This is a genomic window from Streptomyces sp. NPDC052042 (assembly GCF_044548345.1).
GTDB lineage: Bacteria > Actinomycetota > Actinomycetes > Streptomycetales > Streptomycetaceae > Streptomyces.
The window spans coordinates 229,215-283,293 of record NZ_JBIUBU010000010.1; the positions used below are offsets into that span (position 1 = coordinate 229,215).

General features: G+C 71.8%; 38 protein-coding genes, 8 tRNA genes and 1 riboswitch (1 of these 47 running past the window's edge). Of the genes, 27 read left to right on the forward strand and 19 right to left on the reverse strand.

All coding sequences use genetic code 11. The annotated features are described in order from the left end of the window. The 4 genes from ACIHCL_RS19030 to ACIHCL_RS19045 form a co-directional block, all read right to left on the reverse strand. Positions 1–416: the 5' end (the start) of an ABC transporter ATP-binding protein gene (locus tag ACIHCL_RS19030; RefSeq protein WP_399863215.1), read on the reverse strand. Its footprint begins 565 nt before the window's first position; only the first 416 of its 981 coding nucleotides appear in the window; the start codon lies at positions 414–416; its stop codon lies beyond the left edge, outside the window. Positions 417–770: 354 nt separating this feature from the next. Further along, positions 771–843, reverse strand: a tRNA-Gly gene (locus ACIHCL_RS19035). A gap of 97 nt (positions 844–940) precedes the next feature. After that, a tRNA-Gly gene (locus ACIHCL_RS19040) sits at positions 941–1,012 on the reverse strand. Between the two features lie 451 nt (positions 1,013–1,463). Then, on the reverse strand, positions 1,464–1,799 hold the full coding sequence (locus tag ACIHCL_RS19045) for an Lsr2 family protein (protein ID WP_399863121.1): 336 nt from the start codon (positions 1,797–1,799) through the stop codon (positions 1,464–1,466). A gap of 420 nt (positions 1,800–2,219) precedes the next feature. On the opposite strand from ACIHCL_RS19045, the gene purS reads away from it, so the two are divergent. The 7 genes from purS (at position 2,220) to purM (ending at position 10,445) form a co-directional block, all read left to right on the forward strand. Then, a complete protein-coding gene (gene purS / locus ACIHCL_RS19050; protein WP_399863123.1) occupies positions 2,220–2,480 on the forward strand; it encodes a phosphoribosylformylglycinamidine synthase subunit PurS in 261 nt (86 codons plus the stop codon). Next, positions 2,477–3,157, forward strand: a complete 681-nt coding sequence (gene purQ, locus ACIHCL_RS19055) for a phosphoribosylformylglycinamidine synthase subunit PurQ (protein WP_399863126.1) — start codon at positions 2,477–2,479, stop codon at positions 3,155–3,157. Before purS ends, purQ begins: the two co-directional genes overlap by 4 nt. Further along, a complete protein-coding gene (gene purL / locus ACIHCL_RS19060; RefSeq protein ID WP_399863129.1) occupies positions 3,154–5,403 on the forward strand; it encodes a phosphoribosylformylglycinamidine synthase subunit PurL in 2,250 nt (749 codons plus the stop codon). Before purQ ends, purL begins: the two co-directional genes overlap by 4 nt. A gap of 225 nt (positions 5,404–5,628) precedes the next feature. After that, positions 5,629–6,267, forward strand: a complete 639-nt coding sequence (locus ACIHCL_RS19065) for a TetR/AcrR family transcriptional regulator (RefSeq protein WP_399863131.1) — start codon at positions 5,629–5,631, stop codon at positions 6,265–6,267. 100 nt (positions 6,268–6,367) lie between these two features. Continuing rightward, positions 6,368–7,213 (forward strand): sterol carrier family protein, encoded by an 846-nt coding sequence (locus tag ACIHCL_RS19070; protein ID WP_399863133.1) that lies wholly within the window; start codon positions 6,368–6,370, stop codon positions 7,211–7,213. A 572-nt stretch (positions 7,214–7,785) separates the two neighbouring features. Beyond that, positions 7,786–9,312 carry an amidophosphoribosyltransferase gene (gene purF / locus ACIHCL_RS19075; protein ID WP_399863135.1) on the forward strand — a complete coding sequence of 509 codons (1,527 nt, stop codon included), beginning with the start codon at positions 7,786–7,788 and terminating at the stop codon, positions 9,310–9,312. A gap of 59 nt (positions 9,313–9,371) precedes the next feature. Next, positions 9,372–10,445 carry a phosphoribosylformylglycinamidine cyclo-ligase gene (purM, locus tag ACIHCL_RS19080; protein ID WP_399863137.1) on the forward strand — a complete coding sequence of 358 codons (1,074 nt, stop codon included), beginning with the start codon at positions 9,372–9,374 and terminating at the stop codon, positions 10,443–10,445. A 164-nt stretch (positions 10,446–10,609) separates the two neighbouring features. Here purM and ACIHCL_RS19085 read toward each other — a convergent pair whose 3' ends face one another. Together ACIHCL_RS19085 and ACIHCL_RS19090 are read right to left on the reverse strand one after the other, a co-directional pair. Then, entirely contained in the window at positions 10,610–10,864 is a 255-nt protein-coding gene (locus ACIHCL_RS19085; protein WP_399863139.1) for a DUF3073 domain-containing protein, read from the reverse strand. Between the two features lie 297 nt (positions 10,865–11,161). Next, positions 11,162–12,250 carry a Leu/Phe/Val dehydrogenase gene (locus tag ACIHCL_RS19090; protein WP_399863141.1) on the reverse strand — a complete coding sequence of 363 codons (1,089 nt, stop codon included), beginning with the start codon at positions 12,248–12,250 and terminating at the stop codon, positions 11,162–11,164. A 174-nt stretch (positions 12,251–12,424) separates the two neighbouring features. Here ACIHCL_RS19090 and ACIHCL_RS19095 point away from each other — a divergent pair, with 174 nt between their 5' ends. Both ACIHCL_RS19095 and bldC read left to right on the forward strand, forming a co-directional pair. Continuing rightward, the gene (locus ACIHCL_RS19095) at positions 12,425–13,270 is read left to right on the forward strand and encodes a hypothetical protein (RefSeq protein WP_399863143.1); all 846 of its coding nucleotides are present in this window, start codon (positions 12,425–12,427) and stop codon (positions 13,268–13,270) included. 525 nt (positions 13,271–13,795) lie between these two features. After that, the gene (gene bldC / locus ACIHCL_RS19100) at positions 13,796–14,002 is read left to right on the forward strand and encodes a developmental transcriptional regulator BldC (RefSeq protein ID WP_003949541.1); all 207 of its coding nucleotides are present in this window, start codon (positions 13,796–13,798) and stop codon (positions 14,000–14,002) included. A 1,074-nt stretch (positions 14,003–15,076) separates the two neighbouring features. Here the strand turns inward: bldC and ACIHCL_RS19105 are convergent. Together ACIHCL_RS19105 and hrpA are read right to left on the reverse strand one after the other, a co-directional pair. Then, positions 15,077–15,151 (reverse strand) — tRNA-Asp (locus ACIHCL_RS19105). Between the two features lie 114 nt (positions 15,152–15,265). Then, positions 15,266–19,258 (reverse strand): ATP-dependent RNA helicase HrpA, encoded by a 3,993-nt coding sequence (gene hrpA, locus ACIHCL_RS19110; protein WP_399863145.1) that lies wholly within the window; start codon positions 19,256–19,258, stop codon positions 15,266–15,268. Between the two features lie 296 nt (positions 19,259–19,554). Here hrpA and ACIHCL_RS19115 point away from each other — a divergent pair, with 296 nt between their 5' ends. From ACIHCL_RS19115 to ACIHCL_RS19125, 3 genes are read left to right on the forward strand one after another with little or no spacing between them, the layout of a single operon-like run. Next, positions 19,555–20,067 (forward strand): hypothetical protein, encoded by a 513-nt coding sequence (locus ACIHCL_RS19115; protein ID WP_399863147.1) that lies wholly within the window; start codon positions 19,555–19,557, stop codon positions 20,065–20,067. Between the two features lie 57 nt (positions 20,068–20,124). After that, positions 20,125–21,087: a thioredoxin domain-containing protein gene (locus ACIHCL_RS19120; RefSeq protein ID WP_399863149.1), complete on the forward strand. Its 963-nt coding sequence runs from the start codon at positions 20,125–20,127 to the stop codon at positions 21,085–21,087. Further along, complete coding sequence (locus ACIHCL_RS19125) at positions 21,084–21,977, forward strand: cytochrome c biogenesis CcdA family protein (RefSeq protein WP_399863150.1); 894 nt, start codon at positions 21,084–21,086, stop codon at positions 21,975–21,977. The genes ACIHCL_RS19120 and ACIHCL_RS19125 overlap by 4 nt, the downstream gene beginning before the upstream one ends. 38 nt (positions 21,978–22,015) lie before the next feature. On the opposite strand, the gene ACIHCL_RS19130 is transcribed toward ACIHCL_RS19125, so the two are convergent. The 3 genes from ACIHCL_RS19130 to ACIHCL_RS19140 form a co-directional block, all read right to left on the reverse strand. Then, positions 22,016–22,092 (reverse strand) — tRNA-Phe (locus tag ACIHCL_RS19130). A 22-nt stretch (positions 22,093–22,114) separates the two neighbouring features. Continuing rightward, a tRNA-Asp gene (locus tag ACIHCL_RS19135) sits at positions 22,115–22,189 on the reverse strand. Positions 22,190–22,227: 38 nt separating this feature from the next. After that, positions 22,228–22,300 (reverse strand) — tRNA-Glu (locus tag ACIHCL_RS19140). Positions 22,301–22,677: 377 nt separating this feature from the next. Here ACIHCL_RS19140 and ACIHCL_RS19145 point away from each other — a divergent pair. The 4 genes from ACIHCL_RS19145 (at position 22,678) to ACIHCL_RS19160 (ending at position 27,060) form a co-directional block, all read left to right on the forward strand. Then, positions 22,678–23,028 carry a metallopeptidase family protein gene (locus tag ACIHCL_RS19145; protein ID WP_399863152.1) on the forward strand — a complete coding sequence of 117 codons (351 nt, stop codon included), beginning with the start codon at positions 22,678–22,680 and terminating at the stop codon, positions 23,026–23,028. Positions 23,029–23,504: 476 nt separating this feature from the next. Further along, the gene (locus ACIHCL_RS19150) at positions 23,505–24,101 is read left to right on the forward strand and encodes a hypothetical protein (RefSeq protein WP_399863154.1); all 597 of its coding nucleotides are present in this window, start codon (positions 23,505–23,507) and stop codon (positions 24,099–24,101) included. 221 nt (positions 24,102–24,322) lie between these two features. After that, entirely contained in the window at positions 24,323–26,530 is a 2,208-nt protein-coding gene (locus tag ACIHCL_RS19155; RefSeq protein ID WP_399863156.1) for a DEAD/DEAH box helicase, read from the forward strand. Positions 26,531–26,987: 457 nt separating this feature from the next. Continuing rightward, a tRNA-Lys gene (locus tag ACIHCL_RS19160) sits at positions 26,988–27,060 on the forward strand. Between the two features lie 15 nt (positions 27,061–27,075). Here ACIHCL_RS19160 and ACIHCL_RS19165 read toward each other — a convergent pair. After that, on the reverse strand, positions 27,076–27,282 hold the full coding sequence (locus tag ACIHCL_RS19165) for a hypothetical protein (RefSeq protein WP_399863158.1): 207 nt from the start codon (positions 27,280–27,282) through the stop codon (positions 27,076–27,078). 143 nt (positions 27,283–27,425) lie between these two features. Here ACIHCL_RS19165 and ACIHCL_RS19170 point away from each other — a divergent pair, with 143 nt between their 5' ends. From ACIHCL_RS19170 to ACIHCL_RS19195, 6 genes are all read left to right on the forward strand, one after another. Next, complete coding sequence (locus tag ACIHCL_RS19170) at positions 27,426–27,776, forward strand: hypothetical protein (protein ID WP_399863160.1); 351 nt, start codon at positions 27,426–27,428, stop codon at positions 27,774–27,776. A 37-nt stretch (positions 27,777–27,813) separates the two neighbouring features. Further along, complete coding sequence (locus ACIHCL_RS19175; RefSeq protein WP_399863162.1) at positions 27,814–28,017, forward strand: hypothetical protein; 204 nt, start codon at positions 27,814–27,816, stop codon at positions 28,015–28,017. Positions 28,018–28,032: 15 nt separating this feature from the next. Continuing rightward, positions 28,033–28,106, forward strand: a tRNA-Met gene (locus ACIHCL_RS19180). A 287-nt stretch (positions 28,107–28,393) separates the two neighbouring features. Further along, complete coding sequence (locus ACIHCL_RS19185) at positions 28,394–29,488, forward strand: PP2C family protein-serine/threonine phosphatase (protein WP_399863217.1); 1,095 nt, start codon at positions 28,394–28,396, stop codon at positions 29,486–29,488. Positions 29,489–29,851: 363 nt separating this feature from the next. Continuing rightward, positions 29,852–30,003: riboswitch (cyclic di-AMP (ydaO/yuaA leader) on the forward strand. An 11-nt stretch (positions 30,004–30,014) separates the two neighbouring features. Beyond that, positions 30,015–31,265 carry a M23 family metallopeptidase gene (locus ACIHCL_RS19190; protein ID WP_399863164.1) on the forward strand — a complete coding sequence of 417 codons (1,251 nt, stop codon included), beginning with the start codon at positions 30,015–30,017 and terminating at the stop codon, positions 31,263–31,265. Positions 31,266–31,448: 183 nt separating this feature from the next. Next, positions 31,449–32,393, forward strand: a complete 945-nt coding sequence (locus tag ACIHCL_RS19195; protein ID WP_399863167.1) for an aldo/keto reductase — start codon at positions 31,449–31,451, stop codon at positions 32,391–32,393. A 162-nt stretch (positions 32,394–32,555) separates the two neighbouring features. On the opposite strand, the gene ACIHCL_RS19200 is transcribed toward ACIHCL_RS19195, so the two are convergent. From ACIHCL_RS19200 to ACIHCL_RS19215, 4 genes are all read right to left on the reverse strand, one after another. Beyond that, positions 32,556–34,082: a PrsW family intramembrane metalloprotease gene (locus ACIHCL_RS19200; RefSeq protein WP_399863220.1), complete on the reverse strand. Its 1,527-nt coding sequence runs from the start codon at positions 34,080–34,082 to the stop codon at positions 32,556–32,558. 410 nt (positions 34,083–34,492) lie between these two features. Further along, positions 34,493–35,356, reverse strand: a complete 864-nt coding sequence (gene trmB / locus ACIHCL_RS19205; protein ID WP_399863169.1) for a tRNA (guanosine(46)-N7)-methyltransferase TrmB — start codon at positions 35,354–35,356, stop codon at positions 34,493–34,495. After that, complete coding sequence (gene lhgO / locus ACIHCL_RS19210; RefSeq protein ID WP_399863172.1) at positions 35,349–36,605, reverse strand: L-2-hydroxyglutarate oxidase; 1,257 nt, start codon at positions 36,603–36,605, stop codon at positions 35,349–35,351. The genes trmB and lhgO overlap by 8 nt, the downstream gene beginning before the upstream one ends. Positions 36,606–36,885: 280 nt before the next feature. Beyond that, complete coding sequence (locus ACIHCL_RS19215; RefSeq protein WP_399863173.1) at positions 36,886–38,805, reverse strand: sporulation protein; 1,920 nt, start codon at positions 38,803–38,805, stop codon at positions 36,886–36,888. Positions 38,806–40,496: 1,691 nt separating this feature from the next. On the opposite strand from ACIHCL_RS19215, the gene ACIHCL_RS19220 reads away from it, so the two are divergent. Then, the gene (locus ACIHCL_RS19220; protein ID WP_399863175.1) at positions 40,497–42,608 is read left to right on the forward strand and encodes an asparagine synthase-related protein; all 2,112 of its coding nucleotides are present in this window, start codon (positions 40,497–40,499) and stop codon (positions 42,606–42,608) included. Positions 42,609–42,732: 124 nt separating this feature from the next. Continuing rightward, complete coding sequence (locus ACIHCL_RS19225) at positions 42,733–42,972, forward strand: hypothetical protein (protein ID WP_399863177.1); 240 nt, start codon at positions 42,733–42,735, stop codon at positions 42,970–42,972. Positions 42,973–43,083: 111 nt separating this feature from the next. Here the strand turns inward: ACIHCL_RS19225 and ACIHCL_RS19230 are convergent, their stop codons facing one another. Continuing rightward, positions 43,084–45,183: a sigma-70 family RNA polymerase sigma factor gene (locus ACIHCL_RS19230; protein WP_399863180.1), complete on the reverse strand. Its 2,100-nt coding sequence runs from the start codon at positions 45,181–45,183 to the stop codon at positions 43,084–43,086. A gap of 937 nt (positions 45,184–46,120) precedes the next feature. After that, on the reverse strand, positions 46,121–47,134 hold the full coding sequence (locus tag ACIHCL_RS19235) for a TetR/AcrR family transcriptional regulator (protein WP_399863181.1): 1,014 nt from the start codon (positions 47,132–47,134) through the stop codon (positions 46,121–46,123). Between the two features lie 337 nt (positions 47,135–47,471). Here ACIHCL_RS19235 and ACIHCL_RS19240 point away from each other — a divergent pair, with 337 nt between their 5' ends. Then, positions 47,472–48,932, forward strand: coding sequence for an NAD(P)/FAD-dependent oxidoreductase (locus ACIHCL_RS19240; protein ID WP_399863184.1), 1,461 nt, complete (start codon positions 47,472–47,474; stop codon positions 48,930–48,932). Between the two features lie 591 nt (positions 48,933–49,523). Further along, complete coding sequence (locus ACIHCL_RS19245; protein WP_399863186.1) at positions 49,524–51,437, forward strand: SpoIIE family protein phosphatase; 1,914 nt, start codon at positions 49,524–49,526, stop codon at positions 51,435–51,437. A 173-nt stretch (positions 51,438–51,610) separates the two neighbouring features. Here ACIHCL_RS19245 and ACIHCL_RS19250 read toward each other — a convergent pair whose 3' ends face one another. Then, positions 51,611–52,900, reverse strand: a complete 1,290-nt coding sequence (locus tag ACIHCL_RS19250) for an MFS transporter (protein ID WP_399863223.1) — start codon at positions 52,898–52,900, stop codon at positions 51,611–51,613. A 163-nt stretch (positions 52,901–53,063) separates the two neighbouring features. Between ACIHCL_RS19250 and ACIHCL_RS19255 the strand changes: the two genes are divergently transcribed. Further along, entirely contained in the window at positions 53,064–53,621 is a 558-nt protein-coding gene (locus ACIHCL_RS19255; protein WP_399863189.1) for a MarR family winged helix-turn-helix transcriptional regulator, read from the forward strand. Positions 53,622–54,079: the final 458 nt, after the last annotated feature.

A 54,079-nucleotide genomic window follows, 5' to 3' on the forward strand; every position in this document is an offset into this window, starting at 1 on the left:
GCGAGCCCGACGAGGTCCAGCGCCTCCCCGGTCGGCCGGGCGCCGCTGGTGCAGCCCGCCCACATCCGCAGGGTCTCGACCACGGTCAGCTCGGACGGGAAGCCGCCCTCCTGGAGCATCACCCCGATCCGCGGCCGGACGGCGGCGCGCTCGCGGTACGGGTCGTGGCCGAGCACGCGCACGGTGCCGCCGTCGGGAGCGGCCAGGCCCTCCAGGAGCTCGACGGTGGAGGTCTTTCCGGCGCCGTTCGTGCCGAGCAGAGCGAAGAGCTCGCCGCGCCCGACGGAGAAGGAGATACCGCCCACGGCCTCGAAGCCGCCGGTGTAGCGCCGTCGCACCTCGCGGGCCTCGATCACGGAGTCGGCCCCGGGACCGGTCCCGGGATCGATCGCGGGGGCAGCCGCAGGACCGGTCATGGGCCCGGGAGCGGAGTCGGCGGCGGGTTCGCCCAGGGGCCCGGCGTCCGGGCGGGCTGTGATGTCTGCCATGCCGCTGCCTGGGCGGGCGGCGGCCTCGTTGCGGTCTCTCCTCATGCCTACAGACTTCCGCCGGGTCCTCACCGCGAGCAGTGCGCGCTGTCATCACTGCTCATGACAAACGTCATGGCGTTGCGCCGGGGCGGGCCGGCGCCGGGCGGCCCGTTGACCGGTGTGCTCTCAGGACCGGTAAACCCGGATCAGCCGATTCCTGACCGGAGCCGACGGCTTCTTGAGAAGAGAGCACGAAGAGGGCCCCGGTCGATTTTGACCGGGGCCCTCATTTTCATCAAGAGCGGACGACGAGATTCGAACTCGCGACCCTCACCTTGGCAAGGTGATGCTCTACCAACTGAGCCACGTCCGCATTGCTTCGCTCATCATACTCCTCACAGGGAGTACTTCCGTGCGATGTGACCACCACTCTACCTGATCCATCGCAATGGTCGGTAGGAGTGAGGCAGAGCGGGTGACAGGAATTGCACACTGCGCCTTCCCCCTGGAAGGGGGATGTTCTACTACTGAACTACACCCGCACGCTGCTTGGGGTTTGGCTTTTTGGCCTTGCCCCTCGGCGTGCTCCAGACTTTAGCCGACCTGTGGGGGTGGAGCGCAAGTCGGTGATCATGCGGCGGTGCCCGAGCGGGCCGGAACGGCCGCCCCGGGCGCGGGCCTCGCCCGGGGCAGGCAGCTGAACGGGTGGGTGAGCGGGTCCGGGGCGGCGGCCTGGCAAGCCCCTGCCCGCGTGTCCGCAGGGCAGGGCGGACGCCCAGCCGCGGATGCCTGCACCGGTCGGCGCTCACCTCGGTCCGAGCGCTCACCCAGGTCCGAGCGATCACCCTGGCCCGTACGGGCCAGGGTGATCGCTCGGACCGGAGTCTGTTCGAACGGGCCCTGTGCCGAGAAGCCGGGGCCCACCGCCGGACCGGGGCACACGGGCGGCCACCCGGACGCACGGCCGGGCGCGGCGGTGCGGACGCCCGCCGCTCAGCCGGCCGCGCGGAACGCCTCGTAGACCTTCTTGGGGATGCGGCCGCGGGCCGGCACCTCCATCTGGTGCGAGCGGGCCCAGGCGCGCACGGCCGCCGGGTCGGGCTCGAGCGAGGTGTGCCGGTACGACGTGGGCTTCCTGCCGCGCTTGCCGGTGCTCGTCTGCTTTCGGCCCGCCGACACGTACGGTGCCAGCGCCTTGCGCAGTTTCTTTGCATTGGACGCATTGAGGTCGATCTCGTACGACTTCCCGTCCAGGCCGAAGATGACCGTTTCCGTCGCGGATCCCCCGTCGATGTCGTCGGAGAGCGTGACCACTACGCGCTGAGCCACGGATATCGGTCCTTTCCTGCGGCGTCGGCGCGTTTGACACGCGCCGATGTCGGCCTTCCGCTCGTCGGGCGGATGTGAGCCCGCCGAGCGGATGCGAGTCGACCGGTATCGACTGTTCGGCCGACCGGTGTCGATTGTTTAGGGGCAATACTGCATTCCCCGGTAATCATTTGTACAGCGGTCGGCGCCGCATTGTGAAGTCGAGCCAATTGTCTCCGCGTGTCAGCCTTCTATGTGTGTCTTCGGTGAGGAATCTTTTCGCAGATTTTTCCCCGGGGTTGTCGAGGCCAATATCACACCGTGATCGGCGTCCGGGATGTCTACCCGCGTAGAATCTCAGGCCGGGTACGCTGAGGGAAGCTGCGGGGGTCAGGGGAGCCCCCCGGAGAACCAGTCGCACCACACCACACGGGAGTGCCAGTGGCACGCGTCGTAGTCGACGTCATGCTCAAGCCCGAGATCCTCGACCCGCAGGGACAGGCGGTGCAACGCGCACTGCCCCGTCTCGGCTTCGAGGGAATCGCGGACGTACGTCAGGGAAAGCGTTTTGAGCTGGAGGTCGAGGGGCCGGTCGACGACGCCGCCCTCGCCCGCATTCACGAGATGGCTGAGACTTTCCTCGCCAACACCGTCATCGAGGACTTCTCCGTGAAGGTGGAGAAGGCCGAGGAGTCCAAGTGACTGCTCGTATCGGAGTCGTCACCTTTCCCGGCACGCTCGACGACAGGGACAGCCTGAGGGCCGTACGCGTCGCGGGTGCCGAACCCGTATCGCTGTGGCACCGCGACAAGGACCTGCACCAGGTCGACGCGGTCATCCTGGCCGGTGGTTTCTCGTACGGCGACTATCTGCGGGCCGGTGCGATCTCCCGCTTCTCGCCCGTCATGGAGACGATCATCGAGCAGGCCCGTGCGGGGATGCCGGTGCTCGGCATCTGCAACGGTTTCCAGATCCTGACCGAGGCGCACCTGCTGCCCGGCGCGATGCTGCGGAACGACCACCTGCACTTCATCTGCCGCGACCAGAAGCTCCGCGTCGAGAACGCGGAGACCGCCTGGACCTCGGACTACTCCGCGGGCCAGGAGATCTCCGTACCGCTCAAGAACATGGACGGACGGTACGTCGCCGACGAGCGCGTGCTCGACGAGCTGGAGGCGGAGGGCCGGGTCGCCTTCCGCTACCTGGACAAGAACCCGAACGGCTCGCTGCGCGACATCGCGGGCATCACCAACGCCGCGGGCAACGTCGTCGGCCTGATGCCGCACCCGGAGCACGCCGTCGAGCCGCTGATCGGAACCGGCCGCACCGACGGACTCGGTTTCTTCACCTCGATCATCAAGAAGCTGGTCAACGCATGAGCCTGGATACGGTCAAGCACGCGGCCGGGACCCCGGACGTCGAGCAGCCCTGGAAGGACCTCGGCCTCAAGGAGGACGAGTACGCCCGGATCCGCGAGATCCTGGGCCGCCGCCCCACCGGCGCCGAGCTCGCCATGTACTCCGTGATGTGGTCCGAGCACTGCTCGTACAAGAGCAGCAAGGTCCACCTCAAGCAGTTCGGCGAGAAGGCCCCCGCCAACGACGCGATGCTCGTCGGCATCGGCGAGAACGCCGGTGTGGTCGACGTCGGCCAGGGCTACGCGGTCACCTTCAAGGTCGAGTCGCACAACCACCCCTCGTACATCGAGCCCTACCAGGGCGCGGCGACCGGCATCGGTGGCATCGTCCGCGACATCCTCGCCATGGGTGCCCGCCCGGTCGCGGTCGTCGACCCGCTGCGCTTCGGCGCCGCCGACCACCCCGACACCAAGCGCGTCCTGCCGGGCGTCGTCGCGGGCATCGGCGGCTACGGCAACTGCCTGGGGCTGCCGAACATCGGCGGCGAGGTCGTCTTCGACGCCTGCTACCAGGGCAACCCGCTGGTCAACGCCGGCTGCATCGGCGTGATGAAGCACGAGGACATCCACCTGGCCAAGGCGTCCGGCCCCGGCAACAAGGTGATCCTCTACGGCGCCCGCACCGGCGGCGACGGCATCGGTGGCGTCTCGGTCCTGGCCTCCGAGACCTTCGACGACACCAAACCCGCCAAGCGCCCGGCCGTCCAGGTCGGCGACCCGTTCCAGGAGAAGCTCCTCATCGAGTGCACCCTGGAGGTCTTCAAGGAGAAGCTCGTCGCGGGCATCCAGGACCTCGGCGGCGCCGGGCTCTCCTGCGCCACGTCCGAGCTGGCCTCCGCGGGATCCGGCGGCATGCGGGTCGAGCTGGACACCGTGCCGCTGCGCGACTCCTCGCTCTCGCCCGAGGAGATCCTCATGAGCGAGTCGCAGGAGCGCATGTGCGCGATCGTCGAGCCGCAGCACGTCGACCGCTTCCTGGAGATCTGCGAGAAGTGGGACGTCATCGCCACTGTCATCGGTGAGGTGACCGAGGGCGAGCGTCTGGAGATCTTCTGGCACGGCGAGCAGATCGTGGACGTCCCGCCGCGCTCGGTCGCCCACGAGGGCCCGACGTACCACCGTCCGTACGCCCGCCCGTCCTGGCAGGACGCGCTCCAGGCGGACGACGCGGGCAGGCTGGCCCGCCCGGCGGGCGGCGCCGAGCTGCGCGAGCAGGTCCTCAGGCTGGTCGCCTCCCCGAACCAGGCGTCGAAGTCCTGGATCACCGACCAGTACGACCGGTTCGTGCAGGGCAACACCGTGCTCGCGATGCCCGAGGACGCCGGCATCGTCCGGATCGACGAGGAGTCGAACCTGGGCGTGGCCATGGCGACCGACGGCAACGGCCGGTACGCCAAGCTCGACCCGTACACCGGCGCGCAGCTCGCGCTGGCGGAGGCGTACCGCAACGTCGCCGCCACGGGCGCCAAGCCGCTCGCCGTCTCGGACTGCCTGAACTTCGGCTCGCCGGAGGACCCGGACGTCATGTGGCAGTTCGCCGAGGCCACCCGCGGTCTCGCGGACGCCTGTCTGGAGCTGGGCACACCGGTCACGGGCGGCAATGTGTCGCTGTACAACCAGACCGGTGAGACGGCGATCCACCCGACGCCGGTCGTGGCCGTGCTCGGTGTGATCGACGACGTCAGCCGGCGCACGCCGGTCGCCTTCGCGCAGGAGGGCCAGCTTCTCTACCTGCTGGGCGAGACCCGTGAGGAGTTCGGCGGCTCGGCGTGGTCCGAGGTCGTCCACGGCCACCTGGGCGGCCTGCCGCCCCAGGTCGACCTGGGGCGCGAGAAGCTGCTCGCCGAGATCCTGATCTCGGCCTCCCGCGACGGCATGATCGACGCGGCGCACGACCTCTCCGACGGCGGTCTGATCCAGGCGGTCACCGAGTCCTGCCTGCGCGGCGGGAACGGCGCCCGGCTGGTCGTACCGGACGGTCTGGACGCGTTCACGTTCCTCTTCTCCGAGTCGGCGGGGCGCGCGATCGTCTCCGTGCCGCGCAGCGAGGAGCTCCGCTTCAACGACATGTGCGGAGCCCGCGGTCTGCCCGCCACCCGGATCGGTGTCGTGGACGGTGACGGGATCGAGGTCCAGGGCGAGTTCGGCATCCCGCTGAGCGAGCTGCGCACCGCGCACGAGGAGACCATTCCGGCCCTGCTCGCCTGACGGAGGTCCGTCCGTGAAGGCCGCGGCCCCGCCCCGTTCCGTTTCGGTCCGGGGCGGGGCCGCGGCCCATGGGCCCGTACGTGTGCCCCGTGGTCCGCGCCGGGCCGTACGCGCCCGCGGCGTGCGGGGAGAACGTCCGCACATGGCCCGCGGAGGCGCGCGAAATGGTATTTACTGAGGCAATAATTACTCTCGGTGTAAATTTCATCCTGGTAAAGTGACGGCATGACCGAGGGGATGAGCCTGCGGGAGCGCAAGAAGCTCCGGACGCGTCACCGTCTGCTGGCCGCGGCCACCGAACTCTTCGCCGAGCGGGGCTTCGACAAGGTGTCGGTCGCCGAGATCGCCGAGGCGGCCGAGGTGTCGAAGATGACGGTCTTCAATTACTTCGGAGGCAAGGAGGACCTGGTCCTCGCGCCCATGGCGGAGCACACCGGCGATGTCGCGCGGGTAGTACGAGAGCGGGCTCCCGGCGAGTCCGCCCTGTCCGCCGTGCGCGGGCAGTTCCTGGAGGCCATCGAGCACCGCGATCCCTCGGTCGGCATGAGCGACCTGCCCATGGTGCTCACCGTGCGCCGGCTGATCCAGGAGACGCCGGCCCTGATCATCCGCGCGCACGCGCTCTCCATGCGCTCCCACGAGCTGCTCGCCGAGGTCCTGGTGGAGGAGGCGCAGGAGCCGTCCATCGCCCGGGTCGCGGCGGCCCAGCTGATCAGCACCCGCAACTCCCTCATCCACGCGAACCAGTTGCGGCTGCTGGCCGGCGAGGCGGCGGACGCGATCGCCGGGGACGCGGCCACCCTCGCCGAGCGCGGTTTCGACCTGCTCGCACACGGCCTGGGCGACTTCGCGATCCGGCACTGAGGCGCCCGTCGCCCCGGCCCTCGCCCCCGCCCCCCGTGTCCGGTCCGCCGGCGGGCCGGAGGATCCCGTGCGCCGGGCCGCAGGCCGTAGGCTCCCGGGCATGCCGCCGTCCCAGAAACGCGCCCGCCGCTATGACCCGGTCCGGACCCGCAATGCGGTCCTGGCTCAGTTCACGCATGTCCGGGAGGCCGTTCGCACGCTGACGCCCGAGCAGCTCTCCCTGCCGACCCGGCTCGGCGAGCGGGCGAGCGTGCGTGAACTCGCCGCCCATGTGGTCCTGACGCTCTCGCAGGTCGCGCGGAAACTGGAACAGCCCGAGCCCGCCCCGCCGAAGTCCGGCGCCGGTGCGGCGCTTCTCGCCTGGCCGCTCTCGCCCGCGGACCGGGCCGGGCACCTCGTCGCCGAGGCCCGAGCACTCGCCGCTCAGCACTCCGATCTGGACGGACTGTTCGGGGAGGCCGCCGCACGGTTCGAGGCGCTGGTGTCCCGCGCGGGCGGCGAACGGCCGGTGCCGACGGGGGTCGGGACGATGCGGCTGACGGACTATCTCGTGACCCGCGCCGTCGAGCTCGTCGTGCACACCGACGATCTGAACGAGGCGGCCGGCCTCGACATCCCGTACGACCGGCAGGCGCTCGCCGCCTGCACGCGGCTGCTCGCCGACGCCCTCGCGGAGAAGGCACCGGGCGGTTCGGTCGAGGTGCGGGTGCCGCCGTTCGCCGTGGTCCAGTGCGTGCAGGGCCCCAAGCACACCCGAGGCACCCCGCCCAACGTCGTCGAGACCGACCCGCTCACCTGGATCAGGCTCGCCACCGGCCGTACCGAATGGGCGCGGGCCCTCGACGCCGCGCGGGTGGCCGCGAGCGGCGAGCGTGCCGACCTCTCCCCCCTTCTGCCTCTGAGAGGGACTGAGCGGCCCGGAACCTCCGTGTTCCCGAGGGGCTGAGCGACCCGGAACGCTTCTACCTCTGAGAGGTTGAGGGGCTGAACGGGCCGGCCGACCGGTGTTCGGGGCCGGCCGATGCGACCGGGGTGGACCGAGCCGACCCGGGACCGGCCGGCTCCGAACGGAGAAACCGGTCGGCTTCGAACGGAGAAAGAGGGCGAAGAGGCGCAGCGGTGAGCGGCCCGGCCGGACGCGCCGAGCGGTGAGACACGGCCCCGCACCCCCGCCGACCGGGCGACACGACCCGTTCCGGTGTGAGCCTCGCCACGAAACGCGCGTTCGGCCGGGTTCCCCGGTGGGCCATCGGCCGGTTCACCGAGCGCCACCATCCGGCCCGACGGAGCACCAGCCCCGGGTGGCCGGAAATCGCTGGTATCGCCGCGTTGATCCGCGCAACCGCCGTCCCGTGGCCGATCCCTACCCTGTCCCGTGCCCCCCTCGCGCCGCCCCTTCGGACACGCTCCGTGACCGAGTGGGAGGGTGCCGGGACCGCCTCCGGAAGCGCTTCCACGATGGCCCACGGCCATATCCCGAATTCGGACCAGTGGTCGATCTCGCCTACACTCGGTGGCGTGCCTCGTGGTGATGGACGACTCAGCCACGACCTGCTCCCCGGAGAGAAGGGCCCCCAGGACGCATGTGGCGTCTTCGGTGTCTGGGCTCCCGGCGAAGAGGTCGCCAAGCTCACCTATTTCGGACTGTATGCCCTGCAGCACCGTGGACAGGAGTCCGCGGGCATCGCAGTGAGCAACGGGTCGCAGATCCTGGTCTTCAAGGACATGGGACTGGTCTCGCAGGTCTTCGACGAAACCTCCCTGGGATCTCTTCAGGGTCACATCGCCGTCGGCCATGCCCGTTACTCCACCACCGGTGCCTCCGTGTGGGAGAACGCGCAGCCGACCTTCCGCGCCACCGCCAACGGCTCGATCGCCCTGGGACACAACGGCAATCTGGTCAATACGGCCCAGCTCGCCGAAATGGTCGCGGACCTGCCCCGCACGGACGGCCGCGCCACCCAGGTGGCCGCGACGAACGACACCGACCTGGTGACCGCGCTGCTCGCCGGCCAGACCGACGAGGACGGCAAGCCGCTCGGGGTCGAGCAGGCCGCCGCGAAGGTGCTCCCGGACGTGAAGGGCGCCTTCTCCCTCGTCTTCATGGACGAGCAGACCCTCTACGCCGCCCGTGACCCGCAGGGCGTCCGCCCGCTGGTCCTCGGCCGTCTGGAGCGCGGCTGGGTGGTGGCCTCGGAGAGCGCCGCGCTCGACATCTGCGGCGCGAGCTTCGTCCGCGAGATCGAGCCGGGCGAGCTGATCGCCATCGACGAGAACGGATTGCGCACCTCGCGCTTCGCGGAAGCGAAGCCCAAGGGCTGCGTCTTCGAGTACGTCTACCTGGCCCGCCCCGACACCGACATCGCCGGGCGCAACGTCTACCTCTCCCGGGTGGAGATGGGCCGCAGACTGGCCGCCGAGGCCCCGGTCGAGGCCGACCTGGTCATAGCGACCCCGGAGTCCGGCACCCCCGCCGCCATCGGCTACGCGGAGGCCAGCGGAATCCCGTTCGGCGCCGGACTGGTCAAGAACGCCTACGTCGGCCGGACCTTCATCCAGCCGTCGCAGACCATCCGCCAGCTGGGCATCCGCCTCAAGCTGAACCCGCTCAAGGAAGTCATCAAGGGCAAGCGCCTCGTCGTCGTCGACGACTCGATCGTCCGCGGCAACACCCAGCGCGCCCTGGTCCGGATGCTCCGCGAGGCGGGCGCCGCCGAGATCCACATCCGGATCTCCTCCCCGCCGGTCAAGTGGCCCTGCTTCTTCGGCATCGACTTCGCGACCCGCGCCGAACTGATCGCCAACGGCATGTCGGTCAAGGAGATCGGCGCGTCGATCGGCGCGGACTCGCTCGCGTACATCTCGCTCGACGCCATGGTCGAGGCGACGACGATCGCCAAGCCGGACCTCTGCCGTGCCTGCTTCGACGGCGAGTACCCGATGGAGCTGCCGGATCCGGAGCTGCTCGGCAAGCAACTGCTGGAGACCGAGCTGGCGGCAGGCCCTGCGGCGACCGCCGCGTCCGACGCCCTGCGTCGTCCGTGACGGCCGGTCGTACCCCCTGGCCCACCAGCCCCGTATCTCCACACGAAAGATCCCAGGCCATGTCTGAGACAACAGGTGCTTCCTACGCGGCAGCGGGCGTCGATATCGAGGCCGGCGACCGCGCCGTCGAGCTGATGAAGGAGTGGGTGAAGAAGACCCGCCGTCCCGAGGTCGAGGGCCTCGGTGGCCTCGGCGGCTTCGCCGGGCTCTTCGACGCCTCCGCCCTCAAGCGGTACGAGCGTCCGCTGCTCGCCTCCGCCACCGACGGCGTCGGCACCAAGGTCGACCTCGCCCGCAAGATGGGCGTGTACGACACCATCGGCCGCGACCTCGTCGGCATGGTCGTCGACGACCTGGTCGTCTGCGGCGCCGAACCGCTCTTCATGACCGACTACATCTGCGTGGGCAAGGTCTACCCCGAGCGGGTCGCGGCGATCGTCAAGGGCATCGCCGAGGGCTGCGTCCTCGCGGGCTGCGCCCTGGTCGGTGGCGAGACCGCCGAGCACCCGGGGCTGCTGGGGCCGGACGACTTCGATGTCGCGGGCGCCGGTACGGGCGTGGTCGAGGCCGACCGGCTGCTCGGCCCGGACCGCATCCGCCAGGGTGACGTGGTCATCGCCATGGCGTCGTCCGGTCTTCACTCCAACGGGTACTCACTCGTTCGCCATGTGTTCTTCGACCGGGCCGGCTGGGCGCTGGACCGCGAGGTCGAGGAGTTCGGCCGGACCCTCGGCGAGGAACTGCTGGAGCCCACCCGGATCTACTCGCTGGACTGTCTGGCCCTCATCCGCACGACGGAGGTGCACGGCTTCAGCCATGTCACCGGCGGTGGACTGGCCAACAACCTCGCCCGGGTCATCCCCGACGGTCTGCACGCCACGGTGGACCGCTCGACCTGGAAGCCCGGCGCGGTCTTCGACCTGGTCGGCACGGTCGGACAGGTCGAACGGCTGGAACTGGAGAAGACGCTGAACATGGGCGTCGGCATGATCGCCGTCGTCCCTGCAGAGTCCGTGGATGTGGCCCTCACCACACTGGCCGACCGCGGAGTCGAGGCCTGGGTCGCGGGCGAGATCACGGAACGCGGCGAGCACGCCTCGGGTGCGGAGCTGGTGGGTGACTACGCACGGTAGTGCGGTGGGCCCATGCGGAGCGGTGACCGGGTCGCCCCGGTCACCCCGCCGCCTGCCGTGCCCACACCGTCGAAGCTCCGCGACCACCGAACCGGTGGACCGGATCGGGGTAGCACAGAACCCGGTCCGGGAAGCCCGGACCGGGTCGGTGTGTCAGCGCGAGGTCAAGCGCCGCGGCGCTTTGACGAAGGACCTGACTTGTCGTCCTCGTCCTCGTCCTCGTCGTCGGTGTTGTACAAATCCGCGTACTGTGCGTACGGGTCGTCTTCCTCGTCCTCGAACGGCTCTGCGTTCGGTGGCTTGCTTGAAGACGATGCGCCCAGCTCATGGGCCAGACGCGACAAATCAGTCCCGCCGGTGCTGTACTTCAGCTGACGGGCGACCTTTGTCTGCTTGGCCTTTGCCCGGCCGCGCCCCATGGCTCGACCCCCTCGGTGACGGGGCTCGACGGCCCCAGAGTCTTGACACGCGTTCATGTTTCAGGACGGACTCTCATCCGAGAGACCGTGCCCGTAGGGCTTTAACGGTACCTGCTTCCGCAGCCATACGGTACGCCGCCCGCATCGAGCGCCCCGGAAGCGGACCGGCGAGAAGCCCCGTCCTCGCTGGTCAACTGCGATTTTAACCTCTTCCGGGCGTGCGACCCGCCGACCGGCGAGAGAAGTCTCACGTCGGCCGACGGATCGCAGGCTGCGCGACGCTGTGTCGCGCTTTCATCACCGTTGGTTCTGGCGGGCCTCGGCCATCCGCTGCTCGGCGATCCGGTCGGCCGCGGCGGCCGGCGGAATTCCGTCTGCCTTCGCACGTGCGAATATGGCGAGCGTGGTGTCGAAGATCTTCGACGCCTTGGCCTTGCACCGGGCGAAGTCGAAACCGTGCAGTTCGTCCGCGACCTGGATGACGCCGCCCGCGTTCACCACGTAGTCGGGTGCGTACAGGATCGACCGGTCGGCGAGGTCCTTCTCCACGCCGGGGTGCGCGAGCTGGTTGTTGGCCGCGCCGCACACCACCTTGGCGGTGAGCGCGGCCACGGAGTCGTCGTTCAGCGCGCCGCCGAGCGCACACGGGGCGTAGACGTCGAGACCCTCGGTACGGATCAGCGCCTCGGTGTCCGCGGCGACGGCCACCTCGGGGTGCTTCTCGGTGACGCGGCGCACCGACTCCTCGCGCACGTCCGTGATCACGACCTCGGCGCCGTCCGACAGCAGGTGCTCGACCAGGTGGTGGCCGACCTTGCCGACCCCGGCGACCGCTACTTTTCGGCCACGGAGCGTCGGGTCGCCCCAGAGGTGCTGGGCGGAGGCCCGCATGCCCTGGAAGACACCGAACGCGGTGAGCACCGAGGAGTCGCCGGCGCCGCCGTTCTCGGGGGAGCGGCCGGTGGTCCAGCGGCACTCGCGGGAGATGACGTCCATGTCGGAGACATAGGTGCCGACGTCGCAGGCGGTGACGTACCGGCCGCCGAGCGAGGCCACGAACCGGCCGTAGGCCAGGAGCAGTTCCTCGGACTTGATCCGCTCGGGATCGCCGATGATCACGGCCTTGCCGCCGCCGTGGTCCAGACCGGCCATGGCGTTCTTGTAGGACATACCGCGCGACAGGTTCAGCGCGTCCGCGACGGCCTCCTCCTCGGAGGCGTACGGGTAGAAGCGGGTACCGCCGAGGGCCGGGCCCAGGGCGGTGGAGTGGATGGCGATCACGGCCTTGAGGCCACTGGCGCGGTCCTGGCAGAGCACGACTTGTTCGTGGCCCCCCTGATCCGAGTGGAACAGGGTGTGCAGGACGCCGTCGGTCACATCGGTCACTGTGGTGACTCCCAAGTACGAAGCGGCGGAGGACCCTCCTGATGGTGGGGAGGGCCGTGGACCGGCCGGCAGGCGGGTCCGACTGGGCAAGAGCGTAAGTCCTACGCGGAGGTAGATCAGGCCCGGTGCCGAGGATCACCCCGGGAGGAGTACGGGCATGACACGATCTACGGCATGTCGGTGGTGTCCTCGGTGCCCGTCCCGTACACGTCCTACCTCCGGGTGTACGAACCGCTCGCCGCCTTCCCGGAGCCCGAGCGGAGCCACTGGGCCCGGTACGCGAGGCGCGCGCACATGCCTACGTTCCAGGACGAACTACGCCGATCTCTCGCGGATTTGGCGGCCACGCCGCCGGTCGGGGTGCCGGCGCACGAGAGCGCGGACGCCTTCGTCGCCGAGGTGGACGGCGTGGTGTGTGTCTGCCCGTGGCGGACCCGGCTGCGCGGCTGGCTGGCCCTGGCGGAGCTGGCGGACCTGTTTCCCGGGCCGGTGCTCGACGCGGTGCTGCCGCCGGTGGTGCGGGGGCAGGCGATCGCGGACCACGAGCGGTGGGCGGAGCGCAATCCGGATGCCAGGCCATGGATCCAGACCGCGCTGTGGCAGGTGCCGGTGCGCTGGTTCGTGCTCTTCTCCGACGAGGAGCGGGAGTACGCCGCGGCGGGTGAGGGCGGCGAGCCGCCGGTGCTGCGCTACCGGACACCGATGGTCCAGGCCCGGCGCCGGCTGGCGCGGGCGCTGCGGACGCTGCGGGAGACCGTGGACGAAGGGCCGCTGACCGAGGGGCTCGTGGAGGTGGGGCGCTGGCTGGAGGAGTTCCATCCGCGGGCGTCGGTGGAGCTGGACTACGCGGGCCTGGTGCACACCCTGTCGGCGGAGCGGCTGGCGGCGGACCGCTCGGCCGCCGATATGGCCGAGGGGGTGGAGGCGCTGCGGGTCGGCGACACCGAGCGGGCGAGCGAGGCGTACGGGCGGCTGGCGGAACGCTGGCGAGCGGTAAAAGATCGTCAATTCGCGAACTGAATCCGCCGTTGTGCGCGTCTGAACCTCTGTGCCGTGCGACACGTGGGCATGGAGAGGCGGAACAATACCTCAAAGGCTGGAAGGACCTACGTCCTGAACCGGGCCTTTGCCTCAAGCGTGATGGATAGCACTAACTGGGCTCTTGCGTCCTTCCCTACTCCTCGTGCCAAAATAGGACAAGGAGTCCGGGGAGGGCTCCTTCCGTCCAAGTGAGGGCGGATTGCTCTGCATTGCACGCTATAGGGGGTCTGGTGACTCCTGGTCGCTCTGTGACTGATCGTCACGGTGGTGTGACTGTCCGCTATGACATGGTCCATCGGCTTCCGTCGCTGATGAACACCTGGGAGGGCAATTCCATCGGTTTGGCCGACGTGGCTGGACGGATGGTGTAGTTGTAGTGCCGAGGACAAGCCGTTCGTCCTATAACCGACTCGGCCCGCGTCCGCCATTTCGGGCAACGCGGGTCAAGGTGCAGAATTTAGAGGAAAGAACCGAGATGGTTCGGTTCTCCCGAGGAGGCCGCTCATGACCGCTCGCACCCCTGATGCCGAGCCGCTGCTGACCCCGGCTGAGGTCGCCACGATGTTCCGCGTGGACCCGAAGACGGTTACCCGCTGGGCAAAGGCGGGCAAGCTCACGTCCATCCGCACGCTTGGTGGACATCGCCGCTACCGCGAGGCAGAGGTCCGCGCACTGCTCGCGGGTATTCCGCAGCAGCGCAGTGAGGCCTGACACACCCCTGCCGCCGTGCCGCAACCGGGTTCCCGGGTCCCCCAACCCGTGTAGACCCGCCCATAGCTCCATGTGACGGGCGCTCGCCCCAACGGGCGCCATACCCGTGCGAAACGGGTACACCGTTCGATCGCGCTGGACTCCGCCGGGTTCGCCGCGATCTCTTTTCGCGCTCCGCCGCTCCGGGGCCCCTTCGGGGGTACTCCCCCCGGGGCGGCGTCTTGCGTTCCGCCCGCGCGGCCTTTCGGGCTCCGGCTCTTGGATGTGCCGGCCACTCGGTGGGTGCTCCGGGCGCCGGTCCGCCCGAGAGGTCCGGGGCTCTTCTCCGGCCTCTGGAAACCGGACGGGCGGTTGGCTCCGGGGGGTTTTCACCGCGCCGGCCCGTGTGTGTCCGTACGGGATCGCGGGGGTGTCCTCCGGTCCTTTTCGAGGGGCCGGACCGGGGTGGCCGGAGCATTCCGCGGGGCTCCTTGGGGGGCTTTCGTGCCGTGTCCGATGCTCTTCCTCCGCCACCCCTATTCGGAAGGTGCAATTGCACATATTAAATTCGGCGGTTGTAGGAAGGGGGTAAGGCCATCCCTCCGCAAAACTCCTTTAGTGACTCCCGTCACACCGTGGGGTGCCGCCGTGTTCGAGCCTGCCACTTTCGGGAGCCGGGTCACTCTGTCGTTGGTCACTCGGTCGGGGGACTTTTACGGATTCCCTGGGTGCCGCTCTGATGCCCTGTGGGCGGGAGTCCGGGGAATTCGTGCCGACCTGCCCTCACGGGCCGTCACAGGCCCCGTGGCGGTGCCCGGGTGGGGCTGGGGTGCGTTGGCCGGGGGTGTGGTGGGTGGGGGAGTCGGGAAACGTGGTCGCGGCGGGCGCTCGGGCGACCGCTCGAAGGGAGCCGTACGGCCGGCGGGGTGGGCCGGCTGCCGGGCCCCGCCGGTCCGGCCGAGTGCGGGGAAAGGGGCCGGGCGGATCCGCCGCCCGGTGGGGAGGAATCGATCCCGTGTCCGGTCATCCGTCGTCGCCCACCGGAGTCCGGACACGCGAAAGCCCGGATCCAAGGGATCCGGGCTTCCATCACTGCGGTCCTGACGGGATTTGAACCCGCGGCCTCCACCTTGACAGGGTGGCGAGCACTCCAAACTGCTCCACAGGACCAGGTTTCCGCTGCCGCCTTGCGGCTGGCTGCGAAGACAGACTGTACAGCAGGTCGGAGGGTCCGGTCGACCTCACTCATCGTGCACCCTCCCTCACCGATCGGACCGCCCCCGGTCAGGGGACCGCGGCGTCGATCGCCTTCACGATCCGCTTGTCGGACACGGGGTAGGCCGTCCCCAGGGCGTGCGCGAAGTAGCTGACCCGGAGTTCCTCGATCATCCACCGGATGTCCAGGACCTCCTGCGGGACGGGCCTGCCCTGCGGGAACTGCTCCAGCAGCCAGGCGTACTCGTCCTGCATCTCCTGGACCTTCTCCATGCGCGTGGTGTCGCGCTGGGCGGCCGTCGGCATCTGCTGGAGCCGGCGGTCCGCGGCGATGAGGTAGCGCATCAGGTCGGGCAGCCTGCGCAGCCCGGTCGCGGTCACGAAGCCCGGCGGCACGAGAGCCGCGAGCTGCTTGCGCACATCGGCGGTGTTGGCGGCCAGGACCGGGCTGGTGGCGGCCTTCAGCCGCCGCTCGCACGCCTGCCAGGCGGCCAGCACCTGCTGCACCTGCTTGACCGAGTGCTCGGTCAGCGCGACGAGGTCGGCGCGCACCTTGTCGTAGAGCTTGCGGTACGACTCCTCGTCCCAGGCCGGGCCGCCGTGCGCGCCGATCAGCCGGTCGGCGGCGGCCGTCGCGCAGTCCTCGAAGAGCGCCTGCACGGAGCCGTGCGGATTGGCGGACAGGGCCAGCTTCTGCTGGTTCGAGAGCTTGTCCGAGGCGAACTTCGCCGGGTTCACGGGCACGTTCAGCATGATCAGCCTGCGGGTGCCGAGCCACATCGCCCGCTGCTGCTCGGCCTCGGTGTCGAAGAGCCGGACGGCCACCGTCGCGCCCTCGTCCACCAGGGCCGGATACGCCTTGACCGGCTGGCCGGCCCTCCGGGTTTCGAAGACCCTCTGCAGCGTGCCGATCGTCCAGTCCGTGAGGCCCGAACGCTCGATGGATTCGCCCGAGGGGCCCGCGGTGGCCGCCGCGGCCTTGGAGAGGGCCTGGCGGGCCTTGGGGCGCAGCCGGAGTCTCAGCGCCTCCAGGTCCTTGTCCTCGGCCACCTTGCGGCGCCGTTCGTCGACGATCCGGAACGTGATCTTCAGGTGGTCCGGGACGCGGCTCAGGTCGAAGTCGTCGGCCGCGACCGGGACGCCGACCATCCGCTGGAGCTCGCGCGCGAGCGTGACCGTCAGCGGCTCCTGCTGTGACATCGGACCGCCGGAGGCGGACGGAACGACCCGGTCCAGGAACTTCTCCGCGTAGTCCGGCGCGGGGACGTAGTGCCGTCGTATCGGCTTGGGCAGCGAGCGGATCAGCTCCGTGACCACGTCCTCGCGCAGGCCCGGGATCTGCCAGTCGAAGCCCTCGGCCGTGACCTGGTTGAGCACCTGGAGCGGGATGTGAACCGTCACACCGTCGGCGTCCGCGCCGGGCTCGAACTGGTACGTCACCCGGAACTTGAGCTTCCCCTGCCGCCAGGAGTCCGGGTAGTCGTCCTTGGTGACGGCACCGGCCTTCTCGTTGATGAGCATCGAGCGCTCGAAGTCCAGCGCGTCCGGCTCGTCGCGGCGCTTGTGCTTCCACCAGGAGTCGAAGTGCGCCCCGGAGACCACGTGCTCGGGGATGCGCTGGTCGTAGAAGTCGAAGAGCGTCTCGTCGTCCACGAGGATGTCGCGACGCCGGGCGCGGTGCTCCAGCTCCTCGACCTCGCCCAGCAGCTTGCGGTTGTCGTGGAAGAACTGGTGGTGCGTCCGCCAGTCGCCCTCGACCAGGGCGTGGCGGATGAACAGGTCGCGGGAGGTCTCGGGGTCGATCCGGCCGAAATTGATCTTGCGCTGGGCGACGATCGGCACCCCGTACAGCGTGACGCGCTCGTAGGCCATCACCGCCGCCTGGTCCTTCTCCCAGTGCGGCTCGCTGTGGGTGCGCTTCAGCAGGTGCTGGGCCAGCGGTTCGATCCACTCCGGTTCGACCTTGGCGTTGACCCGCGCCCACAGCCGGGACGTCTCGACCAGCTCGGCCGACATCACGAACCGCGGCTGCTTCTTGAAGAGCGCCGATCCGGGGAAGACCGCGAACTTGGCGTTGCGCGCGCCCAGGTACTCGTTCTTGTCCGTGTCCTTGAGCCCGATGTGCGAGAGCAGCCCGGACAGCAGCGAGACGTGCACCGACTGCTCGGGCGCGTCCTGTGCGTTGGGCTGGATGCCCATCTGCTTCACGACCGTGCGCAGCTGCGCGTAGATGTCCTGCCATTCGCGAATGCGCAGGAAGTTCAGGTACTCCTGCTTGCACATCCGGCGGAAGCTGGACGAGCCGCGCTCCTTCTGCTGCTCGCGGATGTACCGCCACAGGTTCAGGAACGCCAGGAAGTCGGAGGTCTCGTCCTTGAAGCGGGCGTGGTGCTGATCGGCCTGCGTCTGCTTCTCCGCGGGCCGCTCGCGCGGGTCCTGGATGGAGAGCGCGGCGGCGATCACCATGACCTCGCGGACACAGCCGTTGCGCTCGGCCTCGATGACCATGCGCGCCAGGCGCGGGTCGACGGGCAGCTGCGAGAGCTTCCGGCCCAGCGGGGTGAGCCGCTGCCCCTTCCCGCCCTCGGGCCTCCCCTCCCGCTGCCCTCCGTCGGCGCCCCGGGCCGGCTTGTCGCCGGTCTCCAGCGCGCCGAGCTCCTGGAGGAGCTGGATGCCGTCGCGGATGTTGCGGTGGTCCGGCGGGTCGATGAAGGGGAACCGCTCGATGTCGCCGAGGCCGGCCGCGGTCATCTGGAGGATGACGGAAGCGAGGTTCGTGCGCAGGATCTCGGGGTCGGTGAACTCCGGACGGGTCAGGAAGTCGTCCTCGGAGTACAGCCGGATGCAGATGCCGTCCGACGTACGGCCGCAGCGGCCCTTGCGCTGGTTGGCGCTGGCCTGCGAGATCTGTTCGATCGGGAGGCGCTGGACCTTGGTGCGGTGGCTGTAGCGCGAGATCCGGGCGGTGCCCGGGTCGATCACGTACTTGATGCCGGGAACGGTCAGCGAGGTCTCGGCGACGTTCGTCGCCAGCACGATCCGCCGACCGGTGTGGCGCTGGAAGACGCGGTGCTGCTCGGCGTGCGAGAGGCGGGCGTAGAGCGGCAGCACCTCGGTGTGGCGGGGGTTCCTCTTGTTCAGGGCGTCCGCGGTGTCGCGGATCTCGCGCTCGCCGGAGAGGAAGACCAGGATGTCGCCGGGGCCCTCGGCCTGGAGCTCGTCGACGGCTTCGCAGATCGCGGTGATCTGGTCGCGGTCGGCGTCGGCCGAGTCCTCCTCCAGCAGCGGACGGTAACGCACCTCGACGGGATACGTGCGCCCGCTGACCTCGATGATCGGGGCGTCGCCGAAGTGGCGCGCGAACCGCTCGGGGTCGATCGTCGCCGAGGTGATGACGACCTTCAGGTCCGGGCGTTTGGGCAGCAGCCTGGCCAGATAACCGAGCAGGAAGTCGATGTTCAGCGACCGCTCGTGGGCCTCGTCGATGATGATCGTGTCGTAGGCGCGCAGCTCGCGGTCCGTCTGGATCTCGGCGAGCAGGATGCCGTCCGTCATCAGCTTGACGAACGTCGCTTCGGGGTCCACCTGGTCGGTGAAACGGACCTTCCAGCCGACCGTCTCGCCCAGCGGGGTCCGCAGCTCCTCGGCCACGCGCTCGGCGACCGTACGGGCCGCGATCCGGCGCGGCTGCGTGTGCCCGATCATGCCCCGGACGCCGCGCCCCAGCTCCATGCAGATCTTCGGGAGCTGCGTGGTCTTGCCCGAGCCCGTCTCCCCGGCGACGATCACGACCTGGTGGTCGCGTATCGCCTCCAGGATCTCGTCCCTCTTCTGGCTGACCGGAAGCTGCTCCGGGTACGACACGGCGGGGACCCGTCCGGCGCGCAGCGCGAGCCGTTCGGCCGCCTTTCCGGTCTCGGTGGCGATCTCGTCCAGCACGGCCTGCCGGGCCTCGGGCTTGCGGATGCGGCGCACCCCTTCGAGGCGGCGGCCGAGCCGATGGGCGTCGTGGAGCGAGAGCTCTTTGAGCCGGGATTGGAGATCGGCGAAAGAAGTAGACATACGGACCCCAGGGTCTCACCCGGGCCGACGGAACGGCGAACGTATTTGACGCGGTCCGGGTCACCACGTCGGCGCCGCGCCGGCACCGCTCAGAACCGTACGGCACCGCGTCGAAGCCGCACGCGACCGCTCTGCCGCGCCACGACCGCTCCGGCGCCGGGCCGGGGGTGCTCCGGACCGCGGGTGCGTGGACCGCGGGACGTACCATTTCGGCAGCCGATCACCTGGCGCCGGATCGCCCGGTCGCCCGGTTCGCCCCGTCCTTCAGCCGTCCCCGTCCGGAAAGGCCGGTCGCCGTGTCCGTGTGCCGTGCGCAGTGGTGCTGCCTGGTGGCGGTGCTCGCGGCCGTACTGGCGCTGTTCTGCGGGCCCGGGAGGGCCGCCGCGGGCGACGACCGCGTGACCGCGTGGGTGGCCGCGGGCGCGGAGACCGCCGCGGACGCCGGGGGTCTCGTGGGCCTCGTCGCCCCGGTGGGCCCCGCGGGCAGTGGGGGAGCGGCAGGCGGGACCGCCACCACCGCCACGGCTGCCACTCCCACGGTCACGGTGACTGTCACTGACACGTTCATCGCCCCCGACGCGGATTCGCGCCCCGTCCCCGGTTGCGGCAAGAACGGGGCGTACGCGGACGATGTGCCCGGCCTGCCGGGGCGGGCCCGCGCCGGGGCCGACCAGCCGCCCGGCCTCGCCGAATGGGGCCTGCCGGTCACCACCGGACCGGGGACGGCCGGCCTGCCCGTCCGGATACGACCGCCAGGCCCGGCACCCGCCGCGCCCACTCCCGTGGAGCTCTCGGTACTGAGGGTGTAGAGGACGGCCCCCTGGTCGTCCTCCCTCTCCTTCCCCATCGCCCGTACGGAGTTCTGCATGTCCACGTCCAAGCCCGAGCCCGCGTCCGAGCCGTCGTCCAAGGCCACGCCCGAGCCCGCCTCCCGGCCCGAGCCCGCGCCCGCGCCTTCGTCCAAGGCCGCGCCCCGGTCCGCGTCCGGGCCGTCGCGTCCGCCGTCGTCGCGTACCGCCCCGTCCAGGAAGCCGCTGCTCTACGGGGCCGGGGTCGTGCTCGCCGCCGCGGCGCTCGGCTTCGTCTCCTACCAGGCCACCGCACCCGACCGCTCGGGCTCCTCCTCTTCTTCGTCCTCCTCGTCGTCGGTCGCCGATGTCACCGCCGACCCGGACACCGAGGTCTACCCGGAGCTGGAGAAGCTCGCCCGGCGCGATGCCGGTGACCAGCTCGCGCTGGGCCGGGTGGACGCGCCCGTCGTCCTCGTCGAGTACGCCGACTTCAAGTGCGGCTACTGTGCGCAGTTCGCCCGCGACACCGAACCGGCCCTGGTGAAGAAGTACGTCGACGACGGCACCCTGCGCATCGAGTGGCGCAACTTCCCGATCTTCGGCGCCGACTCCGAGGCCGCCGCCCGCGGCGCCTGGGCCGCCGGGCAGCAGGGCCGCTTCTGGGAGTTCCACCGCGCCGCGTACGCCGACGGCGTGAAGGAGAAGGGGTTCGGCAAGGCCCGGCTGAAGGACCTCGCCCGGCAGGCCGGTGTCGCGGACCTCGACCGGTTCGCGCGCGACGTGGACAGCCCGCAGGCCGCCGCCGCGGTGAACCGGGACCAGGAGCAGGGGTACGGCATCGGCGCGACCTCCACCCCGTCCTTCGTGGTCAACGGCCGCCCGATCGCCGGGGCGCAGCCGATGGAGACCTTCGTCCAGGTCATCGAGGCGGCGGCCGAGAAGGCCCGCGCCTCCGCGCCCCGGCCCGAGGGCTCCGGGTCCGACGGCAAGGGGTCCGACGGCAAGGGAGACGACGGCTCTGCGGGCGGCACGAAGTGACGGACGGCATCGGCTATTTCGCGGCCTTCCTCGGCGGGCTGCTCGCCCTGGTCAGCCCGTGCAGTGCCCTGCTGCTGCCGGCCTTCTTCGCGTACTCGATCGACTCCGCCTCGCGGCTGCTGGCCCGTACCGGCATCTTCTACGCCGGCCTGGCCACCACCCTGGTCCCGCTCGGCGCCGCCGGCTCGTATGCCGGGCGGCTCTTCTACGGCCACCGCGACGCGCTCGTCCTCGGCGCCGGGTGGCTGATCATCCTGCTCGGCATCGCGCAGATCGTCGGCCTGGGCTTCGCCTCGCGTCGGATCGCCGCCCTCAGCGGCCGGATCCGCCCGACCACGGCCCTGTCGGTGTACGCGCTGGGCGCCGTATACGGACTGGCCGGTTTCTGTGCGGGACCGATCCTCGGCAGTGTCCTCACCGTGGCGGCGGTCAGCGGCAGCCCGGTCTACGGCGGGCTGCTGCTCGCCGTCTACGCCCTCGGCATGGCGGTCCCGCTCTTCCTGCTCGCCCTCCTCTGGGAGCGGTTCGAGCTGGGCCGCCGGGCCTGGCTGCGCGGTCGGGCCTTCCGGCTCGGCCGTTTCGAGCTGCACACCACGACGCTGCTGTCCGGACTCTTCTTCATCGGGCTCGGCGTGCTGTTCCTGGTGTACGACGGGACGACCGCGCTGCCGGGGCTGCTGGGCGCGGACGAGTCGTTCGCCGTCGAGCGGTGGGCCCAGCGCGCCGGGGAACGGGTGCCGGACGGGCCGGCCCTGGTTGCCGTGGTCGTCGTGGTGCTGCTGTTCCTGGCGGTACGGGCGTGGCGCGGTCGGCACGCGGCCGGCGAGGCCGGACCGGACAGCGAGGCCGGACCAAACGGCGTGAATGCGGTGGATCGCGAGGAGGCATGACACGGCGAAGGCCCCGTCCATCAGACGGGGCCTTCGGGTGGTGGCTGGGGCCGGGATCGAACCGGCGACCTATCGCTTTTCAGGCGATCGCTCGTACCAACTGAGCTACCCAGCCACGCAGCTCGTAGGAGCTGCAGCGGTCCTGACGGGATTTGAACCCGCGGCCTCCACCTTGACAGGGTGGCGAGCACTCCAAACTGCTCCACAGGACCAAGCTGTTGTGCGACTAAGTGTCGCACAAGGTTGTGCGTGCCCCCAACGGGATTCGAACCCGTGCTACCGCCTTGAAAGGGCGGCGTCCTGGGCCACTAGACGATGAGGGCGTAACTACTGGCACTGCTGCTTCGTCCCTGGTTGTCCCGGAGGACGAGAGAAGCATGTGACTCCGCTTTCCCCCTCAAGGGGGTTCCACTTCTTCTTCGATCTTCGGTAGGTGATCTCCGGGATCTCAGAACGGTCAAGCCCTGACCGGCGCCCTTGGGCACGTCGGAGACTGTACTACGCCGTTTCGGCGTCGGCCAAACCGAATAGGCGTGGCAGCCCGTCCGGCTTGGGCGTGACGGTCGGTCCGGCGGAGGACGGCCGCTGACCTCGTCCGTCGTCCGCCGCCGTCGTGCGCCGGGTCGGTCCGGCGAGCGGTGAGTGGCCCTGGTCCGGGGAGTGGTGAGCGGCAGTACGGGAGAACCGGGAGAATGACGGGGTGCTGGAGATGACGCGCGAGGAGTTCGAGGAACTGGTCGCCGAGGCCCTGGACCGGATCCCGCCGGAACTGACGCGGCTGATGGACAACGTCGCGGTGTTCGTGGAGGACGAGCCGGACCCCTCGGATCCGGAGCTGCTCGGACTGTACGAGGGCACGCCGCTCACCGAGCGCGGCGAGTGGTACGCGGGGGTGCTGCCCGACCGGATCACCATCTACCGCGGGCCGACGCTGCGGATGTGCGAGTCGCGCGAGGACGTGGTCGCGGAGACCGAGATCACGGTCGTGCACGAGATCGCCCACCACTTCGGCATCGACGACGAGAGGCTGCACGCGCTCGGCTACGGATGAGCGTGCCCCGGCTCCACCACCGCGGTCCGCCCCACCGCGCGGGCGGGAGGTCAGGGCGGGCGGCCCGGGAGGCCGGGAGTTTCGCGCGCGGTCGGCGAGGTCGGGGCGGACCGCGCCCGGCAGGGCGCATGTCGGGCGCGGCCAGGGGTGCGCCGGGCGCGGTCGGAGGTGCGGGCCGGGGTGCACCCCGGGGTATGAGCGGGGCCGGCGGGCGCGGTCGCGCGTGCGGGGGTCGGTGAAACACGTGTGCGGTGCGGATGACGTGCGGATGACGCCCGGGAGGCGCGTGGGTCGGGTGCGGGGCGTGTCCCCGGCGGGGCGACGGGAGTTGGACACGTTGGGCAGGGAGCCGGGGCGCTCCGGCCCGTGCCGCTTCGCCCGTGTCCCCTTCCCTGCCTCTCCCCGCCGTACCCCCGCCCCGTCCCGTTTCTCCGCCCCTTCCGCCTGCCTCTCCTTGCACCCCCGGAGGTACCGCCGTGCGCCAGTTGTCCCTTTCCGCCCGCTGGGCGGCCGTCATCGCGGTGACGGTCGCCGCGTCCACCGGCTGCATGAGCATCGGCGACGACGGGGGCAAGCCGTCGTCGAAGCCGTCGCCCGATCCGAAGGGGAGCGCGGCCGGGCCGGACGGCGACACCGTGTCCGGTACGGGCGGCTACCGCGCCGGGGGCGGGCGTGCCGAGGCGCACTCCGAGCGGGAGGCGGCCGAGACCACACGGCCGAGCGGGTCCGCCACCCCTTCGGGCTCGCCCGATGCGCACCCGCGGACGGAACGGGGCAAGCCAGGCGTACCGTCCGAGCCGGGCGTACCGGCGCCGGAGTGGGGCGGCGGGCAGCCGGTGCCCGAGGTCTCGCCGCCGGGCTCCGAGGTGCCGCAGCGGCCCGAGCCCTCGCCGCCGCCGTCCGAGTCGCCCGCCCCCGAGCCGCCGGTCTCTCCCGAACCCGAGCCCTCGGAGCCGGCGCCGCAGCCGTCCGCGTCCTCGGCGGCCGAGCTCCGCGCCTACGCGATGAGCCTGCCGGACGAGCCGACGGCGCTGCGGACGCCGGAGGTCTCGCCGCAGGACGAGCCGATGTAGCGGGGCGGGGCGAGGCGAGGGGTGAGAGGGCGGTTTGCGCGATGTGGGGGTGAGTGCGTATGGTAGTAGATCGTTTGATCCCATTGCCCGGCGCCGAAACAGAAGCGCGCCGTGTGGCGCGTACTCTCCCTTGCCGTGGCTGGACCGCATAGAGGCGGTCGACCTTGCGAATCACGGAGTTACGGGCGCGTGCCGAGACTCCGGAAGGTTTCGCATTTCGCATGTCAATTTCCAGTTCTGACCGCGTCGTCATGCCCGAGAGCGCCGAGGGCGTCCAGGGCGTCGAGAACGCCGGGAACGAAGAGTTCAACGCCGGGAACGAAGAGTTCGTCGGCACCGAGGTGTTCGCCGGGAGCGGCGAGGCGCCCGTCGAGGAGGCCGCCGCCCCCCGCGCGGAGCCGGCCGAGGCCGAATCCGCCGACGAGGCCGGGCCGACCATCACCTTCGCCGACCTGGGGCTGCCCGAGGGCATCGTCCGCAAGCTCGCGCAGAACGGTGTGACCACGCCCTTCCCGATCCAGGCCGCGACCATCCCGGACGCCCTGGCCGGCGAGGACATCCTGGGCCGCGGTCGTACCGGTTCCGGCAAGACCCTCTCCTTCGGTCTGCCGACGCTGGCCGCGCTGGCCGACGGCCACACGGAGAAGAAGAAGCCCCGCGCGGTCATCCTCACCCCGACCCGTGAACTCGCGATGCAGGTCGCGGACGCGCTCCAGCCGTACGGCGACGTGCTCGGCCTGCGGATGAAGGTCGTCTGCGGCGGTACGTCGATGGGCAACCAGATCTACGCGCTGGAGCGCGGCGTCGACATCCTCGTCGCCACCCCCGGCCGGCTGCGCGACATCATCAACCGGGGTGCCTGCTCCCTGGAGAACGTCCAGGTCGCGGTCCTCGACGAGGCCGACCAGATGGCGGACCTGGGCTTCCTGCCCGAGGTCACCGAGCTGCTCGACCAGATCCCGGCCGGCGGTCAGCGCATGCTCTTCTCCGCGACGATGGAGAACGAGATCGGCACCCTGGTCGCGCGCTACCTGGACAACCCGGTCAGCCACGAGGTCGACAGCGCCCAGGGCAACGTCACGACCATGACGCACCACGTCCTCGTCGTGAAGCCCAAGGACAAGGCGCCGGTCACCTCCGCCATCGCCGCCCGCAAGGGCCGCACCATCATCTTCGTCCGCACCCAGCTGGGCGCCGACCGCGTGGCCGAGCAGCTCGTCGCGGCGGGCGTCAAGGCGGACGCCCTCCACGGCGGCATGACGCAGGGCGCCCGTACCCGCGTGCTCGCCGACTTCAAGGACGGCTACGTCAACGCGCTCGTCGCGACTGACGTCGCCGCCCGCGGCATCCACGTCGACGGCATCGACCTGGTGCTGAACGTGGACCCGGCCGGTGACCACAAGGACTACCTGCACCGCTCGGGACGTACTGCCCGCGCGGGCAAGTCCGGGGTCGTCGTCTCGCTGGCGCTGCCGCACCAGCGCCGCCAGATCTTCCGCCTCATGGAGGACGCGGGCGTCGAGGCGTCGCGCCACATCATGGGCGGCGCGGGCGCCTTCGACCCGGAGGTCGCCGAGATCACCGGTGCCCGTTCGCTCACCGAGGTCCAGGCCGACTCCGCGGCCAACGCCGCCAAGCAGGCCGAGCGTGAGGTCGTCGAGCTGACCCGGCAGCTGGAGCGCGTCCAGCGCCGCGCCGGAGAGCTGCGCGAGGAGGCGGACCGCCTGATCGCCCGCGCCGCGCGCGAGCGGGGCGAGGACCCCGAGGTCGCGATCGCCGCGGTCGCCGCGGAGGCGGAAGCCGCGATCGAGGCCTCCATCTCCGTACCGGAGCAGCCCACGGCGCGGGAGGACCGGCGCGACGAGCGCGGCAACTTCGAGCGCCGGGACGGCCGCGGCGGACACCGCGGGGGTCACGACCGGCGCGAGGACCGTCGGGACGACCGTGGTTTCCAGCGTCGTGACGAGCGTTCGTCGGGTGGCTTCCGCCGTGACGGCGACCGCCCGTCCTCCGGCCGGGACCGCCGTGACGACCGTCGGGACGACCGTGGTTTCCAGCGTCGTGACGAGCGTTCGTCGGGTGGCTTCCGCCGTGACGGCGACCGCCCGTCCTCCGGCCGGGACCGTCGCGAGGACCGTCCGTCGGGCGGCTTCCGCTCCCACGACCGCCGTGACGACCGGGGCGGCCGCTCCTTCGACCGTCGTGACGGCGACCGTCCGTCCTTCGGCCGGGACCGGCGTGACGACCGCCCCGGCGGCTACCGCTCGGGTGGCGGCGACCGTCCGTTCAACCGCGACCGTCGTGACGAGCGTCCGTCGGGCGGCTTCCGCTCCGGCGGCGACCGCCCGTACGGCCGCCGTGACGACCACCGGGGCGCCGGTTCCCTCGGCCGCCGCGACGACAAGCCGCGCTGGAAGCGCAACGGCTGAACGCGCCGGGCGATGAGACGGACCCGCTGAAGGTCCGTCGGCACCGGCCGTAAACCTCCGGAAAACGGGTCCGCTCTTCACGAGCGGGCCCGCTTTCCTTTTTCGCCTCTGTCACATGGGCAACTGCTGTTACGAGAGCAACGGCTATGACGGGAGCAACGGCTATGACGAGCCAGCGGCTGACTCGGGGGCGCGGCACCGCCGGGGCGGGGAGGGGGCTCCGACCGCTCCCCGGGCGCCGGGGGGCGCCAGTCGATCGCCTGCGCCTTTCTGCTGGGCGGAGGGCGCGCGTGGCCGGACCGATGAGTGCCTCGGTCGGCAGCCGCTCGACCCGTCCGTCCGTGTCTGCGTTGTGGAGTTCCGACAACAACTGATCAGGGAGGGGAGCAGGGCTCGGCTCGCTCCATCGGGGATAAGGCGTGAGGGCGGCACGACCGTACCGTTATGCTGAGCGGGCGGGCCGCTAGCTCAATTGGCAGAGCAGCAGACTTTTAATCTGTTGGTTGTGGGTTCGAGTCCCACGCGGCCTACACACGGGCCCCAGCTCAGAGCGCATCTGGGTTGGGGTACTTGGCGTTCTCGGGGCATGTTTTTCGCTTCCGTCGGCCCGTCGTCGGCCCGTCGTCGGCCCGAGCGGCAGATGGATACGCGACCCGCTCGGCGAGGTCCGCCTCGGGCGGCGCGGGAAAGGCCGGTCCGCGGCCCAGGCCGAGCGTGGCCCGGATCGTCGGGACGGTGAACACCATCGCCATCGCCGAGGCACTGGGAGCGCTGTCGATGCAGTGCGTGGCGGGCGAGTTCGGCTACAGCACCATGCCGCCGTACCGGTACGTGCCCGGCAAGGCGCGGCTCGTCGGCATCATGGCGGACGTCGCGTGCGGCGCTGCCCCGGGACATGTCCGAGGTGACGGGCGGCCGGGGGCGCGCCGAGGGCGAGCTGTGGGTCGAGGAGCTGTGGAAGGTCTACCGGCGCCATGACCGGCTCGTGCAGGTGCAGATCAAGCCCCCTGATCGGGCCCAACCAACTCGCCTGGTTCGAGACCCTGTTGCGGAGCCTCTCGGCCACCGGGCTGGGCCACGAGGGCATGGCCGCGCTCGCCAGGTTCATCTCCTCGGCCGTCCACGACTGGCGCGGTTCTCCCTGGACCTCGCCTTGATGGGCCTCGGCTACGCACAGGTGCTGGAGAACATCCTGGAGACGGTTCGATTCCCCACCGTCGCCGCCCTGGGGGTCCGGCCCCGATGAGAGCCCCGCCCCGGGCGGGGCGGGCGGGGGTGCGGTGGTGCCAGTCGTCCGGTTCGGCGTCCGGCGCCTCCTCGACGGCGTCGAGACCCATGTCGAGAGCGCGCAGGACGGGGGAGAGCGTCTGACGGCCGCCGCCGCGTCCACGTCTCCGGCGCGGGCCCTCGATTCCGGGGCCGCCTCGGAACGCCGTCCGGCCCGCTCGTCGGCGGAGGTGGTCACGAGCGCGTCGGACATGGCGTAGAGTTGTGTTCACCGACGCGGGGTGGAGCAGCTCGGTAGCTCGCTGGGCTCATAACCCAGAGGTCGCAGGTTCAAATCCTGTCCCCGCTACTGAATCCGGGCCCGGTACGCGCACAGCGTGCCGGGCCCGGAGTGTTTCCGGGCCATCGTCGTATGGTGCGAGAGGCGTGGATGGTGTGTGAGGTGCGCCACGAGCGTCCCTCTCTTGGGCGATGCGGAGTCGCCGCGCGGCTGTGCTCCGGTGAGCCTGGGTGCGGGGCGCGGTACCGTCCGCAGCCGTGCGTGTACCGGGCAGGAGACCACAGGTGTGGAAGCGGCTGAAGCGGCGCGGCGGACACGCCGGTGCCGGTGGCGTCGGCGCCAGACGGTTCGTGCGCATGCTGCCGATCCTGATGATCATCGGGGGGCTGCTGTTCGATCTGTTCACCCCGTCGGTCTTCACCGCCATTCCGCTGTTCGTGGCGGCGCCGCTGATCGCCGCGCCGTTCTTCTCGCTGTCCACCACCGTGCTCACCGGCATCGCCTCGATGCTGGCCGTCATCGCGCTCCGGCTGGCATCCGACTCGCTGCCGGCGGCTGTTCCACTGATCGAGCTGCTCACCCTGGCGACCGTCTCGGTGCTCGCGGTGGTGATCAACCGGGTGGTGTGGCGGAGCAACGAGCAGTTGGCCTCCGCCCGTGTCATCGCGGAGCGGGCCATGCGGGCGGTGCTGCCGAAGCCCTCCGACCGGATCGGTGGGCTGCATGTGGCGGCACGGTACGAGGCGGCGCAGGCCGACGAGTTCGTCGGCGGCGACCTGTACGCAGTGACGGACACCCCGTACGGAGTCCGGCTGGTGGTCGGCGATGTGCGGGGCAAGGGGCTCGACGCCGTGGAGACGGTGGCGGTGGTCATCGGGGCCTTCCGGGAGGCGGCCGAACAGGAACGCTCGCTGGAGGGCGTGGCGCGGCGCCTGGAGCGCGCGCTGGTGCGGGAGTGGGGCACCCGCCGGGGCGGTCCCGACGCCGTCGAGGGCTTCACCACCGCCGTGCTGGCCGAGATCCCGGCCGGCCTGTGCCAGGTGCGGATCGTCAACCGCGGCCACCCCGAGCCGATCCTGCTGTACCCGGACGGGAGGCTGGACGTACTGGAGCCCTCGATGCCCGCGCTGCCGCTCGGGATGGACCTGGGCGCGTGGCCCGACCGGGCGGACGCGTGGGAGCTGCCGCCGGGGGCGACGCTGCTGCTCTACACCGACGGCCTCTCCGAGGCGCGGAACGCGGACGGGGTCTTCTACGATCCGGCGGCCCGGCTGCGCGGGCGGATCTTTCCCGGGCCGGAGGAACTGCTGTCCGCGTTGACCGACGACGTACGGCGGCACACGGGGGGCGAGACGACCGACGATCTGGCCCTGCTCGCGGTCGTACGCCCCGCGGAAGGGCAGCCGGAGCGGCGCAGGACCGTCCGGATCGTGGGGCCGGACCCGATGTGACGGTCGGTCCGGCTGGTTCGGGCGGTCGGCGGGGTGCGAAGGGCGGAGGGCTCGGGGGCCGGGGCGGCCAGTCGGAGGGGGATCGGGCGGGCAGCGGTGTTCCGGAGGGGCGGGGAGTCGGCAGGGCCGGGCCTGCAACCGTCTGTAATCGAAAGGCGTCGCTCCGCATAACAATTGACGCAACGTCAGAAAATAGATAACGGTTGAGGCACGATCAACTCGTCTGATTACGCCCCGAGATGTCCATTAAAGTCCAGGCCGTGGGCGTGAACGATCGGTGGGAGCGGCTTGGAATCAGGGGCGGGTGTCTATTAACGTTCGATAACGCAGCGCGGTCGTCCCAGCCGTCGTCAGAGGCGGCACCGTGCGCGAGCGCCGAATTCCGCAAGGGAACCGGGGAACCAACACCCTGGGGTGAATCGGACATCCGGGTCTCGTGAGAGACGCGGAGCCCGTAGGAGACCTTCCTGCTCCGAACCCGTCAGCTAACCCGGTAGGCGAGAAGGAAGGAAAGGAGTGCGCCCCCGTGGCGTCCAACAAGCCTGCCCCCGAGGCCCCCACCCGGCTCGACTCCGCGTTCGGTGCCGACTTCGGCCCCGGTTACGGCGCGGGCCCCGGCTACGGCTCCGGTGCCGCCTACGGCTCCGACCACGGAACGATCGGCATGGCGGCGGTGCCCGGTGCCGGTCTCGGCGCCGTGGACCAGGGAGGCGAACCGGACGTGGCCGCCACCGCGGCCTTCTCCGGCGTCGACTTCCGCGTCGACGGCGACTCCGGTTCCGAGCGTGGCTGGGAGGAGTGGAACCCCACCGAGGAGTCCGTCCGCCCGGTGCGCGGCAGGCACCGCGTCACCAAGCAGCGCAGCGGACTCGCCCGCAGCTCCGCGGTACTCGGGGTCGGCGTCATCGCGGCGGTCGGTGCGGGCGGCATGGCCACCGCACAGGGCAAGCCGCCGGTCTCCATCTCCCTTCCCGACGCCATCACGGACAAACTGCCCGACGCCAAGTCCCTTCCCGGCGTGGGCTCCCTTCTCTCCGACGACTCCGAGAACGACGGAGCCGAGGCCGACACCGCCCCGCTCACCACCGCCGGTATCACCACCGCGGAGGCCGAGCAGGGCACGACCGACGCGGGCGAGGCGCTCCGCGCCCGTATCCTCCAGCAGGCCGAGCAGCAGCAGGCCGCCGCCGACGCCGAGGCCAGGGAGGCCCAGGAGAGGGCCGCCGCGGAAAAGGCCGCCGCCGAGGCCAAGAAGCAGCAGGACGTCGCCGAGGCCAAGGCCGCCGCCGAGAAGAAGAAGGCGGAGGAGGCCAGGAAGAAGGCCGAGGAGGAGGCCAGGAAGAAGGCCGAGGCCCTGCGGCTCGCCAAGCTCGCCGCCAGCTACGCCATCCCGACCAGCTCGTACACGATCACCTCGACATACGGGCAGGCCGGCACGATGTGGGCCTCCGGTCACCACACCGGCCTCGACTTCGCGGCGCCGACGGGCACCCCGGTCAAGGCCGTTCACGGAGGCACCATCACGTCGGCGGGCTGGTCCGGTTCGTACGGCTACCGCACGGTGCTGGAGCTGGAGGACGGCACGGAGGTGTGGTACTGCCACCAGTCCTCGATCGGTGTGGGCATCGGTCAGAAGGTCTCCACCGGGGAGACCATCGGCCGGGTCGGCGCGACCGGCAATGTGACGGGCCCGCACCTCCACCTGGAGGTCCACACCGCGGACGGCACGGGCGTGGACCCGATGTCCTGGCTGCGGGGCAAGGGCCTCAACATCTGAGCACGTCTCCGGGCCCGTTCGGGTCCTTGTGCGACCTGAGCGGATACGCGGTCCCCGTACCCCGAGACGTCGTGCGGTCCTGGCGACCCCAGCCGTCCGGCCGTCCGGGGGACCGTCCATCGGCCGTCCCCCGGGCGGCCGATGGACGGAATACCCGATCGACGGGAACACGTTGATCCACGCATGACTTCTCTTCGCAAGCTGGGCTCTTCCGATCTGCACGTCTTCCCGCTCGCCCTCGGCGGCAATGTCTTCGGCTGGACGGCCGCCGAGGCGCAGTCGTTCGCCGTGCTGGACGCCTACACGGCGGTGGGCGGCAACTTCATCGACACCGCCGACGCCTACTCCGCCTGGGTGCCGGGCAACGAGGGCGGCGAGTCGGAGACCGTCATCGGCAAGTGGCTCGCGGCACGCCCCGACCGCTCCGATGTCCTCATCGCCACCAAGGTCGGCTCCCACCCCTCTTACAAGGGGCTCTCCGCCGCCACCATCAAGGCGGCGGCGGACGAGTCGCTGCGCAGGCTCGGCAGGGACCACATCGACCTCTACTACACGCACTTCGACGACGAGTCCGTTCCGGTCGAGGAGATCATCACCGCCCTCGACGGGCTGGTGAAGGCCGGCAAGGTGCGGGAGATCGCCGCGTCCAACATCAGCCCCGAACGGCTCCAGGCGTCCGTGGACTTCTCGGAGCGCGAGGGGCTGGCCCGTTACGTCGCCCTCCAGCCGCACTACAACCTGGTCTCCCGCGACACGTATGAGGGCGCGCTCCAGGACACGGCCGCCCGGGCCGGGCTCGCCGCCGTCCCGTACTACGCCCTGGCCTCCGGTTTCCTGACCGGCAAGTACCGCGCGGGGGCCCAGGTGGAGAGCGTGCGTGCGGGCAGCGCGGCGAAGTACCTGGAGTCGGAGCGGGGGCGTAAGGTCCTCGCCGCACTCGACCGTGTCGCGCAGGCCCATGACGCGCAGGTCGCGACCGTGGCGTTGGCCTGGCTCGCGTCCCGGCCGACCGTCGTCGCGCCGATCGCCTCGGCCCGTACGGTCGAGCAGCTGCCCGCCCTGACGGCCGTCGCCGACCTCCGGCTGACCGAGAAGGAACTGGCCGACCTCACCGAGGCGTCCGCCTGACCGTTCGCCCGGCCGTCCGGTGGGCCTGACGGGCGGATCCCGGCCCTCGGCCGCACTCCGCCCGCGGCCCCGTTCCCGTCCGTGGCCGACCCCGCCGCGCGGGCGTCGTCGGCGCACTACCCGTGAACGCCCCGGGGCCCCGGGGCGTTCACACGTCTTCGGCTATCGGTACGGGTTGTGGCCGCCATACGCCTGATGCGGGGGCGGGAACGCTCCCGGGCCCGGCGGCAGCCAGTACGCGGGCGGAGCGGGCGGGAAGGGGCGCGGGCGCAGGAGCCCCGCCCTCTGCGCCGCGTAGGCGAGGGCGGGAGCGGCCACGTCCCGGCGTTCCCAGAGGTGGTGCAGCAGCTCCAGCTCGCGTACGGCGAAGTCCGGGCCCGCCGTCCCACGGCGGCCCTGGCGGCGGAGCGAGGCCAGCGACATCGCGAACGATTCGTACTCGGCGACGGTGCGGGCGGCGGCCTTGCCCCGTGCCTTGGCCTGGGCCCGTGCCTCGCGCTGTGCCTTGGCCTGTGCTCTGCTTTGTGCCGTGCTTCGCGCGGGGGCGGGGGCGGGGGCGGGGGCGGGGGCACCGGCCGGGGCCGCCGGGGCGTGGCCGTACGCGGGGACCGGGCCCTGACCGTTCACGGCGGCCGGACCGTGGCCGTTCACGGTCGGGTGAGCCGGCGCGGGGTACAGGACCGGGGCGGGTCCGTACGGGTTCCCCCAGCCGGTCCCGGTGCCGGGGAAGTGGCTCCGCCGGGCCGCGTCCCGGGCCAGGCCGCGGGCCCGCATGGAGGAGAGGGCGAGCGGGTCGGCGGGGGCCAGCCAGCCGGCCGCCGCGTAGGCGGGCAGCTCGGCGGCGAGCGCACGCAGCTCGCGTCGGCGCGCCCAGATCACCAGCCAGGTCACCACACCGAAGAGCGGGACCATGATCACCGCGTACACGGCGTAGAAGGCGAGCGGGCCGAAGAAGGAGGCCGACCCGTTCCACAGCGCGTGCATGCCCATGGCGAGGACGAGCCCCAGCAACGGAAACGCGAGGCGACGGAACCACTGGTTCCGGGCGCTGGCGGCGGCCAGCCCGAAGCCCACTCCCGTCAGGACCGTGAAGAGCGGGTGGGCGAACGGCGACAGCACCGCCCGCACGAAGAACGTCGCCGCGGTCACCGAGACGACGCCCGAGGTCCCGATCTGCTGGTCCTCACCGAAGGCGGTGCCCAGATAGAGGATGTTCTCGGTGAAGGCGAAGCCGCTCGCGGTGAAACCGGCGACGGCGGCGCCGTCGACGATTCCGCTGAACTCGCGTCTTCGGAACAGGAAGACCAACAGGATGGCGGCGGCCTTGGCGCTCTCCTCGACGACCGGTGCTATGACCGTGGCACCGAGGTTGTCCGCGTTCAACGGGTCGGCGGTGGCCGTGGCTATCCAGCGGGTCGCGAAGGAGTTCGCGAGGATCGCGATCAGGGCCGCCGCGAACGCGCCCCAGGCGAGGGCGAACAGCAGGTTCCGCCAGGGCGCGGGGTCCACCCGGTCCAGCCAGCGGAACGCCGCCATCAGGAGCGGCACGGGCAGCACCGCGAGGCCGAGACCGACGAGGAAGCCCTCGGTGCCCGTCTGATCGCGGACCAGGGCCAGGATCGCCAGGCCGCACAGCGCGAGCACCGTGCACACGGCCACGATGCGGAACGTTCGGCTGCGCCACATCATGCCGACGCGACGCGGCCGGTACCGCCAGTGCCTGCGCTCCGGCACGGCCGCCAGAATCTCGCCGACCCGCTGCTCCTCGAGGAGCGGGACGGCCGGCTGCGGCTGCCGCTGCTGGACAGACCCTTCGTGTACCACCCCACGACCCTAACGAGCGGCACCGACACCGGCCACGGGGAATGCCGACGAAGGCCGGTGGTGGGGTGCCGGTGGCGGGATGTCGGTGGCGGGATGTCGGCGGCGCCGACGAGGGGGCGGGGCGGCGGAGGCGGGGAGCGGCGGGGAGCCCCGGTGGGGTGGTGATGAGGCGACGGGCGGCGCCGGTGGGGTGACGGGGCACCCGGGAACGGCGGTGTGCCGCCAGGGCGCCGGGACGGTGACGGCGGCGCCGGCGGTGGGCGGCGCCGGGACCGTCAGCGGCGGGTGAAGAGCAGGTCGTGCACGACATGGCCCTTCGCGAGGCCCTGGCCCTCGAACCGGGTGAGCGGCCGGAACGCGGGGCGCGGCGCGTAGCCGCCTTCGGGCACGGTGTTCTCGAAGAGGGGGTGCGCGGTCAGCACCTCCAGCATCTGCTCCGCGTACGGCTCCCAGTCGGTCGCGCAGTGCACCAGGGCGCCGGGCTTCAGTCGCCGGGCCACCAGGTCGAGGAACTCCGGCTGGATCAGTCGCCGCTTGTGGTGGCGCTTCTTGGGCCACGGGTCGGGGAAGTACACCCGCAGCCCGTCCAGCGAGTCCGGCTCCAGCATCTCGCGCAGCAGGATGATCGCGTCACCGTTGGCGACGCGGACGTTCGACAGGCCCTCACGGTCCGCGAGACCGAGCAGATTGCCCTGACCCGGGGTGTGCACGTCGACGGCGAGGATGCCCGTCCCCGGATCGCCGGCGGCCATCTGCACGGTGGCCTCGCCCATGCCGAAGCCGATCTCCAGCACGACCGGCAGCCCGTCGAACAACTCGGGCAGATCGAGGACCCGCCGCCCGTCGATGTCCAGGCCCCAGAGGGGCCAGAGCCGCTTCAGGGCGTCCTCCTGGCCGGGTGTGACACGGCTCCGGCGCGGCTGGAAGCTGCGGATACGGCGCTCGTGGTGCGATCCGGCCGGATCGATGGCGGGACCGCCGGGGAAGCGCGGCTCCTGGCGGAGCCTGCGCTGCCGCTCGAAGGAGGCGGCGCGCAGATCGTCCGGAATCCCGGCGGGGGACGAGTGCACCGCCGCCGAGGAGGCGCCCGCGGAGCGGTCTGCGGGAGGATGCGCGGAGGGGTTCAAGGGCTCAGACACAATGCCCCGATTCTACGGTGGGGGGTCTCCACCCCGTCTCCCGCGCCCGGAGCAGTGCCCTGCGTGCCACCTCCCGCCCGATGGGCAGGGAGGCCGTCGCGGCGGGCGACGGGGCGTTCAGTACGTGGACGGTGTGCGGGGCCTCACGGATCAGGAAGTCGTCCACCAGGGTGCCGTCGCGCAGCACCGCCTGGGCCCTGACCCCGGCCGGGGCGGGCCGCAGGTCAGCCTCCGTGACATCGGGCAGCAGCCGTCGCACCGCCGCCGTGAACGCGCGCTTCGACAGCGAACGGCGCACCTCGCCCGCCCCGTACCGCCAGTGCCTGCGCGCGATCCGCCAGGCGCCCGGCCAGGCCAGGGTGTCCGCCAGCTCGCGGGGGTGCACGACGGGCCACGCGTATCCCTCGCGGGCCAGCGCCGGTACCGCGTTCGGGCCGATGTGCACACCGCCGTCGTGGCCCCGGGTGAGATGCACCCCGAGGAACGGGAACGCCGGGTCGGGCACCGGATAGACCAGCCCCCGCACCAGTTCGGGCCGTCCCAGTTCGTAGTACTCCCCCCGGAACGGCACGATCCGCATTCCGGGGTCGTCGCCCGCGAGGCGTGCCACCCGGTCGCAGTGCAGCCCCGCGCAGTTGACCAGCACCCGGGCCCGCACCACCGCGCCGTCCGCCGTGCGCACCGCCACGCCCCAGGGGCGCCGGTCGACCGAGACGACCTCCGAGCCGTGGCGGATCGCCCCGCCCGCGGCTTCCACCTCGGCGGCGAGCCGGGCCGCGACCGCCGTGAAGTCGCACACCCCCGTCGTCCCGACCCGGATCGCGGCGAGCCCGCGCAGACGGGGCTCGTACTCGGCGATCTGGGCGGGCCCCAGCTCCCGCACCGGGAGTCCGTTCCGCCGTCCGCGCTGGACCAGCGCATGCAGCCGGGGCAGCTCGGACCGCTCGGTCGCGACGATCAGTTTCCCGGTCACGGCGTGCGTGATGCCGTGCTGGGCGCAGAACTCGACCATCTCGGCGGCGCCGCGCACCGCGTAGCGGGCCTTGAGCGAGCCGGGTGGGTAGTAGATGCCGCTGTGGATCACGCCGCTGTTGCGCCCGGTCTGGTGGCGGGCGGGCCCGGACTCCTTCTCCAGCACCGTCACCCGGGTGCCGGGAGCGGTGCGCGTGAGGGCGTACGCCGTCGACAGGCCGACGATTCCGCCGCCGATCACCAGCACGTCGCAGTCGTACGCCGCATGCGTCGTCACCACGCCACCTCCCACCCCGATAGTGCACTGACCCGCTGACATCGCACTCAAACCAGTGAGACCCAGCGTGGCGCGTATCTTCGTCGATCACGTGCGCGGGCGCGTGCCCGGCCCGGGTACGCGCCCGCGCACGGACGTTTCGGGCGCCTTCGGCCGATGTGCCGCGCCGGGCCGCGTGCGGCGTCCCGGCGCGGGCGGGCGCGGGCGGGCGCGGGCGGGCGCGGGCGGGCGCACGACGTTGTTACGTGCACCACGCCCGGCGACGGGCCCGGCGGACCGGTCAGGCGGGCGCCACCAGCAGCGGCCTGGCCCGTTCACGCAGCTCGGCGACGCGCGGCTCGTGCCCGTACGGTTCGAGGCGGTGGAGCAGATCCCGTACGTACTCCGTGGTCCTCGCGGAGGAGATGCGGCCCGCCACCTCGACCGCGCGGGTTCCCGCCGCGCAGGCCGCGTCGAGGTTCCCCGACTCCAGCTCGGCCACCGCGGACACCACGAGCCGCAGCCCGTGCGAGCGGACGAATTCCTCGGTGGGCCGGGACAGGGCCTGTTCCGTGAAGCGCCGCACCTGCCGGGGCGCCTTCAGGTCGAGGTGGCACTCCGCGGCGTCGGCCGCGAACCTGTCGTACGAGTAGAAGCCCAGCCACGACGGGTCCGCGTCGCCGTCCCGGGAACGCTCCAGCCAGCTCTCGGCGGCCTTGAGCGCGGCCCCCGCGGTCGGCGCGTCGTTCGCCTTCGCGTGGGCGCGGGCCTCCACCAGGCGGAAGAAGCTCATGGTGCGGGCCGTGGCGAGCCCTCGGTTGCGCTCGACGGCCGCCTGGGCGAGATCGACCCCCTCGTCGGCGAACCCGCGGTAGGTCGCCTGCAACGACATCGATGCGAGGACATACCCCCCGAGAGGCACGTCGGCCGCGGCCCGCGCGAGCCTGAGCGCCTGGATGTAGTAGCGCTGCGCGGCCTCCTGCTGCCCGGTGTCGAAGGCCATCCAGCCGGCGAGCCGGGTCAGTTCGGCCGCCGCGCCGAAGAGGGCCCTGCCCACCTCGTCGCTGTACGAACCGAGCAGCAGCGGCGCCGCGTCGACCCGTAAGCACTCGGGAACCATGGAGGAACGCCAGTCCCCGCCGCCGTACTTGGAGTCCCAGCGGCGGGCGTCCTGGGCCGCCTCGCGCAGCTTGGCGACATCGCTGTGACCGACCCGCAGGGGGGATATGTCACTCGTGACCGGATGGGCGGCCGGGGCCGGGCCGGCACTCGCGCCCGTGCCGCTGGGCCGGGGCGGGGCCGACGGCGCGGTCTTGGCGGCCCCGACGGCCTTGGCGGGGGAGGCGGCCCTGGCGGCCGTTCCGCCCCGGGACGTGGACGCGCTCTGCGGGCCCGGCTGGGCGGGGATGGATTTCGTGCGCGGGGCGCCCGGTGCCGGGGTTCCCGGACCCGGCCGCGCCGGCTGCGCACCGGGGGCCGTACGCGTACCCGCCGCGGCACGCGCCTCCGGCTGTCCGCGCGTGCCGGACGCCTCTGCCGGCCTCGCCGACCCCGCCGGGCTCGGTGTGCCGGCCTGCTCCGGAGGGTTCGCCCCGTCGGGTATGCCGTGCCCCGCGGCGGGCTCGGCGGCCCGTGCCGCGTCCGTGCCCCCGGCCGGGGCACCCGGAGCGGCGTGCGCCCCCGTACCCGGGTGTGCGCCCTCTGCGCCCTGGGGGCCGAGGACGGCCGCCCGGGCGGCGCTCGCATCGCGTTCCACCGACGGGTCGGCGGGGGATATCAGCCAGCGGGACGCGGGCGTCGCGTACGCGCTCACCGAGAACGAGCCCGCGAGCGACTGCCAGATCCCGCCACTGCCTCCTCGGCGCCCGGCCAGATCCAGCCGGTAGAGCTCGGTCGCGGAACGGACCGCTTCGGCCACATCGCGCGGGAAGGCCAGCCCGACTTCCGGCGCCGGATCGGCGTCCGCCAGCCCGATCTCGTGCAGCGGGACCGGCCTGCCGAGCTTGGCGCCGATCGCCGCCGCGATGAGATGGGGCGCGGCACCCTGCGGCACCATGCCCTTGGAGACCCACCGGGCCACCGAGGTCTTGTCGTACCGGAGGGTCAGACCGCGTTGAGCCCCGAGGTCGTTGACCCGTCGGGCGAGCCCGGCGTTGCTGATTCCCGCGAGGGCGAGAACGGTTCCGAGCTTCTCGTTCGGTCCTCGTTGCTCCCTGGACATGCGTCACCCCTCGACACACAGACGGCCGCCGCGTCACCGTTGCGGCGCGCGGCATTCGTACCGTGTCCTCCCCAGGGACGGACCCCGGCACTCCGGCCGCACACGCATGTGGCGGAGCCCCGAGGAATATGCCTCCTGCCGAGAACCTCAGTGAACCCAGCGTAGTTCGCCGCATCCCTACCGTTAAGGGGCAGACGTCCGTATGGCGGGATTGTTGTCCGTGCCGGCGCGGGCGGTGCCGGGCGGCCCCGTGCGGCGTTCCCGGGGCCGCCCGGGGGACCGGTCCGTTCTCGGTGCGGTGTCCTGCGCGGGGTCCTTCGGAGGCTGACCGGGGCAGCCCGGTGCGGCGCCATCCCCGGACACCGACCCGGGGTCTGTCCCGGGTCGTCCGGCGCCTCGTCCGAGGTCCGTCCGGGGGCGCGCGGAGTCGGCGCCGAACCCTCGGGCAGGGCCGCACGAGAGCATCGCGCGAAGTGGTGCGGAGCCGTCGCGGGTACGGCGCGGGGGACTGGCGCGGGCGGCCCGGCCAGGGTCCGCGCGATGCGCCCCGCCGGGGCCGCTCCGTGTCCGCCGGGGGCCCTGTCCGTGCGCTCCCGAGGGCGGCGTCCGCGCGGCGTGGAGGCGGTGTTCGCGCAGCGTGGAGGCGGTGTCCGCCGGGTTTCGCGCGTGCTCCCGGCGTGTGGCCGTGCGCCCGGCCGTGCGCTCTCGTCCGGCTGTTCCTGAAGGGCTTCCATGGTTGCCGCGTGGGTCGGCCCACTGCGAAGGAAACAGTGGGCTGGGGGACACTGCCGCCTCATTCCCCGCAGGCGGTGGACCGGTCCGGGAGGTGGGAGACGCCTCCCGGACCGTGCGGGGGAACCGGTCCGGGGCCGTGGAGGGGATCGGCGCGGCACCGGGAGCCGGAACCGGTGCGGGGATGGTGCGGAAGCGGTACGGGGCCGGCGTCGGCCCCGGGCGCGGAGAAGGTGGCGGCCCAGGCTCGGCAGACGGGTGCGCGGGCGACCTCGGGCGGGGTCGGAGACGGGCTCGGAACCGGCCGCCGGAGCAGGCGTCGCGCCGTTGACGGCCTCTCCGGGGGCATGTGCCAGAGGCACCGCGACCGAGGGGCGTTTTCGGGAGAAGTCGGGAGAAATATTCGGAGAGGCTGGAGAGGGGGATCGGGGAAGGGGTGGGGAGCGAACCAGGGTGAAACAGGGCGTCCAGGGCGGCGAGCTTCTCGCCGTCAGGTTCTGTCATGCCCGGAGATTGGCTGAAAATAATCGATCGGCCGAAGAAAGTGCGATCGATTCCGCGGAAATCCCGCCGCCCCGTCCGCAGTTGCCCGTCATCGTGCTCCGAACGCCTCGGAAAGTGGCCAGATATCAGCCGCGCGATCCGGCTCTCGCGTGGTAGGCAACACGCCCGAGCCGTAAGGACGTTGATGTCTGGATCGCCGTGTGCGGGACGTGCTCCCGCCGTACCGCCGGACGCCCGGTGCCGGGCCGCCGACCGGCGGTCGCCCGTCCGCGCCCGTCCGTCGCTCGCACCGGCCCGGCCCGTGTCGGGGGCGCACACCGGCCCGACGTGCGCCTCCGTGGCCTCTCCCGCACGTGTCTGTCGTGGCAGCATGTTCGCAACGACGGCGCACACCAGCGGAGTTCTCCCGATGTGTTCCTGCTGCGCCGTTTTGTCCACAGTCCGTGGAGGCGGCGATGCGTTGGTTGGTGGGGTGGAGCAGCGTCGCCGCGCGCTTCGGTACCGCCGGCGCGGTCGGCGCCTACGACGACGGGCGCACCGTGCAGCCCGTGGGCTCCCAACTCCTTTGGGGCGACCCGGATCCGCTGTGGGCCGTCGGCGACTGGCGCCCGGACGAGATCCGGATCAGCACGATCGAGGGCGCGCCCACGGCCCGGCTCGCCGTCCTCGGCTGCTGCGGCGCCACGGACGAACAACTGCGCGTCGGCCTCCTCGCCGCACGTGGCGGAGCCCTGCGCCACCTCACCTCCTGGCCCGGCGGTTACACGGCCGTCGTCCAGATCGGCCGGAGGATCAGCGTCATCGGCGACCTGGCGGGAGCCCGCCCGGTCTTCCACACCCCCTGGGCGGGCGGCACGGCCTACGCCACCGCCGCACTGCCGCTCGCCGATCTCGTCGAGGCCCAGCTGGACATCGGGCACCTGGCCACGCTGCTCGCCTGCCCCGAGACCCCGGAGGCACTGCGCGACGGCACCCCGTACGAGGGCGTGAGACGCGTACCGCCGGGGCACGCGCTCATCCTCCGCGAGGGCTCGCGCGAGATCACCGGGTACGAGGCGGTGGCCTCCCTGGCCGTCGCCGCGCCCGAACTCGATCCGGTGAGCGCCGTCGACGGGGTACGCGACGCGCTGGTCGACGCCGTACGCGCCCGGCTCACGGCACCGCGCCACGCCCCCGGCACCCTGCCGCCCGATCCGGGACCGGTCCCCGGAATGGGACCCGCCGACCGGCGTGCCGCACGGGGCGCGCCCGTCCCCGGTATCGGTGCCGACCTCTCCGGGGGAAGCGCCTCCGGAACGCTCGCCCTGCTGGCCGCCGGACTGCCGGGACTGCCCGGCCTGCCCGGAAGCCTCCTCGGCCCCGGCGCGGAGGCCGGGGAGCGGCTGCTCGCCGTCACCTTCAACGACCTGACCGCGCACGGGCACGAGGACGAACTCGAACGCGCCCGCATCATCGCCGCCGACCCACGCCTGCACCATGTCGTCGTCGCCGGAGGGGAGGAGGCCCTGCCCTACGCCGACCTGGGCGGCGGCCCGCTCACCGACGAGCCCGCACCCTTTCTCGTCGTCGCCGAACGCCACCGCCGCCGCCTCGCCTCGGGCAGTGCCGACCACTTCGTCGGCGGCGGTGCCCGGCAGGTCCTCGACGCCCACCCCGCACGCCTCGCCGACCTGTTGATGGACCGGCGCAGGCGCCACCTGCTGCGTCCGGTGGCGGCGCTCGCCAAGGCGGAGGGCTCCAGCGGAAACTCCCTCTTCGTTCCGCTCACCGTCTACCGCGCCGCCCGCCGCCTGTCCCGCACGTCGTACCGCACCGGTCTGGAGACGGCGGCCGACCGGCTGCCCGTCGCCAACCGCCACACCCCCGGCCCGGGCACCCCCCTCGACGCCTCGCTCGCCGCCCTCGCCTGGTCGCGGCCCGGCCCCGCCGCGCACTGGCTGACCGGGGAGGCGCTCGCCGACGTATCGGTTCGCCTCCAGGAGGCGGCGGTCCGGCCGGTCTCCGTCCAGCGTCCCGGCGAGGCCCGGGCCCGCGCGGCGCTCGCCCGGTACGCCGCCGACCACCGGATCCTGGAGCAGGCCGCCGAGAACCGCAGCCAGCGCCTGCACGCCCCCTTCCTCGACAACCAGGTCGTACGCGCCGCCCGCGCGCTCCCCGAATCGCTCCGGGTGCAGCCGGGCGCGCGTGGAGCGATCCTGCGCCGGGTGCTCGCGGGCGCCGGCGTCCACGACCTGCCGCCCGGCTGGGGCACGCCCTCCCACGCCACCTCCCAGGCGACCGCCCGCACCGGTCTGCGCGCCGCACTCCCCGAGCTGATGGCCCTCTTCGACGCCCCGCTGCTCGCCGACGCCGGCCTGGTCGAGGCCCGCGTCGTCCGCAAGGCCCTGCGCGCCGCCGCCGACGGCGAACCACTGCCGCTGGACGGCCTGGCCCACCTGGCGTCCACGGAACTGTGGCTGCGCCGCCTCGTGTCGCGGCGCGGTACCTGCTGGACGGGCACAAAGGCGCCTCGCCGACGGGCCGTCGCGCACGGCGTCGTCCCGGCACGGCGGAGCCTGCGGGCGTAACGGACGGGGCGGGAGCCCCCGGTAAGCGGTGCGGGAGGACGCGGGGCCCGTCCGCGAAAGGGGGCGGAGGCCCGTCCATCGCGGGCCGGGGCGGCGAGCGGCACCGGACGATGCCGACCTGCATGTGTGGGAGAAACTGTCGCGCCAGGGAGCCGGGCAACCCGACGCGGGGGCGCAGCAGGCCGAGGCGGACGAGCGCGAGCGGCTGACCCGCGCGGAACTCGGCGCGGACGCGTATGAGTCGGAGCGTGCCGCAGGCCGCACGCTGACCGTCGATGACGTCATCGAGCTGCTGAACCGTGTCTGCGCGGCGCTTCCGGACACCTCGGCAGGGTGGCGGACGGCACCTGAGGGACGCGTCTGACGCCCTTTCGCCCGGGACGTCTCTACCCAGGCCGCACCGTACCGCTCCGCCCCGCCCCGCCCTGTGACGGGCGGGGCGGTACGTCGGTCCGTCGGCCCGGACCTGCACGTCTCACCGGCAGTTGAGACCCGAGTTTGCCCAGTTGGCGAGTGCCGCGCCGATACCCGGCTGCACCCGGTCGACGACAAGCCGGATCTTGGTCTGGCCGGTGATGTCGACTCCGACGGGTACGGCCTGGTCTCCGCCGCGTACCACCGGGGACCGCCACAGCAGCCTCCCGTCACCGCCGAGGACGGAGAAGCGCGCCGCGCCCAGCCCCAGCGACAGGTCGTCGATCCCGACCAGGGCCTCGTACCGCGAGCACTGCAGGTTCAACCGGATCGCGACCGAGGACTTGGTGTGCACGGTCACGCCGTGGGCGTACTGCCTGCCACCGATCCACAGGCCGGAACGCTGCCAGAGCCAGTTGCTCTCATTGACCACCAACTCGGGTTCCGTGTGGTCGCCGGACGTCGAGTAGCGCAACTCGCTGAGCCGGTAGACGGTGGGCGGTGGTGCGGGCGTCGTCGGAGTCGGGTCGGGGGACGTCTCCGGGACGGACGGCTTCGGGGTCTCGGGCGTCGTCGGATGCGCCGTCGGCCCGGGCACGGGAGGCGTGACCGGGGTGTTCGACGCGGTGGGTGTCGGGCCGGGGCCGGGGCCGGGAGCGGTCGGCGATGTCGGCTTCGACGAGGGAGCCGAGGACGCGGCCGGCGGTTCGGCGGGCGGCGCTGACGCCGCGGACGACGGTGCATCGGCGGACGACGGTGCATCGGCGGACGACGGTGCGTCCGCGGCCGGCGGGGCGCCTGCGCGCGGCGCCGACTGCTCGGACTGCTGCGGCGACGCCGGCTGCTCAGGCGCTGCGGGCGGCGGCACGGAGGGGGCCGCGACGGCGGGCTTGGTTGCGTGTCCGGTCTCGGGGTGACCGTTGCCGACCATGGCCCAGGCCAGCCCGGCCGCCGCGGCCACGATGACCGCCGTCACGATACCGGCCTTGACCGGTGTGCCGAGCCCCTCCGAGGCCGCGCCGCCTCCGGCCGAGCCCCCACCGGTCGCCGCCGCGGCGGCTCCCGCCCCGACCGCCCCGGCCGCGCCACCGGCGGTGATCCCGGCCGCCTTGAGCGAGTACCCGGCGGCGACCCAACCGATGACCGCGACCGGCAGCAGAGCGGGGATCCCGGCGTTGACGTGGGCCAGTTCGCCCGCCGCGAGCCTGCACTTCGCGCACTCGTCGAGATGCCCGCGCAGCCCGCGCTCGGCCCGCATCCGGAGACCGCCCCGGGCGTACGCGCCGAGGCGATCGGCGTAGCGCGCACAGTCGCCGCCGGAAGTGAGCGACTGGCTCACATGGGCCTGGAGATATGCCTGCTTGAGCCCTTCACGGGCCCGACTGGCCAGCACCGCCGTGGCGTTGGCGGTCAGCCCGAACAACGGGGCGATCTCGCTGGGCGACTCCTCCTCGACGGTGGTGTGCCACAGCACCGCCTGCCAGCGCTCCGGCAGGCTGCGGAAGGCACGCATGGCCAGCGACCGCTCGGCCTCGTGCATCGCGAGCACGTCCGCGCCGAGGTCGAGCGTCTCCACGTTCGACACCTGGGAGGACTCGGCGGCCTGCGTGGCGAACACGGCGAAGTCCTCGACCAGTTGCTCCCGCTTCGCGGTCTTGGTCCAGGCGGCCGCGACATGCCGGACAGCCGTCATGAGGTAGGCCCGCACCGCCTCCTCGGGGCCCTTGCCCCTCCGCACCGCCTGCAGCGTGCGAGCGAAGACCTCGGCGGTGAGGTCGTCGGCGGTGTGCGCGTCGCGGCAGCAGCTGCGCGCGTAGCGCCGCACCGCGTCCGAGTGCCGCCGGAACAGCTCCTCGTACGCGCGGTCGTCACCGTTCCGCATCATCTTGATCAGATCGGCGTCGGAATCGCCGGGGCCGGTGGCTTCGGTGCCGCCTTCCCGCTGCATCGGCACTGCGGCCTCGGTACCAGCGTCGACGTCGGTGCCCCGCGCCCCCGCCCACGGACCCGGCAGTACGGTGCCGCCTTCGGTGCCGCCTCCCGGCCGCCCGGGACCACCCTGGCACGGCACCTGGCGGGAGAACGGGCCATCGGCCTCCGCCGCATCGCCCGCGGTGGCGATGTCGTCGAACGACTCTTCCTTCTGCCCGTCACGGCTCATCGCGGAAGCCCCCGTTGCGCTGTCGGACCCGAACATCGAGCAAGCGTGCCACATGGCGCAATCACGCCGGACCCTCAGCCCCGGCAACCACTCATCCGGGGTGTTCTCCCGAATATGAGCACTATTGGCCGCTCATTTGGGAAGACTAGCCGAGCGTTTTTGCGCACGGACAGGGCGGGCAGGGGCAATGGTCCTTTGGACGAGGCCCGCGAGGGCCGCGAGGGCCGTCCGAGTCCGGACATATGACGCGGATCGTCGGAGAGGCAGCCGCAAATCGGTTCCGGACCGGCCCTGGAGGGATGTGGTCCGACCTCGGACCGGGCCCCTGGAACGGGCCTCTGGACAGGGCCGGTGGACCGGTCCCCCGGAACGGGACTCGTCAACGGCCGTGCATCGGCTGCGCATTGACCTCGGGCCGGCCGCGCATGGGCATACGGCCATGGAGTGGCGGTGGAACGGCGATGCGGCTGCCGTAGGGACGGACGGGGGCATGCGTGCGGAGCTGGGACGAGAGTGGGGAGGGTCATACCGGATCCGAACGGGAGGACCCGCGAGCTTCGGCCAACCGGCTTGCCTAGGTCCACCCGACCTGGTCCACCTGACCCGGTTTGTCCCGCCTAGGTTCACCAGACTTCGGTTCACCAGACTTCGGGCACCCGGTTTCGGCCAACTCCGGTTCGCCCGGACCCGGGTTGGGGGGCGGCCCTCGGCGCCCGGTCTCGGACGGCCCTGCCCCGATCGCCCGGCCGGAGCCGCCGCCCGAGGCCACCCGACCCCGTCGCCAGGGCCGCATCCCACGGCCTGGGCTTCATGTCCCGCATCTCACGTCCCGAGCACCGCGTCACGCCCCACCGCTCCCGCCCATGGCAAGGTCGGCTACGACCTCGTCCCAGGCCGTTCAGGCGGCAGTTCGCGAACGCGGCCCCTCCCGGATCGTTCAGGCGGCAGGTCGGGAGCGCAGCCCCTCCAGCAGGATGTCCAGCAGCCGACTCGAAGCCGCCGCCTGCTGAGCCGCATCGGGCAGCGAGGGCGCCGCCGTCGCGATGACCAGCAGCACGTCCGCGACCGTCACGTCACGGCGCAGCTCACCGGCCGCGCGCGCCCGGTCCACGAGCCGGCCGACGACCTCCAGCAGCTCACCGGCCCCGGCGTCGTCCGCGACGTGGCCCGCCTCCGGGACGGACAGCGCCTCGGCCGGCCGGAGGTCGTCCGGACCCGTGCCCTGCCGCTGCTGGGGCACCCGGCCACCGGCCGCGCCCGCCATGGCACCCGCGCCGACCGCGGCCCCGGTGTCCCCGGCAGGCGCCGAGCCGTCCACAGCCCCGTTCCTGGCCCCTGAAACGACCCTGCCTTCGGCCCCGACAGCCCCGGTGTCACCCCCGGATCCGATGACCGGGTCGGTGTCGACGCCGACCCGAAGCACCTGCGGCGGCAGCAGCCGCCCCGCGCCCGAAGCCACGGACGTGCGCAGGAAGCGCGACAGGGCCGACCACGGTTCCTCCTCCTGCCCCAGGGCGGTCCGTGCCTGGTCCGTCAGCCGAGCGGTCTCCTCCTCGGCTATCCGCCTGACCAGCACGTCCTTGCTCGGGAACCGCCGGTAGACCGTGCCGACGCCGACCCTGGCGCGACGCGCCACGTCCTCCATGGGAGCCCCGTACCCCAGCTCGCCGAACACCTCGCGGGCGGCGCGCAGCACGTGCTCCAGATTGCGCTGGGCGTCCACACGAAGCGGGGTCGACCGGCCGTTTGCGCCGTTCGCCCCGTTTGTCGCCATTCCTCCGTTGGGCCCGCCCGCCGTGGTCGTCGGCGCGGCCGTCCCCGTCGTCGCACCGACCGGCAACATCTCGCCGGCCGTCCCTACCGCTCCGACAGCTCCGCCTCGGCCGTTTCCGGCGGACGAATGGGGCGTAACCGTCGCAGCGGTCTGCCAATGAGAATCCTGAATATGCATGTTGTTCCCCCGGTAATGACGTCTCCCCCCGGAGACTTCCCGCAGTCTGAGCCAGAGAGTGGATCATGGTCACGATCCGGCCCTCCGGCGACACACGAACATAGTTGAGCACGCGTCAATTCAGAAGGGGGTAGTTCCGCACGGAGCGCCCTCGAAGGCGCGAGAATCGGCCGGTCATCTGATCGACCCCGGCCCGCCACCCCCGTTCCACCCTCTGACCTGCGCGGATTCCGTGACAATGTCGTCACCTACGACGACGTCCCGGCCCAGATCTCCGGTCACACAATTTGTCGGGCCTGTGGACAAACCCCTGAGCCCGTTGCGTCATGGGGTGGTGATGGCTACAGATTCCGGGGGAGCACCCTCTGGCACCCCGCCATGCCTGCGCATTCTGGTCGTCGGCGGCGGCTACGTCGGGATGTACACGGCGCTGCGTCTCCAGCGGAGGCTGAGGCAGCGGCTCAGGAACGGTCGGGCGGAGATCGTCGTCGTCACTCCCGAGCCGTATATGACGTATCAGCCGTTTCTGCCCGAGGCGGCCGCCGGTTCGATCTCGCCGCGCCATGTGGTGGTGCCACTGCGCCGGGTTCTGGCGGACTGCCGGATCGTGATCGGCGAGGCGCGGCACATCGACCACTCCAGGCGCACGGCCACCGTGACCACCCCCGCCTCCGCCGAGGACGGTACGGGCGCCGTCGAGATCGCGTACGACGAGCTCGTCCTCGCACCCGGCTCCGTCTCACGCGCCCTCCCGATCCCCGGCCTCGCCGACCACGGCATCGGCTTCAAGACCGTCGAAGAGGCCATCGGCCTGCGCAACCACGTCATCGAGCAGCTGGACATCGCCTCCACCACCCGTGACCCGGCCCTCCGCGCCGCCGCTCTCACCTTCGTCTTCGTCGGTGGCGGATACGCCGGCGTCGAGGCGCTCGCCGAACTGGAGGACATGGCCCGTCACGCCTCGCGGTACTACCACAACATCAAGCCGGAGGACATGAAGTGGATCCTCGTCGAGGCGTCCGACCGCATCCTTCCCGAGGTCGGCGACGCGTTGGGGCTGTATGTGATCCGTGAGCTGCGCGGCCGCAACGTCGACGTGCGCCTCGACACCCGGCTGGAGTCCTGCGAGCACCGGATCGCCGTCCTGAGCGACGGCTCCCGCGTCCGCAGCCGCACCCTCGTGTGGACCGCCGGCGTCAAACCGGCGCCGGTCCTCGCCGCCACCGATCTGCCGCTCGACGAGTACGGCAGGCTCAGATGCACGGCGGAACTCGCCGTCGAGGGCGTCGAGCACGCCTGGGCGGCCGGCGACGCCGCCGCCGTACCCGACCTGACGGCCTCCGAGAAGGGCGCCAGGACCGCCCCCAACGCCCAGCACGCCGTGCGCCAGGCCAAGGTCCTCGCCGGGAACGTCCTCGCCGCGCTCGACGGCGAACCCCTCAAGCAGTACCGGCACGCCTGTGCGGGCTCCGTCGCCTCGCTCGGCCTCCACAAGGGCGTGGCCCATGTCCGCGGTCGCGCGCTTAAGGGGTGCCCGGCCTGGCTGCTGCATCGCGCGTACCACCTCAGCCGCGTCCCGACGCTCAACCGGAAGGCCCGGGTCCTGGCCGAATGGACGCTCGCCGGGCTCTTCAGGCGCGAGATCGTCTCCCTGGGCTCCCTGGAACACCCGCGGGCCGAGTTCGAACGTGCCGCGGGGGGTGGACGCCCGGGACCGGGCGGCCCACCGACCACGGGCGGCCCACCGGGCCCCCGTCGTCCCACCGGCCCCGACGCCCCACCGGGGCATGGCACCTGACCGGCCGTCGGGCCCGCGGCCTCACCCGACCGCGGCACCGCCGTACCGACAACTGCCAGTACGGTCCGCCACACTGGACGTGTGACCATAGGTGGGCCCACACCTGCGCAGAGTGATCCCGGCCGGTAGCGACGAGACAGTGAACAGCAGTGACATCCCCGATGTCCGAGACGCATCAGAGACATCAGAGGTATCGGAAGCACCAGAGCCACCGCACGCGGGGGACGCGCCGGAAACACCGGAGGCGTCAAGGGCGTCGGACTTCTCTGATGCCTCCGGCACTTCTGACGCCTCGGAGGCACGAGCAGCACGATGAGGCCCGGATGCGTTCTCCCGGGGCCGGCCCCGGCACCGCCCGCCGAACCACCGAACCCGCCGAACCCGCCGAACCTGTCGATCCATCGGATCCGGCGGAACCGTTTGATCCGGCGGAACCGTTGGACCCGGCGGAACCCATGAAATGCGTGGAACCCATGGGACCGGCGGGGACGACCGGATCCCGCGGAGGGAGCCGGGACCGAGGAAACCGGGACCAGCAGAGGAAGCAGCCCGCCCGAGCGGACCAGACCGACACACGAGGCCAGAAATTCCGTGAACTTCACGCGTTGGAGCGCCCGCCTACCCGGAACGCAGCGCCGCGCCGCCGCTCGGGGTGACCGCAGCTCCGTACCGCCGGCGCGCGCCGAGTACGGACGCCCCGAGCCCGGCTCCCGCCGCCCGGACACCGACGTGGGCGCGGACACTCCCGACAGCGGCCCCGACAGCGGCCCCGACAGCGGCCCCGACGGCGGGGGTGACGCGACGCGCGACGGCGCGAACGACGGGACACGCGACGGCGCGAACGGCCGGCCCGCCGGGGCCGACGGAACCGTTCTGGAAGACCTCTCCGCGCGCGATCTGCTGGGCCGGCTGCCCGCTCTCGTCGCCCTGGTGCACGGCCCCGAGCACCGGATCGAGTACGTCAACGATGCCTACGTGGCCGCCTTCGGGCCCCGCCCCGTCGGCGCCACCGCCGCCGAGGCCATGCCCGAACTCTCCGAGCTCAGCCTGCTGCCCCTCATGGACCAGGTCCTGCGCAGCGGCACGCCGCGCACGGTCAAGTCCCGCAAGGTGCGCAACGGCAATTCGTACACCGTGACCTGCATCCCGGTGCATCGGGACGCCGACGCCGACGCCGCGACGGCCGACGACGCGAACAGGGCCCCGGGCAGGAACTGGAAGAAGGAACGGGACCGGGGCAGGGACGGGGAAAAGGCCGGAGGCGGGCACCGGAACAGGCGCGGAAGCGGGAGCGGAGGCGGCGACGGCGAGCGCGGGGTGCTCGTGTACGCCGCCGACGTCACCGACCACGCCGAAGCGGCCGAACGGCTCCGCGCCAGCGAACGACGCCACCGCGAAACGGCCGTCACCCTCCAGCGCTCGCTGCTCCCGCAGGAACTGGAGCAGCCCGACGACCTGCGGATCGCCGCCACCTATCAGCCCGGCGGCACGGACGCGGCGGTCGGCGGCGACTGGTACGACGTCATCACGCTCGGCGCCGGTCGCACGGCTCTGGTCATCGGGGACGTGATGGGGCGGGGAGTGCGGGCCGCCGCTGTCATGGGACAGCTCCGCACGGCGGTGCGTGCCTACGCTCGCCTCGACCTCCCGCCGCACGAGGTGCTCCAGCTCCTGGACGGTCTTGCCGCCGAGATCGACGCCAGCCAGATCGCCACCTGCGCCTACGCGGTCCACGATCCGAACGAGGGCCGACTCGTCTACGCCTCCGCCGGGCACCTCCCGATCCTGGTGAGCCACGAGGACGGCACGGTCCACCGTGCCGAGGACCCGACCGGTCCGCCGCTCGGCACTGGCGGCTGGATCCACACCTCGGGCACGATCGAACTGCCGCCCGGCTCCACCGCGGTCTTCTACACGGACGGCCTGGTCGAGCGCCGCAGCGAGGACATCGATGAGGGCGTCGCCGCGCTGGAGCGCGCCCTCTCGGGAGCCAAGGGCTCGCCGCAGGTCGTCTGCGACCGGCTGATCCGTTCCCTCGGGGTCACCGCGGAGCACGACGACGACGTGGCGGTACTGGTGGTCCAGCACCCCGCCCGTACCGGGGCCGACGCGGAGTTGTTCCACAACGCCTCGCTCGACCTCCTCGGCGGCATCGAGGCCGCCCCGCGTGCCCGCGCCTTCGCCACCGGCGTCCTGACCTCGTGGCGGTTCCCGGCCGAGCTGCGCGATCTGGGCGTCCTGGCCGCGGGCGAACTCGTCGCGAACTCCCTCAAGCACGGCACCCCGCCGATGCGCCTGGGCCTGCGCCGTACCGACCGCCGCCTGATCATCGAGGTGACCGACGGCGACGATCACCTGCCCCGCCGCCGTCGCGCCGATCCGGCGGACGAATCGGGGCGCGGCATCTCCATCGTCGCGACGATCGCCACTTCCTGGGGCTGCCGTCGCAGGCCGGAAGGCGGCAAGGCGGTCTGGTGCGAGTTCGCCCTCCCGCAGGAGCGGTGAGCCGCAAGCGGAGGGGCCCGTCGTGAACGGGCCCCTCACCGGCTCGCCGCCCTCTCTCACCGGCTCACGGACGCCCGCTCGGGCGGGTGAATCCGCAGCCGCGGCGTGCCGGCCCGTGATCCATGGCGGTCGGCGGCGGGAACGCGCCGGCCGGCGGTCGGCGGCAGCGGCGATCAGTGGTAGCTGGGCGCGGCCTCTGCCTCCGGCCGCGACACGGCCACCACCCGGGACGGCGTCACCTCCGCCGACGGCTGGTCCTGCGCCGGAGTGAGCCGTCGGCCCAGGCGCAGTGCCAGCACCGTGATGCCCAGCGAGAACAGTACGAACGTCACGATGTACGGACCGTGCAGCGTGGCTCCCATCGGGCCGCCCACGGCCGGGCCCACCGCCAGCGCGAGCTGCTTGCACAGCGCGAACGCGGAGTTGTACTGACCGACCATCGACTCCGGCGCGAGATCGGCGACCAGAGGCGCGACGGTCGGCGACAGCATCGACTCGCCGAGCCCGAAGAGTGCGTACGTGGAGATCATCGCGGCCGTCGCCATGGTCTGGCTGCCGTGCCCGAGGCCCGCGAAGCCCGCCACGACCCAGGCGAACGCCCAGATCAGGCCGACCAGCGCGATGACCCGGCTGCGGCGGCGGCGCTCCACCATCCGCAGCACGACGAACTGCGCCACGACGATGACCGCGGTGTTGGCGGCCAGCGCGATACCCAGCGTCGAGGGCTGGATCCCGGCGGCCTCGGTGCCGTACGCCGCGAGCCCCGACTCGAACTGCCCGTAGCAGGCGAAGAACAGCACGAAGCCCAGTACGCACAGCTGCACCATGGCCCGGTGCGACAGCAGGGCTCGCAGCCCGCTCTGCGCCGAGGACCCGCCGGTGGGCCGGGCGTCGGAGAAGGACGGGGCACGGGACAGCCGCACGGTGCAGGCGATGGCACCGAGCACCACGAACATCGCGGCTTCGATGAGGAACAGCAGGGTGAAGGACTCCGGCCGGGCCGTGTCCACGATCTGCCCGCCGACCAGTCCGCCGAGGCCGAGCCCGAGGTTCTGCAGGAAGAACTGCATGGCGAAGGCACGTGTGCGGGAGGCGGTGCTGGAGCACCACACGAGCATCGTGGCGAGCGCCGGCTGCATGACCGCCGTGCCCGCGCCGAGGACCGCCGCCGACAACACGGACGCGGTCACCCCGGAGGACACGCCGAGGGCGACCGCGCCCAGGGCGGCGACCACCGAGGCGACGACGAGCACGGGCAGCGGGCCGCGCCGGTCGATCGCACGGCCCGTGAACGGCAGAACGGCCAGCGCCGCCATGGCGAAGACCGCCAGCACGACCCCCGCCGTACCCGCGCCCAGATCCCGCACCTGTGCCACATAGACGTACAGGTACGGAACGGTGAACCCCAGCCCGAACGCGCTCAGCGCGCTCCCCAGCTGGATCCGCCGCAGCGCTGCCCCCATCTCCCTGGTCACACTCACCTACCTCAAACTCTCGCACCGGCATGCCGACATGCCGGTCCGTAGCAACGACTCGAACCCGAAGACTTTAGCACTAAAGTTAGAAGCTCAACAATTCAGCTTGAAGGACTTCGATGGCTTTGGCGGGCGTGCCATACTGCCCGCCATGTCTGACACCACCGAGCAACCCGGCCCGCAGGAGCCGAGCCTCGACGAGCAGGTCGCCGCCTATCAGCGGGAGTTCCGCGACCTCGACCCGCAGGTCGAGCGGGTCGTCTCGGCTCTCGGCCGGCTGAACCGCCGGATGAACGTGGCGTACGGGCGCCAGCTCGCCACCCTCGGCATCAGCAACGCCGAATGGGAGGTCCTCAAGACGCTGGTGCTGGCCGGTTCCCCTTACCGCCTGGGCCCGGGGGAGCTCGCGAAGCGCCTCGGCCTCACCCCGGCCGCGATGACCCACCGCATCGACCGCATGGCGGCCGACGGGCTGGTCACCCGCGACCGGGACGAGAGCAACCGGGTACGCGTGATCGTCGAGGTGACCGACGAGGGGCGTACGAAGTGGCTGGAGGCGATGCGCATGGCCACCGCCTTCGAGGGGGACCTGCTCCAGGACTTCACGGTGGAGGAGCGGGGAGCCCTCGGCGACATGCTGATCCGTGTCCTGCGCCGTGTGGAGCACGCCCAGCCGGACGCCGGTGGCCGCCTCACCGACCTGGACTGAGCGGTGTTCGGCCCCGGTTAATCGCTTGACCTGCCGGGGTTGACACGCCCCAGCCCGATCCGTAAAGTACTCCGAGTTGCCACGGGGCCGGAACGGTTCTGCGGCGACTCATCCTGCCGCGGACGCGGCATCCAAAACTCAGTACGATCTCCCATTCGGGATAATTTCGGCATGCCGAAATTAATTTCGAGGACTCGATTATGAGTCACCGGGAAAGTTCGCTAGAGTTTCGGCGTCGGAACGGCCTAACGGTCGGGAAGGCGAATCCCGCTGACTGGGAATCAGGCCCGAAAGGATCTGATAGAGTCGGACTCGACGGAAAGGGAAACGCGAAAGCGTGGATCTGGAAGTCGGGAAACCCGCTTCGACCGGGAATCGGACGCGAAAGAGTCTGATAGAGTCGGAAACGCAAGACCGAAGGGAAAAAGCCCGGAGGAAAGCCTGGACCGGATGGTCGG

Excerpts from the sequence above, each read along its gene's own strand:
- purL (WP_399863129.1), top strand. The coding sequence starts at position 3,154 with ATGAGCCTGGATACGGTCAAGCACGCGGCCGGGACCCCGGACGTCGAG.
- ACIHCL_RS19065 (WP_399863131.1), top strand. The coding sequence starts at position 5,629 with ATGACCGAGGGGATGAGCCTGCGGGAGCGCAAGAAGCTCCGGACGCGT.
- ACIHCL_RS19070 (WP_399863133.1), top strand. The coding sequence starts at position 6,368 with ATGCCGCCGTCCCAGAAACGCGCCCGCCGCTATGACCCGGTCCGGACC.
- purM (WP_399863137.1), top strand. The coding sequence starts at position 9,372 with ATGTCTGAGACAACAGGTGCTTCCTACGCGGCAGCGGGCGTCGATATC.
- ACIHCL_RS19085 (WP_399863139.1), bottom strand. The coding sequence starts at position 10,864 with ATGGGGCGCGGCCGGGCAAAGGCCAAGCAGACAAAGGTCGCCCGTCAG.
- ACIHCL_RS19095 (WP_399863143.1), top strand. The coding sequence starts at position 12,425 with ATGTCGGTGGTGTCCTCGGTGCCCGTCCCGTACACGTCCTACCTCCGG.
- bldC (WP_003949541.1), top strand. The coding sequence starts at position 13,796 with ATGACCGCTCGCACCCCTGATGCCGAGCCGCTGCTGACCCCGGCTGAG.
- hrpA (WP_399863145.1), bottom strand. The coding sequence starts at position 19,258 with ATGTCTACTTCTTTCGCCGATCTCCAATCCCGGCTCAAAGAGCTCTCG.
- ACIHCL_RS19120 (WP_399863149.1), top strand. The coding sequence starts at position 20,125 with ATGTCCACGTCCAAGCCCGAGCCCGCGTCCGAGCCGTCGTCCAAGGCC.
- ACIHCL_RS19155 (WP_399863156.1), top strand. The coding sequence starts at position 24,323 with ATGTCAATTTCCAGTTCTGACCGCGTCGTCATGCCCGAGAGCGCCGAG.
- ACIHCL_RS19165 (WP_399863158.1), bottom strand. The coding sequence starts at position 27,282 with ATGGCGATGGTGTTCACCGTCCCGACGATCCGGGCCACGCTCGGCCTG.
- ACIHCL_RS19170 (WP_399863160.1), top strand. The coding sequence starts at position 27,426 with ATGTCCGAGGTGACGGGCGGCCGGGGGCGCGCCGAGGGCGAGCTGTGG.
- ACIHCL_RS19185 (WP_399863217.1), top strand. The coding sequence starts at position 28,394 with ATGCTGCCGATCCTGATGATCATCGGGGGGCTGCTGTTCGATCTGTTC.
- ACIHCL_RS19195 (WP_399863167.1), top strand. The coding sequence starts at position 31,449 with ATGACTTCTCTTCGCAAGCTGGGCTCTTCCGATCTGCACGTCTTCCCG.
- ACIHCL_RS19200 (WP_399863220.1), bottom strand. The coding sequence starts at position 34,082 with ATGATGTGGCGCAGCCGAACGTTCCGCATCGTGGCCGTGTGCACGGTG.
- ACIHCL_RS19215 (WP_399863173.1), bottom strand. The coding sequence starts at position 38,805 with ATGTCCAGGGAGCAACGAGGACCGAACGAGAAGCTCGGAACCGTTCTC.
- ACIHCL_RS19220 (WP_399863175.1), top strand. The coding sequence starts at position 40,497 with ATGCGTTGGTTGGTGGGGTGGAGCAGCGTCGCCGCGCGCTTCGGTACC.
- ACIHCL_RS19230 (WP_399863180.1), bottom strand. The coding sequence starts at position 45,183 with ATGAGCCGTGACGGGCAGAAGGAAGAGTCGTTCGACGACATCGCCACC.
- ACIHCL_RS19235 (WP_399863181.1), bottom strand. The coding sequence starts at position 47,134 with ATGCATATTCAGGATTCTCATTGGCAGACCGCTGCGACGGTTACGCCC.
- ACIHCL_RS19240 (WP_399863184.1), top strand. The coding sequence starts at position 47,472 with ATGGCTACAGATTCCGGGGGAGCACCCTCTGGCACCCCGCCATGCCTG.
- ACIHCL_RS19250 (WP_399863223.1), bottom strand. The coding sequence starts at position 52,900 with ATGGGGGCAGCGCTGCGGCGGATCCAGCTGGGGAGCGCGCTGAGCGCG.
- ACIHCL_RS19255 (WP_399863189.1), top strand. The coding sequence starts at position 53,064 with ATGTCTGACACCACCGAGCAACCCGGCCCGCAGGAGCCGAGCCTCGAC.